Origin of the sequence: Arthrobacter sp. ISL-65, assembly GCF_018613795.1 — a bacterium.
Taxonomy (GTDB): Bacteria; Actinomycetota; Actinomycetes; order Actinomycetales; family Micrococcaceae; genus Arthrobacter.
In genome coordinates this window covers 1-57,268 of the sequence record NZ_JAGGPN010000006.1, presented here as the reverse complement: position 1 = coordinate 57,268, position 57,268 = coordinate 1, and the positions used below count along the sequence as shown (strand labels likewise).

Sequence of the window (57,268 nt, the reverse complement as noted above, 5' to 3'; positions counted from 1 at the left end):
GGACTGGACGTTGCTGGTGGCCTGATCGGCTGCTCCCATGACTTTCTCCTTCACGCCAAAGACAGCGTCCCGGACCTTGTCCTTGGCCTTGGTGGTCTTGCGGTGAACGATGTTCGAGGGTGTGACTTTGTCCGCGACCGCGTCCACGTCGGTGCCCAGGCGGGATCGGGTGGCTTCGATGTCGGCGCGAATGGCGTTCGGGTTTTCGCTGCTCATTTAGTGGCCTCCGTTGGGTTTGAGGGTGGGCGGGATTTCCTGGACGGTTTCGACGGTCTGGGGCATGCCCTTGACGGTCTTGAACTCCTTGCGGCCGATCGAAGCGAGGATGGCGGCGATGATGCCCCAAATCAGGGCGACGACGACGGCGGACCATCCCAGGCCCATCAGCTCGCCCAGGGCGTACCGGAGGGCAATGGAGAGGAACAGGAGCGCGAAGTGCCCGCTTACGCCGGCGCCGGCCAGCATTCCGCCGCCTTTGCCGGCGCGGGTGGCGGACTGTTTCGCTTCGGCCTTGGCCAGTTCCAGTTCCTGCCGCATCAGGGTGGACAGGTCCCGGGTGACATCCCCGAGGAGCTCCCCAAGGGAGTTAGTGTCCGCCTTCACATGTGCGGCGGTGGGAGGCGTCTCCGGTATCTCGCTGCTCACAGGGGACGACCTCCACCCTCGGCGTACGGGTCCTCAACGTCGCCCAGCGGAGCCCCGGAAGTCGGGCCTCCCGGGACGGTCGACGAAGCGGTGGCGGCCGCACCAGGCCGGGCCGTTGTAATTTCGTCGTAGAACGGCTCTTCGATTCCGGTGCTGACGGCGCTTCCCGTGACCGGAGCCTGAACGGGCTGCTGAGGGAGGGTGGTTCCTGTTGCCGTCGTAGTTTCCGGGGCTCCGGCCTGGGGGCTTCGGCCGAGGCGTCCCGCGAGCAGGCCTGCGCCTGCCGCGAGGAGAAGGAACGTGCCCGGACGCTGGCGTGCGAAGGACGTGACCTCATTCAGCAGCGTGCCCGGATCCCGGTTGCCCAGCCAGGAGGCAATGGATTCGGAACGTTCGGCGGCCTGGCGGATCAGGTCGGAGGCAACACCCTGTTGCTCCGGCGCGTCGGCCATGGAGCGCAACTGCGAGGAGATGGTGCGAATGCCCTCCGCAGCCTTCTGCTGCTGGGACCCCGCCTGGTCCGTCAGGTCAGACTTGGCCTGCTGAAGCAGGTCCTTCGCGTTGGTCTTGACTTCGGAGGCCACATTCGCGGCCTCGGCCTTGGCGGTACCCGCGACGTTCTGGGCTGCACCTGCTGCCTGCCCGGCGATGTTGGACGCCTCTTCCTTGGCCGCATCGGTCTTCGTGGAGGCTGCGCCCTGAGAGGGGGCGGTTCCGGATGTTCCTGCAGTGCTGTACGGGTCCGCGGGGTACGGGTCGGAGGTCTGCTGCCACTGATTTTCGCTCTCATCATTGCTCTCTTTCCTGTAACAGATAGCTGCTCGTGATGAACGAGCACGCGCCAATAGTAAGCCTGATTACCATCGGCTAGTAAGCACCCTCGCTAGACGCGCACGCGGTCCCTTCTGCCGCTTCCGCTTCAACTGGCCGGGGTCTGGGTACGTACACATTGAAACGGAAGCATAGGTCTCGGCCGCTCCCTGACCGACAGTTTCCTGCTCAGCCCGGCGGCCCCCGGAGTGGTCAGCACAGGCAGTTTAGGGGTTGCGGCCCGGGAGGAGGAACAGATGCAGACTGTCGAAGAGACCATCGAGGTGGATGTTCCTGTGCGCGAGGCGTATGAGCAGTGGTCGCAGTTTGAATTCTTCCCGCAGTTCATGTCCGGCGTGGAATCGGTGACACGGGTCAGTGGCAGGATCACGCACTGGGTTACAAACGTCGGCGGTGCGGAGCGGGAATTCGATGCAGAAATAGTAGAAGATCGCCCGGACGAACGGATCGCCTGGCGCAGCACGGACGGCGTTTCCCACGCGGGAACCGTGTCATTCATGCAACTGGGCCCCCGCACCACCCGTGTCTGGGTCCGGCTGGAATGGTCCCCGGAAAACCTGGCAGAGAAAACCGGGGCTGCCTTGGGATTCGACAACATGCAGGTCAGGGCAGACCTGCTCAGGTTTAAGGAATTCATCGAAACCCGTGGTACCGGCACGGACGCCTAATACCAGGAATCGTCGAACCGCCGCGCAAAATCAGTGGCAGCCACCTGCTCGGCCTTTGACGCAAGGCACATTTCACCACGATGCTGCGAACACGACGTGGTGCACCGTTATCAGATCAGGAAAGCCCTGCGCATCGTTGTGCCCGGAATCATGGTCTACTTGCGCCGTCGTCCGATGCACACGGCAAGGCGGACGCTTGCGCTGCGCGCCATCGATCATAGGGAGCCCTTCCCGGCATCCTGGGGGTTCACAACGGGCCCGCGACCGGTTGTAACAGCGAGGACGCCAGCGGTGAACGCAGCCGGTGTAAGCCGGGTCTCCAATGTCACCACGACCTTCAGTGAGGCCGTCAGCGGCGTCGCCGGTGGAACCTTGGCTCTAAGGAACGCGGCCACCGGGGCACTCGTCAGCGCTGCAGTGGGCTAAAACGCAACGACCCGGGTCGCAACGTTGAACCCAAACGTGACCCTGGCGGCGCGCACGAAGTACACGGCGGTGCTGTCCACCGGCATACGCGACGCCGCGGGCAACCCGCTCGTTGGAACCTCGTGGAGCTTCACCACCGGCCCCTAACGGAAGGAATCTGAGATGACGTCCCGCCCGGTGCCACCCCAGGGTGCCGGGCCGGACCCTTGTGGCAGCACACACCCGTGGGCAACCCGTACATGTACCCTCAAAGTCGATCCCGACGACGTCGAAGTCCACCCGCCCCAATCGGTACGGGGGAAGATCAGAACAGAACGGCGCACCTCGGTGGCTTGGGGAAGCGAAGCTGGCCTTTACATCAGCTGCCTGGCCATCTGGGCATACGTGGACACCTGTGCTGGGCGGCTCTGCGGCGTCATTGGCAGCAGCCGTCTGGTCCCGCCTGCGGGGACATCCGCACTGGGCTACGGCGTGCGTGGCAGCGCCTGCCATCATGGTCGGGGGCATCTCCCTGCTCATGCCGTATAACCTGGCGCGCCACCTCGTTGTCCTCGTCGCCCTTCCCGGCGCGTTGGCCGGAGTAATTGGCGGGCTGACAGACCGGGGATACCGCCGCACCCGCAGATGACACTTGCCACCGTCGCGTAGGAAAATTCGGCGTAAATTTGCAGGCTGATCAGGCTTTTCGTCTGCGGCTGACCGTACGATGAGCTCGTCTCATCACTCGAAATTTGGGGGAAACCTTGAGCAATCCGCAGTACCCGAACCAGCAGCCCTACCCTTCGCAGCAGCCGTATAAGCAGCAGCAGCAGCAGTCCTGGCAGGGCGAGCCGCCGCTGTGGGCACCGTACTATGGCGCCCCGTTCCCGGCGGCCGTGAAACGGTTCTTCAAGAAGTACGTCACCTTCTCTGGCCGGGCCAGCCGCAGCGAGTACTGGTGGTGGACGCTCGTGTCCGTCATCGTCAGCTTCATCCTGAACATCATCATCAGCGCCGGCAACGCCGCCACGTCGACTTCCAGTCTCAGCAGCACCCCGCAGCTGGGTCCGGGCGCGACTTTCGGGATGATCCTGCTCGTCATCTGGGGGCTGGCCACCATCGTCCCGTCCCTGGCGTTGACGGTGCGCCGCCTCCACGACAGCAACAAGAGCGGCTGGCTGATACTGCTTGGCCTGATCCCGTTCGCAGGTGCGATCATCCTGCTGGTCTTCGCTCTGCTGGGTCCTGATCCGGCCGGGCAGCGGTTCGACCAGCCCACTGCGCACTGACACCGCGATCTGATCGCACAGGAAGGCCCGCCGTTCACGAGACGGCGGGCTTTCTTGTGGTCGCGGTAGGACGGACAACGTGTTCCGCCTCAACTACAACATGGCTTCAAGCCCTCGCTTTAGAACGTCCGAGCGTCGAGGAGGCAATTACGGATCGCTGTAACAAACCCTGAGACGCGCAAGGGAAAGTCCGACGAGATCGACGCTGTCGCCGCCGCCCGGACAGCCCTGGCCTCCGCTGCGGGCACGCTGGCAGCCCCCAGGGCAGACGGGATCCGCTCGGCTTTGAGGGTGCTCCTTGTTGCCCGCAGGGCGATCGACACCCGCCGAACCGCGGACCGGAACATGCTCACCGCGCTGCTGCGCAGCTTTGACCTCGGCATTGACGCCAGGAAACCCCTGACGGATGCACAGGTGCGCAGCGTGGCCGCATGGCTGGCCCGTCGAGGCGAGGACACGGCCCTGCAGACGATCCGCGAGGAGGCCCGCAGGTTGGCAGCCGCGGTCCTCGAGCTCACGCGCCAGATGGAGGCCAACCACGCTGCCTTGGGCAAACACGTGGACGAACTCGCACCGGGACTGACTGACGCCCACGGCGTCGGTCCTGTCACCGCGCGTCCGCGCTTGTCGCCTACTCGCACAGGGGCAGAGTCCGTTCCGAGGCCGCATTCGCGGCTCTCGCCGGTGCCGCACCCTTGCAGGCATCAAGCGGGAACACGATCCGCCACCGGCTCAACCGCGGCGGTGACCGCCAGCTCAACAGCGCGCTCGAGGTCATCGCCCGCGTCCGCATGTCCAACCACCCCGAGACCCGGGCCTACGTCGAGCGTCGGCTCGCCGAGGGCATATCGAAAAGAGAGATCCGTCGCTGTCTCAAACGCTGTGAGGATTGGGCTGGCAGACACCAGATGCGGGAATCTGTCATCCAATGAGAAGCGGGACCGAACGCCGATAACCTGCGTTTCGTAAGGTTGCCAGTCATGACCGTTCCGAAGGGGCACCTGCCCGTATTCGTGTGCCAGGATCAACCCCGAACCTGTCGGGGCTGCCCGAACTGCGTCCGGACGCCGGGGGAGTACAGCACTGAGTCAGGCGGGCCGTGGACCGTGATCCCGGCGGCACAGACCAGTGCGTCTTCCACTGCGGCTGCCGCAGCGCAATACAGCGGCCAGGGCCGGTGGGCAATGGGCAGGTAAAACACCTGCCGCCCCACACGGGTATGGAGTCCGAATCGCGCTGTGAGCCAGACTGACAATCGGTCCAGGGCCGGGTGGTCCATGTCCGGATAGGCGCCGAACGAGGACGTCCCCTGCCCGCGGAAGCGCACCACTTCGTATCCATATCCCCGGGAGGTGCCACGCATCGTCCTGGGGCGGCAGCGGGACCACACGTACGGCACCCCGGCGGCACGGGCGGCCAGCACGAACGCGAGCCTGTCGGCGTCTAATGAGAGGAACACCACGCCGTGCCGCCCCGCAGCGTCACGGGAATACAGCCGGACATTGACCTCGGTGAACGTTCCGGCATAGGGAAGACTTAGGCGGGACCCCAGGCAGGTGCCCGTAACCCGGAAACCGATCAAGCCGACCCACGTCGTACCGGCATACACGTCAGGCTCGACACCCCTAGGCATGTAAGGGAGCGCTACTGCCGCGGGAATCCTCCAATGAAGGAATACCACATCAGCCCATGACTGATGCACCGACAACGGGAGGTATCGGGTGTCTCCGCTCAGGGACCCTTCCCGGGGGTCAGTGTCCGTGCCCCATCTCACTCCCCAAAGCATGCTGGGACTGGCCCATGTGCGCATGCACTCAGCATGCGTGTCCCCGCCGCTGGCGGCAAGAGCAGAAGCCGATCCAGACGGTGTCATCGCGTGTCCTGCTCGCGATCGCCCCGCCTAGGAGGAAGAAATGCTTGGGCCGGAAGCGGTTCAGGCCCCGCGTCCTCGCCCGAGAGCCGCCGTCCCAACGCGGATCGATGGAGTGGGGTGCAATCAGCGTCTCGTTGGCGATGTCGTAGAGGGGACCGTTGACCGAGCGGCGGGTGCCCCGCCGACCACGGGGACGCGGCGCTGGTACACGGGTCGAAGATGATCGCCCCGAACATATGTGTCTGGACGCGCAGGGGGTGTTGACGTGGCGGGTAGAAGTGGGTGCCTGCCGCCCCGCGGTCGGGTTACCAGGTTCGCCCACATAAGACCCACTTGGGATGGCGCTCGAACCGACAGGCTCGCAATCAGATGCGGAACTCTCTTGTCTAAAGACGACCGGAACCAACGCCGATAATGGCGATTCCGTAAAGCTGCAGGCCGTCTAGCTGCGGTGCTATCTTCGGCGGCACAGACCGCGGAGGCTGTCAGGGTGAAGTGTACTTCGACTTGATGTGTCGATCCCCGGGAGGCCGGCTCTGCAGCAGGCGGGTCAGCGGGTCGGTGAGTGCCAGTTCTGCGGGGAAGGGTTCTATCGGAAGGCATGTCGCCCAGTGGCGTACTAAAGAGCAAGCATTGATTACAGTGTGGATAACTGTGGTCAATCGGTCTCAGGTGCTGTGCAAAAGAAGCAATCATCTTCGCACAGATCCTGAGTTTTCTCCGAACCGCCTGCTTCGGGCAATACAGCGTTTGTCACCGCTACTGCGGCATCTGTCGTCATGGGAACGTCTTTCGGGATACGCCCGGAATGAAGGCCCGGTGCGGTTATGGGGTCGGAGTCGTACCGGTCAAGTGTGTACTGCAACGGGTCCTCCACGTTGCGAGGAGAAGGACCCGTTGCAGGGTTTATTAGGCCAAGGCTTGCCCTTGTAAGCGTTATTTAGCGTAGGGGTCTGCGAGGCCGATGTATTGGGTGGTGGTGTATTCGGCAATGCCTTCGGTGCCGCCTTCGCGGCCCAGGCCGGATTGTTTGACGCCGCCGAAGGGTGCGGCTGCGTTGGAGATGACGCCAGCGTTGAACCCGACCATGCCGAACTCGATCTCTTCGGCCACCCGCAGGAGGCGGTTGAAGTCGCGGCTGTAGAGGTACGACGCGAGGCCGTATTCTGAGGCGTTGGCCAGCTTGATCGCGTCCTCTTCGGTGGCGAAGGTGGTGACGGGAGCGACGGGCCCGAAGATCTCCTGACCCAGGATCGCCGCGTCGTTGGGCACATCCGCGAGGACCGTCGGCTGATAGAAGTAGCCGGGTCCGTCACCCGGTGCACCACCGGTCAAAGCGACAGCTCCGGCGTCGACGGCGGCGCTCACCAAAGCGTGGACATCATCACGGGCTCCTGCGTCGATGAGTGGGCCGACCTGCGTTGAGGGTTCCGTGCCGCGGCCGGTGTTCAATGCGCCCATGGCGGCGGCGAACTTCCGGGTGAACTCCTGCGCAACCGATTCGTGGACGAGGAACCGGTTGGCTGCGGTGCAGGCTTCGCCCATGTTCCGCATCTTGGCGGCCATGGCCCCTTCGACGGCGGCGTCGAGGTCGGCGTCCTCGAACACAATGAAGGGTGCGTTCCCGCCGAGCTCCATCGAGGTGCGCAGCACGTTCTGCGCCGCGTCGGCCATCAGGCGTTTGCCGACGGGGGTGGATCCGGTGAAGGAGACTTTCCGCAGCCGTGAGTCCTTGAGCAGCGGCCCGGAAATTCCGGAAGCGGAGGAGGATGAGACGACGTTGAGCACACCGGCGGGCAGGCCGGCCTCCATCATGGTCTGGGCGAACAGTTGCGAGGTGAGCGGGGTAAGTTTGGCGGGTTTCAGGACCATGGTGCACCCGGCCGCGATGGCGGGGGCTACCTTGCGGGTAGCCATGGCCAGCGGGAAGTTCCACGGCGTGATCAGCAGGCAAGGTCCGACGGGCTTGTGCTGAACCAGGATCTTGTTCTTGCCCTCGGGACTGGTGAGGTAGCGGCCGTAATCCCGGACGGCTTCCTCGGAGAACCAGCGCAGGAATTCGGCCCCGTAACTGACTTCGCCGCGGGCTTCGGCCAGGGGCTTGCCCATCTCCAGGGTCATCAGCAGGGCGAAGTCCTCGGCCCGCTCGGTCACCAGGTCGAAGGCGCGGCGGAGGATCTCTGCGCGCACCCGCGGTGCGGTCCGCGCCCAGGACGCTTGGGCGGCGTCGGCCGCGTCCAACGCAGCGACGGCGTCAGCGCTCGTCGCGGAAGCTAGGGTGGCGAGGACTTTCCCGGTGGCGGGGTCGTGCACGTCGAAGGTGCCGCCGTCGGCCGCGTCAACCCACTCGCCATTGATGAGCAGGCCTGTGGGCACGGAGGCCAGAAGGGTGGACTCGCGCTCCGGCGAGATGGCAGGGGTAGTCATGGTGCTCCTCGGTAATTATGGTTGCGTGGCCAGGGGCTTCGGCGAGCCCAACCATCGAGTGGTGTCTTTAGTAGGCCTTGACGCGTTGCTCGACCACAAGGTGGATGAGCGCGAAGACGTGGTCTTCATCGATTGCCCTGAGTGCGGCTTCGATGGCGGCGGGGATGTCGGTGTCCTGTTCCGCTTTGATGCCGAAGCCGCCAAATGCTTGGGCCGTGAGTGCGAACTCGGGGTTTTTCAGTTGCGTCCCGGAAACCCGTTCGGGGTAGTGGCGTTCCTGGTGGGTGCGAATGGTGCCGTATTCCTGGTTGTCCATCACGATCACCAGGGGAGTGGCGCCGTATTGGGCGGCGGTGGCGAGCTCTTGGCCGTTCATGAGGAACTCACCGTCGCCGGCGATGGTCACGATGCGCCGGCCCGGGTATTCCAGGGATGCTGCGATGGCCGAGGGGACGGAGTAGCCCATGGAGCCGTTGCGGGCGCTGATCATTGAGGCGTAGCGCTGGGTGGGGAAGTACCGATGTGCCCAGTTCGTGTGTTCACCGGCACCAAGGGTGATCATGGCGTCGGCGGGCAAGGTGGGCACGAGGTTGGCCATCAGGGTATCCATCCGGGCCGGGCCTGATGTTGGGGTCGCCGGAGGCAGGGTGGCGAAGGATTCCTGCTCGCCGCGCATCCGTGCCGCCCAGGCCTTCCATTCATCCTTGACCGGAAGTTCGATCTTGGCGAGGTCGCGGATGAACACGTCCGGTTTGGCGACGATCTGGTACGAGACCGGGCCTGACCTGCCGCGCAGGGAGGGGTCGATGGTGACGAGGAAGTTTTTCTTTGTCCAGTCCTGGCGGCAGAGGAATCCGTCGGTGATGACATCGCCCGGGACGGTGCCGACAAAGATGAGCAGGTCCGTTTCTTCAAGTAAGTCGTAGGTCGGGCGGGGACGGCCGTAGCCGATGGGGCCGACGTAGGAGGGGGAGTCAAAGGGGACTGTGCCTTGGGTGCGCCACTCGGCCGCCGCTGGGATGTGGTGCTTTTCCAGCCAGTGCGTGAGCTGGTCGGCGCCTTCCTGGGTCCAGTCGTTGCCGCCGGTGACGAAGAGCGGTTTGTTGGACGCAGCCAGTGCCGTGGCGAGGGCTTCTGAATCGACCGTGGTCATTCCGCCGGTGGCGACCGGGATCGGTGGGTGGAGTTCGGCGGGGATCTGTTGCCGGATGATGTCTTCGGGTAGGCCGATAACGACGGGTCCGGGCCTGCCGTTCATGGCTGCGAACAGGGCTTCGGCGACGATTTCGGAGGCTCGCTCAGCGTGGTCCAAGACCATTACGCGTTTGGCGCCGGTGTCGAACCAGGCTTTGATGTCGAATTCCTGGAAGGCTTCGCGGTCCCTGTGCGCGAAGGGAATCAGGCCTACAAACAGCACCATCGGGGTCGAGTCCTGCCACGCGGTATGAAGACCAACATGGGCGTTCGCAGCGCCCGGGCCGCGGGTAACCATGGCGATGCCGGGCAGCTGGTTCATTTTGCCGTCTGCTTCAGCCATATAGGTGGCGCCGCCTTCGTGCCGGCACACAATCGTTTCGATGGGGGAGTCGTGGAGGCCGTCCAGGACGTCCAGGAAGCTCTCGCCAGGAACCACGTGGGCCCGTTTGATCCCGTGCGCAACCAGAGTGTCCACGATGACGTGCCCGGCCGATTTGCTGGACTGGTTTTCTTTTTTTGCTGTGGTCTCGGTGTAATCGCTCATCGTCGACGTCATTGGCTTGTGACCTTCATGGTTTGTTTGATCATGTTGTCTGTACTTGCTTATTGCTTCTTTGCCTGCATATGCCCAGCTGCGCGTGGCAATTTGGCCAGAAGAGAGCCGTTATGCCCCTGCCTTGGAGTAACCGGGTTGTGCGCACTGGCGGGCCCGGAGGCTCGCCGATCGTGTGGTGAATATGGCAGGCAAAGAGTCACTCGTTTGTGCGGTCCAGGGCTTGGAGCATGATTTGGGCGAGGTGCACTCCGTCGGCGGAGGTTCCTTGCGCGATTTGGGTCCTGCAGGAGAATCCGTCTGCGAGAACGATGGTGTCGTCCGCAGCGTTTCGGATGGCCGGGAACAGTTCCCGCTCACCGAGAGTTTGGGAGATGTCATAATGGCCTGGTTCGAAGCCCCAGTTGCCTGCCAACCCGCAGCAGCCTCCCCCGATGACGGTGGTGTTGACGCCGAGTTTTTCCATGACGCTGAGTTCTGGTTCGTATCCAAGGGCTGACTTTTGATGGCAATGCACTTGGCACAGCGCTTCGGCGGGACTCCCCGCATCGCTGGATAGTTTCCCAAATGGCCAGGGTTTGCCGTCTTGGAGGTGCTGGGCGGCAAACGACCCGAGGGTCTGAGTGAGTTGGGAAACGAGTGCAGCGCGGTCGTCATCCGGCAGCAGTTCAGTAATTTCCTCTTGCAGCATGACGGTGCATGATGGCTCTAGGCCGATCACAGGGTATCCGGCACGCAGCAGCGGTTCCATGACATCGAGGGTGTCTTGCAGGACCTTTTTGGTCATGTCCAACTGCCCTGTGGAGTGCCATGTAAGACCGCAGCAGACATTGCCCATTGGCATGAGGACGCGGTATCCCATTGCTTCCAGGACGTCGACGGCTGCTTTCCCTGGCGCGTCGGCTGAGAAGTTAGTGAAGGTGTCCGGCCAGATGACTACGGATTCACGGGTGTCGTCGACTTCTGCTGACGATGAGCGCCGGCGGCGGAACCATGCCGTTAGCGGTTGAGGCGCGAAGGTAATCATTCGCCGCTTCGTCTCGATACCGCCCAGTCGTTTGGTCAGCTCTTCGATGGGGCGGAAGGACTCGAGGAGGTTGATGAGGCGGAAGGCGAAAGGGATCCGTTCGGTGATGCGCATGAGGTAAGGCATCCAGCCCATGGTGAACTGGGCCATGGGCCGCCGGTTTTTTCCGATGAAGGAAAGCAGTCCGTGGCGGTAGTGGTGATGAAGGAATTCGGCTTTGTAGGTGGCCATGTCGACGTTGACGGGGCATTCTGTGGCGCAGGCCTTGCAGGAAAGGCACAGGTCCAGGGCTTCGAGGGTTTCCTTCGATTTCCATCCGTCGGTGATGCTTTCGCCCCTGAGCATCTCCGCGAGTGACCGGGCGCGGCCCCGGGTTGAGTGGACTTCGTCTTTGGTTGCCTGGAAGGACGGGCACATGGCCCCGACATCAGAGCGGCACGCACCAACACCAACACAACGGTTCACAGCGTTGGCGAAGGAACCTTCGTCCCGGGTAAAGGCGTGGACAGGGGTCAGTTCGAAGGTGCGGGCTCCCGGGCCGGGGCGGATCCCCTGGTCAACAGGTTCCGGGTCTACCAGGACACCAGGGTTGAAAAAGCCTTCCGGGTCGAAGACGTTCTTGAACTCGCTAAATGAGGTCAGGGCTTCCGGTGAGTAGATGGTTGCCAGCAGTTCGGAGCGGGCCCGGCCGTCACCGTGCTCGCCGGAAACAGAGCCTCCGTACCGATGGACGAGCCTGGCGGCTTTTTCGACGAAGTCCCGGTAGGCGGCGACCCCGGCGTCGCTGGTGAAGTCGAAGGAGATACGGATGTGGACGCATCCTTCGCCGAAGTGGCCGAAGGGGATGCCGGACAGGTCGCTCTCGTCCAGCAGGTCGTAGAGGTCACGCAGGTACTCGCCGAAACGGTGGGGCGGGACGGCTGAGTCTTCCCAGCCAGGCCATGCTTCCCCGCCTTCGGGCAGGCGGGTGACGATGCCGGCGCCTGCTTCGCGGATGTTCCAGAGGGCTTTGGCGAGGGGACCTTCAGGCACGACGATGGAGTCGACGACCTTTTCCGAGATCAGGCCCGGCAGTTCAAGGGCACGCGTTTCGGCCTCCTGAAGCGTGTCGGCTCCGACTTCGCAGTAGAGCCAGCCTCCGCCTTTGGGTAGTTCTGATCCTGCCGTTTCCCTGCCCGGCCTGGTTTGAAGGGCCTGGATGAGGTCTGCTCCCATGCCTTCAATGGTGTAAACGTGCGGGACGCGAAGCTTGGGGGCCGCGGCCGCGGCGGCGAAGACGTCTTCGAACCCGAGGACTGCCAAGGCGGTGTGTGCGGGCTTGCGGACAAGTTTTACGGTGAGCTCTGTGATGATGCCACAGGTGCCCTCCGTTCCGGCGAAAGCCTTGGCAGTATCGAAGCCGTGCTCGCTCAGCAGGTAGTGCAGACCGTAACCGGAAACCTGGCGGGGGAACTGGCCAAGCTCGGTGCGAAGCATCGCCAGATGCTGGTCGCGCAACGCGGTGAGTGCACGGGTGATTCTCGGCTCTGAGGTGAAGCCCTGGCCGAGTTCGATTTCGCTTCCGTCGCCCAGCATGACCTTGACGGCCACGAGGTTGTCAGCGCTGGTGCCCCAGGCCACGGAGTGGGATCCGCAGGCGTTGTTGGCAACCATCCCTCCGATGGTGCAGCGGGAGTGGGTGGACGGGTCCGGCCCGTAGGTCAGGCCGAATTCGGAGGCAGCGTCCCGCAGTTGGTCGCACACTACGCCCGGTTCGATCACGGCGGTCATGGTTTCCGGGTCGATGGATTTAATCCGGTTGAAGTGCCTGGAGGTGTCGATGACCAGGCCCTCACCGATGGCGTTGCCGGCGACGGAGGTTCCTCCGCCGCGGGAGACGACCGACCAGCCGCGACTCTGCGCTAAGGCCAGCGCTTCCCGGACTTCCTCAACGTTGCGCGGTTCGACGACTGCTGCTGGGACCCTGCGGTAGATGGACGCGTCGGAGACGTAGGCGGCGCGAGTGGTGAGGTCGTCTCGGATGTCGATCATGGTTCCCGTCTTAGTGTGCTTCTGTGCCGGCTTCGAAGCCGGTTGGCCCCGCTGCAGGGGACGGCCGGTGACCTTCGTGCGCCAGGCAGTGTGTTCCAGGGCTGACCGACGGCTGAAGATAAGGGCTGCTGAATGAATAAGGGAGGGTGATGGTTCCTGCCGGCCTCGCAGGGCCGGCAGGAACCATGTCATGTCAGGCGGAAGTGATCCGTGTAGGTGCCGCGCTGGTTGCGAAGGCCTGGTCGAAGAATTCCTGAAGCCGGTCGCACATCGTGAGGAATTCCGGGTGGTCGCCGTACATGAAGTCGTTGTGCCGACCCTTCACCGTGTAGAGCGTCTTCGGGGATTCTGCCGCTTCATACAGCGAGGCCGCTTCCTCGAATGGGTGCAGCGTGTTGTTTTCGCCGTGGGCGATGAACAGCGGGGTCGGGGACAGGTACTTGACCGCCCGCTCCACCTTGGTGTCGATGATCGACTCGGTGAACTGCAGGCGGGTGGGGTGCCCGAATCCGTACACCTGTTCGAGCTCTTTGCCGACGTAGTCCTTGGTCGCCGGGTCCAGCGGGTAGTGCTCGAAGGTGTCGGCGAGCTTGGACTCGCCTTCAAGAACCCGGCGGGTGCGGTCTTCCCGGACCTCGTCGAGGATTTTGGTCCACTCATCGTAGGTGTGGATGGACTTCAGCCAACGCTCCCCGTCGTAGAAGCCGTTCAGCGCCGCAACTCCGGCAACGTTCTTGGCCTTTTCCCCGGCCAGAACGACGTTCGTCGCACCCATACCCCAGCCGATAAGGCCGATGCGGGAGTTGTCGACATCGTCCTGGGCCTGCATGAAGGTGATGGCGTTGCGGATGTCTTCGACCTGCTGTTCGATCAGCACCGTGCCTTTGGGGCCCTCGCTGTCGGCCATGCCGCGGTAGTCAAAGCCAAGGCAGATGTATCCGCGCTGGGTCAGGTTCTCGGCGAACAACTTCGGGTAGAAGTTGTTGAAGCCCTGGTATCCGGAGTTCACGATGAGCGCCGGGTGGGGACCGGCCTCGGAGAGGTCGTCCGGGTAGTAGATGGTCGCCTGAAGACGGCTGCCTTCGCTGAAAAATGTTGTCTTTTTCTCAATCATGGTTTTCCTCGTTCGTGCGTTTTGAATGAAGTTGGTTGCCGCCGGTGAACCGGGGGGACGGGCCGGGGCGGGTATTGGTGGAATTTGAAGTCTGGGGCTGGCTCTTATGGGGGCAGGTGGCCTTTCGAATGGTGCGGGTTTTGGGTCAGCTGGCGGCCGCAGCTGCGCTGGCGGGGCCGACGGGGGCCATCAGGAGGTCAGTCAGGGCGCTGGTGTCCTCGTCCTGACTGGAGAAGACCAGATCGGCGATGGATATGCTTCGTTCATGGCCAAGAGCGCTGGTGTTGGCGCGGTATTTAGCCGTGAGCGCCGGGTCGGCGAGTGGTGCTTCCGGGTCGCCGTCGGCCTGTGTAAGCGGAGTGGACTGGACGCGGCCGTCCTTGTAGCTGATGACCACCCGAGCCCTGCGCAGAGCCGGGAAGTCGTTTGTTATGGCCGGCGATGCTGTCAGCCGGACTTTTGCCGCCAGTTCAAGTACTGCGTTCTGGTCCTGAGGGGTCAGGACGTGCTCGGCCTTGACGTTTCCGTGCACGATTGCCGCCGCCAGGGAAAAGGGGAGGCTGTATTGGGCCTGCTCCGTAGTGGTGGGGGCTGTCGTGTGAAGCCGGGTGGCGGCGTCGAAGGTAATGACTTCGACCGATGCAATGTTGTCCGTGGCAGGACCGCCGAGGCCCTCGCCGATCAGAGTCTGGGCTGCCTGAATGGCCGGGTGGGCCCAGCGGCAGACGGGGTACGGTTTGAAGTACTGTTCCGTGATCAGCCATCGGGATCCCAAATCCCGGGCTTCCGGGGCGTTGGTTAGCAATTCGGCTGGAGCACCCGTGAAACCCCGGGAGGCCAGGAATGCCGCGCTCACTCCCGCTTCGGCACCCCAGGCCGTGCTGTCTTTGACCATGGTCGGGTGGGCAATACTGCGCATCATCGGCCCGCGCGGAGCCGAGAATTCGGCGATGCCGAGGGCATCCAGGGTGGCGTCGTGTCCCAGACCCAGGAGGCGTGCGCCCACGGCCGCGGCTCCGATGGCGTTCCACGCCCCCGAGCTGTGGTAATCGGCCGCGGTGCGGTGGAGGGCGAGGCCAGCCCGGAGGGCGATCTCATACCCGATCACCAGCGCAGTGAGCATCTCTTCCACGGTCTGCCCGGTTGTTTGGTCGATGAACGCCAAAACCGCGGGGAGGATTGCCGCGCCAGCGTGGCCCTTGGTCTGCCGGTGGCCGTCGTGACCGTCAAGGGAGTCAATAGTTCCGGCGTTGACAAGGGCGGCATGGCTGGCCCCGACGCTTCGACCGTCGAACATCAGCCGCGACGCGATCCTCGCATGCCCTGACAGTTCGTGGGCGTGATCGCGGAGGATGCGTGACATGCCGGTGCCGGTTCCGGCGGCGGCCACCCCAATCAGGTCCAGGAGGCATCGGCGCGCCTGGTGCATAACCGCAGCGGGGAGTTCGCTCGCCCGAAGGTCGTGGATGAAACCACCCAAGGCAGCCTGTCCGGGATTCACACCGAGTCCTTTCGGGAGACATTGTGGAGTGGTTGGTTTGGCGTGAACAGAGATTGGGGTGTCGTTGAGGCTGCGGCTTCCAGCCATCCGCGGTCGAGGCCTTCGGCGGCGAGCGTGTCAATGAGGAGCATGAGTGCTTCCGGCGGGGGAGGGGAGTCCGGTTGGCCCGCGTCGGAGGAAAGGATCAACCGGTCCCCTGCGGCTTCGGCTGCGCGGGCCAGCATCGCTGGGGTGCAGCCGGGCTGGTGGAGCAATTGATAGGTAGTGATTTCTGCGTAGCCCCCGCCTTCCACGAGTGTGCGGATCGCATCCGGTTGCAGGCCGGGGACGGTGTAGGAGGGGTGGGTGAACATCAGCCGGTTGATCCCGTAATGACGGGCTCTTTCGCTCAGCCACCGGCATTCGTCTCCGCTGAGGTGTCCGGTGGCAAGCACTGCGTCGTGGTCGGCGATGAGCGCCAGTACGGTTTCGGTGGCCTCGGTGGCTTTGGTGTTGACGGGGGGAATGGCGTATGTCCGGGTCCCTATTCGGGGTTCGTGTTGGCACAGCCGGGGAAGGTCGGCGGTGTGCTGGGTGTGCGCATCGGCTGTCGGCATCCAGATGACACGGCCTCCCGCGCCGAGCGCCGCTGCAACTGCCGAGGGGTTGACGCCCTCGCAGTGCTGGTTGAGGGCCAACCCGCCGTAGACGGCTTTGCCCGTGGCGCGGGCCGCTGCGTGGGCGCGTCCCACTGTGGATTCGTAGTGGGCTTTCAGCACGAAGCCGGAAAAGTCCGCAGCAGCGTACATGTTGCTGATGTCGTGGTCATCGCCGATGCGGTCCAGGACATCGGGTCCGGCGTGCACGTGGCTGTCGAACACTAGAGTTCCTCCTCTTGAGCCAGTCGTGCTGCTTCACGGGCGACAAGGTCGGCCCTGCTTTCCTGCAGAAGTGGCCACTGTCTGCGCAGAGACCGAAGCTCGCCCAGGTCCAGCTCGCAGTCCAGTTCTCCGGGTTCCTGGCCCAGCTGGGCCATGACCTCACCGGTGGGGTGGATGACGCGGGACCCACCCCAAAACTCTTGCCCGTTTTCCCGCCCAACCCGGTTGATGAACAGGACAAAGGCCTGTGTGGTGATGGCAGCGTGGCGGAGGATGAGGTCCCACGCCTGGTCGGTCGGCAGCCCCACGTTGCTGGTGACGCTGTTGACCGGGATGACCAACACTTCGGCCCCGGCGTGGCCGGCCAGCCAGGGCATGGCCGGCTGCCATGCGTCGTTGCAGATCAGTGTTGAGATCCGTGCCTTGGGCAGGTCGTAGCAGTGCAGTCTGCCGCCGGGTCGGAAGTGTTTGCGTTCCTCCCATCCCCGGTAGGTCGGCAGGTACATTTTGCGTTGAACCCTGGCTTCATTGTTGGTGATCAGGGCCGCGCTGTTGAAGGTGTGGTGGCGGTCCGCTTCGGCAAATCCGACCAGGGCTGCCGGGCCGTAGCTTCCGAGCCGGAGCAGGCGTTCGTCGTTGGCGTTGATGGGCTGGGCCTCCGGGACTTGTCCCAGGTGGTACCCGTGGGTGGCCAGCTCTGCAGTGGTCACCAGGTCCCGGTCTGAAGCGGCCCGCACCAGGTTGTTCAGGTGTTCCAGGTTGCCGGAAACGTCGCCCAGTGTTGGGTCGGTTTGCAGCAGCCGCACCTTGAGGCGTGCGGCGTCCGGCGTGGGGGTGTCAGGCACCGATGAAGCCTTTCTCGGTGAGCCAGGTCTTGGCAGTTTCCTCCGGGGTCTTTCCGTCCACGTCGACCTTGGCGTTGAGCTGGCGCAATGTCTCGTCAGTAAGGGCGTCGGCCACCTTGCCCAGGACATCGCCGATGGCGGGATTTTTCCGGATGACCTCGCTGCGGATCGTTACGGCTGGGTTGTACGGAGTGAAGTAGTGTTTGTCGTCCTCGAGGACGGTGAGGCCCAGGGCTTCAATGCGGCCATCCGTAGCAAAAACTTCACCGAAATTGCACGGCGCTGCCTTGTCAATGGAGTTGTAGACGGCGCCGGCGGCCAGCTCGGACACGTTGGTGCGCGGCAGGTTGAACCCGTACGCCTTCTCAACACCTGGCCATCCATCGTTACGGCCGAAGAATTCGGCTGCACCGCAGAAGCCTGCTGCCGAGGGATCCTTGCTGGCGAGGGCAGCGTAGTCGGACATCGTCTTCACGCCGAGCTCTTTGGCTTTTTCGTTGCTGACGGCGACGGCGTAGGTGTTGTTGGCCTGCGACGGCTTCAACCAGGTGACCGAGTTTTTCTCTTCATCCTTTTTGGCTACTGCCTCGTAGAGCTTCTGCGGGTCTGCAATGGGTTCGGTTTGTCCCAGGTGGGTGATCCAGCCAGTGCCCGTGTATTCCCAGTAGAGGTCAATGTCCCCGCTGGTGAGGGCGGATCGGACGCTGCTGGTGCCGGAGAGCCCGCAGCTTCGACGGACTTCAGCACCTGTCGATTCCAGTGCCTGGGCCGCGACCTCACACAGCACCAGCTGCTCAGTGAATTCCTTGCCGCCGACAGAGAGCTTAACGTCCTTCAGGTTGCTGTCCTTGGCGAGGGAGCCGCCGGTGACTCCGCTGGGTGGAGCTTCGCCGAGGCCGCAGCCGGAGAGCAGCGTGCCGGCAGCGATGGCAATAGCGAGAATAGTCTTGTTGCGCATTGAGGAGTCCTTATCTAGAGGGGGAAAGCTCAGACGCCCTTGGGGCGAAGGCGGTTTTCAATGAATCCAGCCAGTGAGTCGACCAGCAGAGCCAGTGCAATGGTGAGCAGGCAGCCGGTGAGCAGGATGGGCATGCGGTAAAACACAATTCCGCGCTCGATCAGGTCCCCCAGACCTCCCGCGTTGGTGTAGGTGGCGAGCGTGGCAACGCCGACGTTCAGGATCAATGACACCCGGATTCCGGCCAGCATGACCGGAACTGCGAGCGGCACCTCGACGGTGAAAAGGATCCTCCGCGCGTTCATGCCCATGCCTTTGGCCGCATCGATGATGAACGGTGAGACCTGCTGCAGGCCCACGATCGTGTTCCGCAGGATAGGCAGCAGGGCGTAGATCACGAGCGCTATGACTGCCATGTTGAACCCGACGCCGAAGAGCAGGGCCAGGAGAACCAGGATACCGATGGAAGGAATCGCCTGACCGGCGTTCGCGACCCCGAGGACCGGGGCCCGGAAGTACTTGGCCCACGGCCGGCTCAGCAGGATACCGAGCGGAACGCCTATGGCGACCACCGTGACGGTCGAGATGACGACCAACAGGACGTGCTGGTACACCTTCTCCAGGATGACGTCGGGGGCCAGTGCCCGGGCTTCAATCGTGTCCAGACCAGCGCTGGAGATGTATATCAATGTGCCCACCACCAGGAGCACCGCCGTTGCCGGCATGATCCACCCCGAAAGGTTCCTTCGGCCGCGGCGCGGCGCGACGGCTGTTAGCTGTGTCGCCGAGGCTGTCACTGGACTGCTCCCTGCTTCACCTGCGCCGTTGCCAGGAGCATGTCCTGCACCGACAGAGTCTCTCCTCCGTTCACCTGCACCCGCTCTGCCCCATGCTCGAGCATCTTCTCCAGCACAGCGGCGACCGTATCAGTGGGCTGAACCGTCAGTTCGGCCGGGTGCAGGTCCGGATTGGACGGAACCTGCAAGTCACCGACGCGGAGCAGCGACAGCCGGCGCAGCGCAGCGCCTTCCCCGATGAAGGAGCGGACGAAGTCATCGGCGGGGTTGGTAAGGATTTCCAGGGGAGTGGCGAACTGCGCCAATCGGGAGCCGTCGGCGAAGATGGCGATGCGGTCCCCGAGCCGCAGTGCTTCGTCGATGTCATGGGTGACGAAGACGATGGTTTTGCGGATGCGCTGCTGCAGTTGCAGGAATTCCGCCTGAAGGCGGTCACGTGTAATCGGGTCGATAGCACCGAAGGGTTCATCCATCAGCATGACCGGCGGATCGGCAGCCAGGGCGCGTGCCACACCGACACGTTGCTGCTGGCCTCCCGAGAGTTGCCTCGGGTAGCGGGAGCGGTAGGAAGAGGGCTTCAGCCCCACCAATTCCAGCAGTTCGTCTACCCGGGCAGCAATCTTCTTCTTGTCCCAGCCGAGCATGGATGGCACAAGCCCGATATTCTGTCCGATGGTCATGTGGGGCAGCAGACCAACCTGCTGGATCACGTACCCGATGTGGCGGCGCAACTCGTCAGGGTTGGCATGCGTGACGTCCTGGCCATCGATCCAGATTTCTCCCCCGGATGGCTCAACGAGCCGGTTAATCATTCGCAGTGTGGTCGTCTTTCCGCAGCCGGAGGGTCCGACCAGGCAGATGAACTCACCGCGCTTGATTTCCATGGAGAGCGGTGCAACCGACGGGGCGGGGGCACCTTCGTAGTGCTTGGAGACATCGATCAGCCGGATCATTGCATCCGTAGAGCCGGTGGCGGAGAGCTGGGCGTTAGACATGTAGTTTTAGACCTCTCGGTGTTGAGATGCGGCCAAGAACGATGAAGAGAAGGTCAAGGATCGCTGCGACGGCCACGATCGCTACGACACCCGCGAGGGCTTCATTCAGGGCGTTGGCTCCGCCGATGCGCGACAAGCCCCTAAAAATGAGTTCGCCAAGACCAGGGCCGCGTACGGCCGCGCCGATAGCTGCGATGGCGACGACCATGATCGTCGCTACCCGGATGCCGTTCAAAATGACAGGCCAGGCCAGCGGGACGCGAATGCGCCAGAGGCGCTGCCAGGAGCCCATGCCCATGCCGCGGGCCGCGTCAATGACTCCCTCGTCGACGGTTTCGAAACCCGTGACCGCGTTGCGAAGAATCGGGAACACCGCGTAAATGGTCAGGGCCAGCACGGTGGGCACGACGCCGAGACCGAACAACGGAATCATGAGACCGAAAAGGGCAAAGGAAGGAATAGTCAAAATGGTTCCAGCCACAGAGAGCGCGACCTTGCGCACCTGAGGCAGAGTCTCCGTGGCGACGGCGATGATGAGGCTGAGCACCGTCGCGAGCACCACTGAAATCATGACCACTTCAATGTGTTGCATGAGCAGGAAAGTGATTCGCGCCTGGTTTTCGCCGACGTAGTCAAAGAAGTTCATGAAACCCTTCTAACGTCGGTGTTGCGTCCATCTTGGGCATTGATATCGTCCTTGGATCGAGCGGGAGGAGAAGACAGGGAGCGACTGAGATACGTCGCCGCCTGGGCAACCTGGCGGCCCACATGGGTCAGGTTGTCAGCGATACGGAATGAGGGAGCGGAAACATTGATAGCCGCGACGATCCGGCCGTGCACATCGCGGACAGGCGCCGCAGCCCCGGAAAGGCCATCTTCGAACTCGTCTACAACCAAGGCGTAGCCCTGCAGGCGGGCCTTCTCGACCCGGGCCACAACTTCGTCGACGCTGGTGGGCGCCTGTGACCCGGGCCCCTTGCTGAAGGTCTTCTCAATCAGGGCGTGGATCTCGTCGGAAGTGTGATCAAACAACAGTGCCCGCCCCGACGAAGTGCACCAGATGGGTACGGCCCGGCCCACCCATACGTTTGCCTCGATGACCTGCTGGGGTCCCTCAGAAACAATGGTAAAAACGTCCTCGTTTCGCCGAATGCTCAGGTGGACCCGCTCGCCGAGCAGGGTCGCAAGTTGTCGCATCACGGGCGGAGCCAGCAGAAGCAAGCGCTGATCCCCGGCCTGGGCAGCAACAGCGAAAAGTTTCCACCCGAGACGGTGCAGCCCAGTCGTGTCGCGCTCCACCAAGCCCAAGTCCACCAGTGGCTTCAACTGCCGGGAGACACTCGACTTATCACGCCCCAGCGCTCGGGCAAGACCCGAAACCGTCAGCCCGAGGTTTCCCTCTTGGCTGCTGTGGGATAAGGCTTCAAAGATTGCCAACATCTTCGCAGGTCCTGTGTCTTGGCTCTCATTCACGAAAACAACTGTCGGCGAATGGTGCAAAGAGCGCAATGCCCCGTTGCATTTTTCACAACACTTCTTCCGTTACGCTCGCCAAGATCAACGGCAGCCCCTGGGGGCCGGGGCTGGTATTGCTGACATCAGGCGTTAGGGAAGGTCAGGAAGGCTCGGGCAGGGTTGCACCGGCGCTCAGCTGCCCCGCCCTGCCTATACAATCTGGTTCCATCCACCCCTTAGACCCTCGATGGATCAGCTGTAAGCGATTGGGTCGGTACGCTGGGACCAAGATGCAGATGGCGAGCATTTCGATGACTGCCGGGGGTATGGGGTGGAGTGATGCGCGAGGCGAAGCTGCTGGTGCAGATTGGCTGGATCTGCCACGCTATTGTGAGTTTAGCGATACTTGTCTTTGGCCTCGTGCTGGTCATGGTGCCAACGGGTGAAGACCCTGCCCTTTATCGCGCTGACGGTCTCGCCTCCACCGGTCTTGGACTGTTCGGCGCGCTGATCGTGCTGATACCGTATCGGCGCATGGAACAGTGGGCCTGGTGGGCGCTGTGGTTCTACCCGGTGTTTTGGGCGGCCCACTTGTTTGGAAACCTTCCGCCGGGCAACGACCACATTCATCAGGTCGTCTTCATCGCCCTTTCGTTGGTCGGGATTGTGTTGCCTGTCCGCGTCTTCTTCGGACCCACTCAAAGTCCCCGCGGGGCCGGTGTGCCTGGCGGTAAACGCACCTCTTGACGGTGCTGGCACTGCCGGGTAGCGACGGAAAAGCCCCGGGGTGATGGCGGGCTGCTACCGCTTTCGGGGCCCCTCCCCCGGCAAAAATAAAGAGCCGATAGTTGATATTATGTAAAGCTGAGACGGATAGGGGCTCCCCGAAGGCCTCTTGGCGATCCTTAGCCGCATGCGCCCGGGCTGCGAACAATCTGCGAAAATGTATGGATTGGAATCTCTTGATTCCGCTGGGGACTCAGAGGAGATTTTGTTGGTAACGCCTGCTAGTGCACTGATTGGATACGCCGTACTTCGCGCCAACTACAACGCCGAAGCCCCCAGCTACCTAGACAACTTCCAGCCCTTCATCCTTAGCGTGCTGGCCAGATCTGGAAAACCTTTCCTTGAGAAGAGCCTCATCTCAGAAATCATTCATGACGAGTTCGGTATCTCCATCCCGAGCCTCGTAGTGGGAAAACTAATCCGGCGAACTAACCGTGCTGGCCTGACAACAGCAATCGGTCAGGATGCGGTGGCCATCACGGACGAAGGACTCAAGAGCGCGCCCGCAATTAGCGAAGAAGTCAAGCTGTACGAGCGCAAGCAGCAGGAACTCGTCGAGCATTTCCGGACCTTCGTTGAAAATAGCTACCCCAATCACGTGGACTTCTTGCTAGAGGATCTTGGCCAAGCTTTGGCGGAATACTTTGATCGCCAAGCAGTTCCCCTACTCAATGAGGGGCTGCGAGGACGCGCAAGGTCAACAGACGACGGACACGGCCTGGACTTCTTGGTATCCGCCTTCGTGTCTCGCTTGGCCCAGTCGGACCAAGCAAGATTCGCATACGTGGTCGAGGCCGCAAAGGGCGCAATGTTGGCATCCGTGCTAGTCCTCGACACCTCGGGCTTGTCTGAATCGTTGAGTCAACTCAGCCTGGTACTTGACACACCAGTCATGATGGACGCTCTCGGGTTCCATGGGCCGATTCCCGAGGCTGCCGCCGCCCAAGTCCTCACCCTTGCGCGCAATCAGGGTGCAAAATTGGTCACTTTTGAGCACAGCGTAGGCGAAGTGCAGGGGATTCTAGAGTCCATTGAGGCTTCCTTGCGCAGAGGATCGTCAAGATCCACAGCTGCTGGTTATCTGCACTTTGCGGAGACGGGGAAGACCCCTGTTGACCTTGCGGTCCATAGGGGTCAAGTGAGTTCCAAACTCAAGGACCTCGGTGTCAAAGTGATTGCCCGTCCGGACAATTACTATGACCACGGGCTGGATGAAGGCCAGCTGGAAGACCTCATACAGAAAAAGGTGCGCTACTGGCAGGACGCCACACGCGTGAACGACGTGATGTCGCTATCCTCTGTCCATCGACTCCGACATGGCACCCGCGACAAATCCCTTGAGCGCTGCAGGGCTGTGTTGGTCTCTTCAAATACCAGCCTCGTGGCTGCCGCTGTCCAGTTTGAACGAGCCCGCGCTGGCTTCCCCCTTGCGATAACAATAGAAGCGTTGGCTAGCATCCTTTGGGTGCGTACGCCTGCGGCAGCCTCTGACGTTCCGAAACAAGTCCTTCTGGCGGCTGCCTATGCTGGCATGCAGCCAAGTGTCAGCCTCTGGTCCCGGTACCTCGATGAAGTCGAGAAGCTGGAAAAGAGTGACGCTGTTACAACAGACGAAGCAATCATCCTCCGGTCAAGTCCTGTCAGTCGTGAAACCATCATGGAGGAAACGCTGGGCGATCCAGATGCCATAACAGCGGAGTCGCCTAAGGAAGTGCTTAGCCGCATCAAGAGCGAAGCCACCGCTCCCCTCATAGATCAGCTAAGCGAACTATCCCAGAGGAACAATGAGATCTCGCAAGTCGCCGATCACGCCTCGGCAGACTGGCTGACGCAAGTAAAAGCCCGAGAAGAGGCGGAGAATCAGGTCCGCGATCTGGAGGAGAATAAAACAGCACTAGAAGCCCGGATTCAATCAATCAAAGACGAGGATGAAAGTCGCCGTAATCGCATCCTGGAAAATGCCCAACTTAAGGCAAAAATCCGACGTCGGCGCATTGCACTCACGGTTCGGCTCGTAGCCGTGCTAATCGTCCTAGGGGCCCTTGTATATTTCCTAACTTTGTCAGCGCCGGAAGGTAAGACAGGTGCGACCATCGTAGGCGTAGCGGGATTCTTGAGCATTATCGGTTCATTCTTGCCAAAGGACTTCAACTTGCTGGATCGTTGGGAAAGGCGCCATGCTGACCGAATTGCAAAGAGGCTTCTAGCAAATGCGGGCTTCGAGCTTACGGCTTAGCGCGGAGATCATTCCATCCGGGTGAGCCCCGCGACTTAGGGTGCATAAGCTGGAACTTGGTCAGGAAAGCCGGGCAGTCCGGAATTTCCTGAGAAGCCAGGTGATATCCGCCGTCGCCAGCAGCTGGCGGAGGTCGGCGATGGCCATCAGGAGCATGCCCAGCATGCCTTCCCTGCCGTTGACCGGCGCCAGGCCTTCCTTCTCGGCAAGTTTCACCGGTTCGATGCCGTGCGCGGCGAGCAGCTCAACAACCGTGGGTTGGCCGGCGCCGCCGTACAGTTCGCCGTCAGGTCCGGCCGCTTCGCCTTCGCCCATCAGGACAAGGGCGCAGTGGGACAGCAGTGCGAGGTCGCCGGAGCAGCCGAGGGACCCGAATTCGCGGACCACCGGGGTGATGCCGCCGTTGAGGACGTCCACCATGGTCTGCAGGACCACGGGGCGGACGCCGGTGCGGCCCGAGGCGAGGGTCTTGGCGCGCAGGAACATGATGCCGCGGACCACTTCCCGCTCCACGGCCGGTCCCATACATCAAGGGCGCAGCTCGTAGCCGGCGTCGGCGTGGCGGCTGACGCCCATGCCGGGATCGTTGGTGAGGAGGCGTTCGAGCTTCTGGGCGGCGAGGTCGGTGCTGTCGGCGACGGACACCTGGCCGGCGTGGATGGAGGCGGCCGGCCGATGCCGACGCCACCGCCGTGGTGCAGGGAGACCCAGGTGGCGCCGGAGGCGGTGTTGAGCAGGGCCTTGAGCATGAGCCAGTCGGCGATGGCGTCCGAGCCGTCCGCCATGGCCTCGGTTTCGCGGTACGGAGAGGCGACGGAGCCGGAGTCCAGGTGGTCGCGGCCGACCACGATGGGCGCCTTGACCTTGCCCTCCTTGACGAGCTGGTTGAAAAGCAGCCCGGCCTTGGCGCGTTCGCCGTAGCCCAGCCAGCAAATGCGGGCAGGCACGCCCTCGAACTCGACGCGCTCCTGGGCGGCGTCGATCCACCGGTGCAGGTGCTTGTTCTCGGGAAATAGCTCCTTGATGGCCTCATCGGTGACGCGGATGTCCTCGGAGTCGCCAGACAGGGCCACCCAGCGGAACGGGCCCAGGCCCTCGCAGAACAGGGCCGGATGTAGGCCGGGACGAAGCCGGGGAACTCGAACGCCCAGGTGTAGCCGCCCTTGCGCGCTTCGTCGCGGATGGAGTTGCCGTAGTCAAAGACTTCGGCGCCGGCGTGCTGGAATTCCACCATGGCCTGGACGTGGCTCGCCATGGAGGCCTGGGCCTTTTTGGTGAAGCCCTCGGGGTCGGCTTCGGCTTCGCGGTGCCACTCGGCCACGGTGATGCCTTCGGGCAGGTAGGACAAGGGGTCGTGGGCGCGACGTCGACGAGACCCGCCTGCGCCGCCGCGCCGGCAAGCGCTACCTCGATGAGGTGGAAACCGATCTGGACGCCGCGATCGCCAAGGTCCTGGCGAGCTGGTCTGGTCGGTGACGATGTCCACGGTGAGCTCGCCGGCCTTGTGGCGCGCAGGATCTCGGGAAACACCTCGGCGGCGTTGCCCACGTAGCCCACGGACCAGCCGCGGTGCTCCTCCTTGGCCTGGCTCCCGATTTCCAGCCGTGGATAACCCGGATTGACCCCACTATGGGCTGCTCACTACCGTGAGATTCTCCTGCTTGGTGCATACGCATAATGGTCAGAGGGTTCCGTCATTATTGTGCAAACAGTCCCTGCCGGCGTCCGAAAGTAAGGAATCCAATTGATCAGCAGACTGATAGCCTTAAATCATGGCAAAAAAGACAGTCGTGCTACTGGAAGACGATATCGATGGCTCGAAAGCAACCGAGACCTTAACTTTCGCCCTCGACGGCACTGAATACGAGATTGATCTTAACGAGAGCCACGCGAACGAACTGCGTGAAGCCATGGCACGTTTTACCGATGCCGGCCGCAAAATCTCCGGAGGACGCAGCCGTTCTACGGCCCGGACGAAGTCCTCGCAGGGTGGCCCGGATGCCAAAGCGGTCCGGATGTGGGCAGCCGAGAATGGCATCCCGGTAAACACACGAGGGCGCATCCAAGCGGAAGTCGTGGAGAAGTACGAAGCGGTTCATTAGAATCAGGGAAGAAAATCAGGGCTGGAACATGAACGTGTTCCAGCCCTGATTTCTATTTGGACGAACGTGGTTCCCAGGCGTCCGGTGTATTTCAGGCTGACATGGAGGTGACTGGGGCGCGAGATGCTGGATTGTGCAGACGGTTTCTGCACAATTCGCCTGCATCGCTACTTGTTGTCCAAGTCCAGGGCATTGACGATTGCTTGGGGGGACGGCAGGGCCTGCTGCTCTGCTTCAGGCAGTGTCTCGTAAGTGTACGAAGCAACGGCCAGTGGTTGCGCTGCCCCATCCAGTGCATAACGCACGGTGTGCTGGTTCTTGGAGCCGCAGACAAGGATCCCTACCGCCGGCTGCTGCCTGGGGAGCCGGATCTTGTCGTTGACGACAGAGACGTAGAAGTTCAGCTGACCCAGGTGTTCAGGCTTGAATTTGCCGGCTTTTAGTTCGACCACCACATAGCGATCAGTTGGTATGTGATACAGCAGAAGGTCGATGTAGAAGTCGTCACCTCCGACCTCGAGATGCACCTGGCGACCGGCGAATGCCATACCTGTGCCGAACTCCATGAGCGTTTGAGCCATGCGCAGAGTCATGGCTTCTTCTATGGCGGCCTCGTCGGCTTCGGGGGTCAGGCCAAGGAAATCCAGCACCAGGGGGTCTTTCGCGACCTCGCGTGCCAGTGCCGTGCCCTCTCCTGGAAGACGGGCCTCGAGGTTGTTTGGCGCTGAGCCTTCTCGTTCGTGAAGTCGGGAGGCTATTTGGTGTTCCAGGACGGACAGGGACCAGCCGTGCTGCACGGCTCGGTGGGCGTACCATTCGCGCAGGTTTTGGTCCTGTAATTGGTCGAGGAGGGCGACGTTGTGACTCCAGCTAATTTGTGCAGACACTGTCTGCACAAATTCAGCTGGGGCGTTCCATGCCTCCGCGAAGGCGCGCATGTAGTACAGATTTCTGCGGGAGAAGCCTTTCATGTGCGGGAAATCCCTGCGCAGATCATCGGCCAGGCGACCCAGCACCTTACTCCCCCAGGGTTCAGCCTGCTGCCGCTCCAGAATGGTGCGGCCGATCTTCCGTAGAGCTCGATCATGGCCGCGTTGACCACTCGTTGGGCACGCAGCTGAGCGGAAGCAACAAGAGCCTTCAGGGACTCGAGGGTTACGGCGTAGCCGCTTGGTAGTTCGGGCTCAATTGCAGTCACGCATCCCACCCTAACTGCTCCCCCGGAAGTGCTGGGAGGCAGTGTTCGCGGCTGAGTGCACGCTTGGTAGGACGCTTTGAGCGGGGTTCCCGTCCGATCCGCGTCCCTAATCCCCCTCTGGGACGTCGTCCGCCAGTTCGCCGGCGGCGATCCGCTCCGCGGTGCGTCGGTAGGCATCCACGATGTAGTCCTCGAGGTCTTGGATGCCGATGCGCCAGAGACCGCGGGCTCCGACCTGGATTGCGCGAAGCTCTCCTGTTTGGATGAGGTTCCGGATGAGACTGCCTTTGCAGTTCAGTTCTTCGGCGGCTTGCTCGATGGTCAGGAAGCGTCGCTTGGCGGGTTCAGCTGTCACCCGGCCATCCTATGGGGACAGCGCACAACCGGGACCAGTCTGTCCGCCCCGGCCGTCACAGTGCGCGATTTTCCTCAGCTGGCTCGGCCTAAGGGGTCTACCGGCTCATGCCCTTTTGAAGGAGCTTTGTCGGTCCGGTAACTCCGCGCGTCTTGCGGGCTTTCGCGGGCCTTGGTGCCTTACTCACGGCGGCACTGGGCGGTGTGCCCTGGTCCTGGTCGGCGCTGAGCCGCGCCTGCACGGCCTCGCGGTCAGCTATGCCTTCCAAACCGGCCGCCAGCTCTTGACGACGTTCGGCTGAATCGTATTTAGTGGCGGCCTCTGCCCGCAGCGTCTCAGGGCGTCGATTCTCTTCCGTGACGTCGTGTTCACGGTCACTGTCTTCCCTGTCGGCCTCCGCCATCAGCGCCACAGCCTGGACGGTCTCGTCACGGCCGGTCCGCCGTTCCTGTTCCGCCTGCTCGCGGTCCCGTTCAGCCTTCGCCAAGGCTTCAGCGACGGATGCCTCATCAGCACCGAGATTGTCCACGTCCAAGCCGTAACGGCGCTGCACCTGGTGACGAATGGCGTCTGCCGCTTCGTGCGCCGTCGGATCAAGGTCCTTCCATGCTGTGGCGGTTTCGTGCACTCTTTCGATGTCGCGTCCTGTGGCGGTGTCCCACCATCGGTTGTCCATGGCCGGGGCGAGCTGTGCGCGGGCCGCTGCCCGTTCGGCGTCGAATCGGGCCTGGAGTTCCCGGGCTTGTTGTTCTTCGGCTGCTTGGGCGCGTCGCAGCTCCTGCTCGTGCGTCCTGGCCAGCTGCTCGCCGAGCCGTCCGGCGACGGTCAGGCCGATGCGGGACATTCCCTCGATGGCTTCCTCGATGCCGTCAGATTCGCTCATGGTTCCCCCTCCTGGTGTTTATCTTTCAATGTCCGGGCGGGTGGTCCCGCCTCGGGTGGTCGCGTGGGTCCGTGACTGCTCGTACTTCGGTGGCAGCACCGATCCGGAGTGTGCCTGGGTCTGGCCGGCTGTGCTCGTGCGTACAGCTTCGGCTGCTTCACTATCTACAACCGGCCCCGGCGCGGGAGTGCTTGGCAGCGCGGCGGCAACCTGGCTTAGCTGATGCTTCACCATGTGGCTGATCTGTCGTGCCCTGCGTAGGTCGTTTGAGGCTTTGTGCATGTCGTGGACGGCTTTGGCGATGTTGAGCAGTTGGCGCAGCATGATGGCCTGGGCAGCGGTTCCGGTGCCGCCCATCGAAGCTGCCATGAGCATCAGGGAGGCTCCGCGGGCGGATGGTCCGACGCTGCGGATCGGGCGTGTCGGGTAGCGGCGGAGTTGGGCCGTTTTGGACAGTTCATCTGCTGCGGCGGCGAGGGGCCCGGGTGTTGATTCCGTGGCTGTGGACCAGGCTGCGAAGGCTCCTGAGGTTTCGCGGGCTACGTGAGCCCATGTGGCGTGGTCATCCAGTGGAACGGTGCGCAGGGTTTCGCGCAGTCGTGCGACTTCGTTGCTGTAGTGCTCCCACATTTGCGGGTTCGGTTTGTGGGCTTCGCGGCCGATGGTGACCGGGCGCCGTCCTCGGGCAGCGGCCTGCCATTCGGCGACGGCTTCGGTCGCCGCTTGCGGGGTGTCGTGCCACTCGGTGCGGAGCTTGGGCAGGGCAAGGTCTTTTGCGAGGTGGCCGCCGCCGAACCAGACCGGGCGGCCACCCTTTGGGGGCCGTTCGGCCACGCTGTAGCCGACCACGACATCGTCGCGTCCGGACGCGTACCGGGGCCGGATCAGGGCGCCGCTCCGGCGGAGCCGGCGGATGAATTCGGCTTCGTCCTGGGCGGCGGTCGCGCAGGCGCGGACCTTGCGTTCCAGGGAGCGGCGTTCAGGTTCGGGCGCGCCGCGACGCTCGGATGCTTCGCGCTCACCGGGGCGCAGGCCGCGGGTGGAATGCGTGGGCGAGAGTTCTTCCAGGCCGTACTTTCTCTCAAGCCCGCGAGCGGCTTGTTGTGCGCGGGGGAAGTCCCGCCAGCTGCTCCATTTGGTGCCGTTCTCGCGGACCATGGACGCGGCAATGTGGATGTGGTCGTTCCCAGCTTTGCTGTGGCCGTGACGGATCGCCACCCATTGTGCCGGCGCGCGTCCGCTGGCTTCGGTGAAGCCCATCTCGTCCATGAAGTCCTGCGCGATGTCAGCCCACTTCTGGTCGGTGAGGTCGCCTTCTTCGGCGCGCAGTGACAGTGAGCAGTGCCAGACGTGTCCGCCGGGAACCTCAACGCCCAGGACACTCTTGGCGCGGTCAAGTTCCTTGGCAATGGCCTGGGCGGCGCCGGCGTTAAGTTCATCATCGTTGTGCCAGGCCATGATCGACGGGGAGCCCGCGACCAGGTGCGGGTCGGTGTGCTCGTTCGCCCTCCCGGGGCCGGCAAGGTAGGCGATCAGCCCGTGCATGCGGGTGCCCTTCGTGATGTTAGGAATCATCAGCGAACCATCGCATCCAGCATCGTATTGATCCGGTCAGCGACCGCCCGGACGCGTGTCAGAACGGTGCGGGCAGCTTCCGGGAACTCGTCCGTGGCGTTCGCGTGCCGGGCCAGCTGGTTGACGTTGTTCGACAGCGCAGCGAGGTAGCGGCGGGCGGCGATGAACTCCACCGCCATCGCCCGCCGTTCCGCCAGCGACTCAGAGTTTTCCGCGTACAGGGCTGCGCTGACCAGAATCTCGGACGGGCTGCGCCCGGTCCGTTCTTCCAGGACCTTCAGCTGCGCCCGTTCGAACTCCGACATGGACACGCGCACGTACTGGGTGTCACCGTCAATGTTCGCGCGGCGGCGGCGGGCGAACCGGCGCGGAGACTTCGGCTCTTCAGCCATTCCCGGCCCCCTCCCCCAATGCCCAGCGCAGCGCCCCGGGATTTCCGGGCCGACACCTCAGTGTCGCCGATCAACGGCCGCAGGCGGTGGATCGACACGCTGGTTATGGCACATAACCACATAGCTTGCTCCGGAAAATCACCTGCGCCCACTGCTGGCGCTTCGGGTGGTTCTTGGGCACTGCCCTGCAGGACGCTGCGCGTCTGACTTGTTCAAACGACTGCGTCGTTCCGTTTCGGCTGGTTGAGGCTACTGCCCGGTCCTTCCTTGGCAAGTCTCCGCAGCCGGCTTTCGCGGCATATCCTCGCTCCGCTCCGGTATTCCACGGTCCGGCCACTCCAACTGGCCAATTCCTTCACCGGCCAAGTTTCGGCAAGCGTGCCGAAAGGAACGCGGCATAGGGCAAGCGAAAGGTACAGTTTTGGCTCTCATCTCACCCACCACAGTGGCAAGGCAATACGGCATCCCCGCGACGCAGCTGCGACAATGGCGGCGCCGGGGCATCGGCCCCGAATACTTCCAGTTCACAGCACGAACCATCAGCTACTCTGACGACTACCTGCGGGACTGGTTCAACGACCCAAGGAACGCCGGCCTCCTGGCTGGAAGTCTTTCAAGATCGGCGGAAACGCCGTGCGCCGAAGGGCGCGTCAGTCACGGGAGGGCACCGGCGTAATCGTTAGTCTGGGTTCATGGCTACCCTCGACATCGAACAGACACGCAACCAAGCCCGCGCACTACTGGACTCCCGCATCGAATCCGTCACCGCCCTGGTGAAGAGCCGCCAGCGCATCAATGAATTGCGTGACCAGCTGGTTGCGGCTGAACGCGACGACAAGCGCGCTTACGTGCAAGCAACACGGGACGGCTGGAGCGCGGACGAACTCAAGAAACTTGGCCTCGAACCATCAGCCGTAAAGCGCCGGCGGACGGCTAAGCGCTCCAAGGAATCGGACCAGGGAAGCGACCAGGACAACGCCACATCCTTCAGCGAGGGATGACACCAGGACCTGCACCCTGGTGAAACAGGGAGCGGCGCGCTGACATCTGAAAAGCCGCTGGACACAAAAAAGGACCGGAACATTCCGGTCCTTTTTTGTCCTTCGGCAAAAGGAAATCTGTGTTCACTCTAGCGCACCCGTGCAGGTGCCTTGGTTAGGCACGCCACGCATCTGATGACTACTGAATAGGGCGATCAAGACGACGGCAGCGTCCATCACTCTGGTACGCGCGGCACCCTTGGTGGGCACGTGCACAGGCCGCGCGAAATGGCGGTCCGCCGCTGGTGAGTGGCTGCCGTGGTTCGCCCTGGCGGCGGACCGCCCGACGTTTGGGAGGTTCCCGATCCTGACGTGGTGATCTGCGGTTAACCCTTGCCGGGCGGTGGATTTCCCGCCCGGCAAGGTGGTCTTATGCCGCTTCGGTTTCTTCCTCGGCTGGCGTGCCGCTATCGATGATCAGCTCTTCAACGGTTGATGCGTTGTAACCCCACACAACCAGTTGTTTGAGGTAGTCCCTGTGGGTCTGGGACGGGGAACGCCACGAGTCCTTCGCGATCGTCTTCTCATACCCGGCGCAGACCAACGCGATCAAAGAAAACTCGGGCCGGGTCGTGGACTTGGCCACGTGGTCACGGAGCGGGTTCCACGCCCACGCGTTCGATTCTTCGACCTTCGCTCCGACCATCTCACCGGCGACCTTACCGTCGTATCCGCTGGCCGTCTCGGAGTGGTGGGTGATCGCGTGGACCGTGAAGTACTGCCAGCCCTTAGGAGCCTGCTTACGTGCCAGCAGGGTTTTCACAAAGTCCCGGCGGACCTTGGTAGCCGCTTCCATCTTTTTGTTGCGCTCAATCAGGGTTTTCCGTTCGGCCTTCTGTTCCTCCGTCATTGGGCCCTTCTGCGCGCCGGTCCCGCCGTCATAGCGTTCATACTTGGGGGCGAAGCCCAAGTCCTTCCACCCTGCGATCACGGCGTGGGTCCGGTGCTGGCCCCGGTAGTCCGTGGTGATCAGGACGGCGTTGGCGTCATCCTCGGTGGCCAGTTCCCCGTCATCCCTCTTGGCGGCGGTGACGTAGAGGTTGTCGTCGTCGGCGTAGTGACCGGCGTCCTCCACGATGGCCTTTCCCTGGGCTTCGAGTTCGGTGACCAGCGCCGCGAGGGCGGCGGCGCTTTCGCGGCGGTCGCGCAGCAGCTGAGCGACATGCAGCAGCTGGTCGGGTTCGTCCATGATGACCGACTCGAGCTCCTCCGTGGCGTCCTCGTCCCCTTCAAACTCGGCCATGATCAACGCTTCCTCGATGGACCATCCTTTGCCCAGCGCGGCGGTGCCCGCGTCTGAGGACTTGGCTTTCAGGGCGGACTCCACAGTCGTTTTGGTCCGCCCGGTCTTCTTCGCGATCGCGGCCGCCGAAACACCGATCAGGGACAGCTGATGGTATGCATCGGCCTCGTCCGCTTCGGTCAGTCCCGCGCGCTGGATGTTCTCCACCACCTGCGTCACGATCCGCTCGGCTTCCTCGGGGGACTCGATGATCATCACCGGGATCAGGGGCCGTTCTGCTTCGATGGCGGCGCAGGTGCGGCGCTGACCCATCAGCACGTGCACGGTTCCGTCGTCCTTGCGGTGCGCGATGACCGGTTCCATCACACCGTGCTCCTTGATACTGGCGATGAAGTCAGCAGTCAGGGCCGCGTCCTTCCGGACGTTGACATCGACCGTCAGCGTGGCGGGGTCGAGCATTTCCAGCGTGGGTGCTGCGTTCATGGTGTTGCTCCTTTGTTGCCGAAAGGGTTGGTGGATGAGGCGGCCAATGGTGACCGGCCAACTTCCCCTCTCCCCCGTTGTTTTGGCTGCTGGCGGAGCTTGCGGAGCTGTGGCCGACGGAGGCCTGTCCACCCTTGGGCAAGGACCGTGGAATCTGCGGAGGAAATAAGCGACGCAGGAGCGCCGGAGCCGATTCCACGGTCCGCAGGCCCCGGTGGAGCCTGCGGAACCGGGGCTAGACCGGCCGGAGCGGACACGTACAATCCGTCAGGACAGCAGCCAAAACGGTAATACTGGAACAGTCCTTGAGCCGGCGTGGCCCAGCCAAAACTTGACGTGCCTGGCGGCACTGTCTTACCGACGATCTGTCCGCCGGCTCAAGGTCCGTCAAAGGGTGCCGAGCCAGGCGGACATGACTTCATAGGAGCCTGATTCGACCAGTCCCATTACCGTTTTGTCTGCCCACCTGGCCCGCGCCCGTTCAATCAGCCATTGATCCGACTGGGGGCAATTTCCATCTTGGCAACCGAAACAACCAACGTCATCGCGGGCATCGACACCCACGCCGACACACACCACGTAGCCGTGATCAACGAACACGGCAAACCCCTCGCCGACAGGGAATTCCTGGCCGTAGGATCCGGCTACCGGAAGATCGTGGATTTCATCACCAGCTACGGCACAGTCACCGCCGTAGGGGTCGAGGGAACAGGCTCCTACGGCGCCGAAATCGCCAAGACCCTGCGCGGCGAAGGGCTGACCGTGCTGGAGGTCAACCGCCCGAACCGGGCCGCGCGCCGGCTGAAAGGAAAATCCGACCCGCTGGACGCCTACCAGGCCGCCCAATCGGTACTCGACGGCCGGACCACATCGGTCCCGAAAGCCAAAGACGGCCCCGTTGAATGCCTGCGAATCCTGCGCGCGGGGCGCACCTCGGCGCTAAAGGCCCGCACCGCGGCCATCAATCAGATCAAGGGCCTTCTCGTTTCAGCTCCGGACAAACTCCGGGCGAAATACAGAGGGCTCGGAACCTCGGCGATGATCACTGCACTGCAGCGCACCCGGCCCACGGGTCATATGGCTGACCCCGAGTACGTGTGCCTGCTGACGCTGAAATCCCTAGCCACCCGCTGCCAATCACTGGCGGCAGAAATCGCCAACGCTGACGCCGCGCTCCAGGAAATCCTCGACACCTACGCACCGATGCTCTGCGACCTTCCCGGAGTCGGCACGGAAGTAGCCAGCCAACTCCTGGTAACCGTCGGAGACAACCCGGACCGCATTGGAAATGAGGCCCAGTTCGCTGCCCTCGTCGGGGTCGCACCCATACCCGCATCCTCCGGCAAAACAACCCGACACCGGCTCAGCCGAGGCGGCGACCGCAACGCCAACCACGCTCTGTATCAGGTCGTCCTGGTCCGCATGGCCTCGTGCCAACGGACCAAGGACTACGTGGCCAAACGCACCGCAGAGGGCAAAAGCAAACGGGAAATCATGCGCTGCCTCAAACGCTACGCAGCCCGGGAAATCTACCGCCAGATCACCAACCCCCAGCCAGCCCCCGACAACTCCGATCTGCGCCAAATGCGCACCACACTCGGTTGCACCATCACGACCGCAGCCAGCGAACTTGGCCAATGGCCCTCGAAGGTTTCTCTCCTGGAACGAGGCCTCCTCCGCAATGACACTTTGGCCAAGCACTACCGCCAATGGCTCACCGACCAAACAGCCACAAAGACAATTTAGTGAGTTGGGGCTTCCCGATCGCCGTGTCTACGACGTGGGGCAGCTCTGAGTGGCGGAATCGCGAAGCGACGCGTCGGAAACCTCGATTACTTGGTTAGCCGGCCAGGGTTCCACGGACGTTCAGGTGGACTCGGGAGAATGATCCAGAGAGGAACCGCCATGCACAGATCTGGGGCGACCGGCCATCACGTCCATCCTCGTCGTATTAGAGCGGTGTACGTGAAAGTACTGTATGCGCTGAGTCCATGATCCCGGGTCAAAGCCAGAGGCTTCCTCCCCACAGGGCTTCTCCCAGCGTGGGGGCCCCGCCTAAAGGGGGCTGTCAAAGGAAAACACAGGGGTTCCCCCGTAGCCTCTCCATATCCATACAAGGGGGGAAGGCTTGGTTTCCCCATGGTCAGAGAGGGGAAATCGATGAAGGCTGTGTTGGGCGGGACAGGGCGGTTGCTGCGTCGGGCAAGCGCTGCCGAAAGCCGAATCATCCGGTCGCTGCGTCCGGCGGCGTTGCCCGCGCTGCGGATCCTGCTGGGCGTTCTGTTCGTGTGGTTTGGGGCGCTGAAGGTGGCCGGGGTTTCACCGGTCGCGGATATCGTCGCCGGGACACTTCCCTGGGCTGACCTGCAGGTGTTGATGCCAGGCCTGGGCGTGGCTGAAGTGTTGCTGGGCACTGCGCTTGTAGCGGGGATCGTCCTTCGCCTGGCCCTGCCTGTTCTGGCGGCCCATCTGTGCGGAACATTTCTGACCTTCCTGATGCTGCCGGGTCTGATGTTCACCGACAATAATCCGTTGCTCCTGACAACCGCCGGCGAGTTCGTCATGAAAAACCTCGTCCTCATCGGCGCAGCACTGGTATTGGCCGTCCATGCACCCGCCAAGGCCAGAACACGGGAACGGTGTCCCGCCCCGCATGCCGCATCCAGCCCGGCCGGCCGTCCACGAGAGCTGACAGCGCTAAGGCCTTGAGACCACTTACCCGGGATGCGGAGCTTCCGGTCACCGGGCACCCCGGGTCCGCTGCCCGAAATGGAAAGACGGCGTACTGCCCCGTATACCGGAGGGCCGGTGCAACTACCATTTCCCGGGTCCCAGCCGTCCACGGACAACTTCGGGAACCCGTGTCAACGACGTCGCGAAGCGCGCCGACATCACCCCTTGAAACTTGGCAACACGCGGGTCGGCAATGGGTGCCGGTTTCGGCGCAGCCCTCTGTGGGCAAGAGCTGGGCCTTCGGAAAGAACAGGGTCTTGGCTCCAAATTCTCCGCGCTGATAACAAGTTGGCCGGGACCGGATGGTCGTTGAGGTCAACCTCCAGCCCGGACCCGGGTGCGGTGCTTTCGCTCGGCGGCGAAGCGGAGCGGCCACTGACATCCGACCCTCCCGGCGCCGGAACTGCGTGCAGAACTGGGACGGCGGGCGGGTAGGCAGCCCGGTGCAGGCGGAGCCGACGAAGTCACATCGGGCGCGGGGAAGATGGCGTTCGGAACGGAGACCGAAGGGCTATGGGCGTTCCTTGAATGATTCGACCTTCTGCGGGTCGCGTTCAGCCACGGGGTCAAGCAGTTCGTCGATTTTTGCCATCAGGGATGGATCAAGTTTGACTCCGGCGGCCTTGGCATTGTCTTCAAGCTGTTCGGGCCTGGACGCTCCGACGATGGCAGCAGAGACGTTGCTGTTCTGCAGTACCCAGGCCACGGCTAACCCGGCCATGGACAGCCCGGCTTCCTGCGCCAGGGGTTTGAGCTGCTGCACGCGTTCGAGGATGTCATCGCTGAGGTATCGGTTCTCCTTCAGGGACCCGTTCTCGGAGGCGAACCGCGATTGTTTCGGAGCCGCCTGGCCAGGAAGGTATTTGCCAGTGAGGACGCCTTGGGCGAGCGGGGACCAGCAGATCTGACCGATGCCGAGCTCAGCGCTGGCAGGGGCGACTTCTTCTTCGATGACCCGCCACAGCATGGAGTACTGAGGCTGGTTGGAGATCAGCTGGATGCCCAACTCCTTGGCCAGGGCGGCGCCGGCCCGGATCTCATCCACGGTCCATTCGGAGACGCCAATGTAGTTGGCCTTGCCGGCCCGGACAATGTCCGCGAAGGCCTGCATCGTTTCTTCCAAGGGTGTTTCGTAGTCGTAGCGGTGGGCCTGGTAGAGGTCGACGTAGTCTGTGCCCAACCTGGTCAGGGAGCCGTTGATCGACTCCATGACATGCTTCCGGGACAGGCCGCGGTCGTTCTTGCCCTCCCCGGTGGGGAAGTAGACCTTGGTGAAGATTTCCAGGCTTTCCCGACGGGTACCGCGGAGGGCTTCGCCGAGGGCGCTTTCAGCGCGCGTGCCGGCGTAGGCGTCGGCGGTGTCAAAGGTCGTGATGCCCAAATCCAGCGCCTTGCGCACGCACGCGGTGGCGGCCTCCTGGTCGATCTGCTCTCCGTGGGTGACCCAGTTACCGTAGGCCAGGGCGCTGATGTACATTCCGGATGAACCGAGTTTGCGGTATTCCATTAAGTCTCTTCCTTTTTAGAGCTGGTGGGGATATCTGCCGGCGGAGCCGTGCTTCGCCGCAGCACCAGCCGGGTGTCGATAATCCGGTCCGGTGGGGCCGTGCCCAGTGCCGTGCTGAGGGTTTCGAGCAGCAGTTCGGCGGCCGCCTCGCCCTGCCCGCGGATGTTTTGGTCAATGGTGGTGAGGTCCATGACCTGCGAGAGGTCGTGATTGTCGAAACCGATAACCGAGATGTCCCTTGGAACAGTCATCCCGGCCGTCCGCAGCACCCCGAGGGCGCCGAAAGCCATCTCATCCGAGCCAACAAAAACCGCGGTAGGCAGTGCCGGCGCAGACAGCAGCCGGGTCATGGCCAGCTCCCCACCGGACACGGAATTGGTCCCGAACTGTTCGAGGTCTTCCTCCAGGGGAATCCCTGCGGCCAGCAGCGACTGCCGATAACCGGCCAGCCGCGAGAGCGGAGGTGTGCTGCCCGTGGTGACTTCATCGGCGTCATCGATCCCAATAAGACCAATGCGGCGGTGGCCCAGATTGAGCAGGTGCCGGACCGCGCTCCGGGCAGCCGCCCGGTCATCAACCCGCACGCTGCCGAAAACCTCAGAGCCCTGCCCCAGCAGCACTACCGGAAGGCCCAAGGTGCGCAGGCTTTGGGTTTCTTCCGTGGACAACCGCAGGGACAGCACCAGGACGGCATCGGCACGCCCCCGAAGTGTCTTCCCCTCAAAGAAGCGCCTCCGCCCCTCCGCATCGCCGAGCTCATACAGCAGCACGTCCCGCCCGGAAGCCCTAAGCACCGCGCCGGCACCGGAAATGACCTGCCCAAAAAACCACTTGGCGGCATCCGGAACGACCACGGCGACCGTGCCTGTCACGCCGGTGGCCAATCGCGCCGCATTCGGGGACGCGAGATACCCGACCTCGGCAGCGATGTCCTTGATCCGCTGCCGGGTGGCCAGCGAAACACCGGGAACGTCGCGCAATGCCCGGGAAACCGTCGAAACGGCCACCCCGGCCCGCTCAGCAACTTCTTCAATCCTCGCCGTCACGAGGGCCCACGTTACGGCACTCCCACCACTGACGCAAGCGCTTGCGTTTGCCCTAGGTGGGGAATTTCGGATGCTTTGCCATAGCATCGCAAGCCTTTGCGGAACCACTGCTTTGAAGCGGCATAAGCAGTTCTAGGACAGCGGCGGTACCCGGCGCCTCCGTCCGACGCAGGGCGACTCAACATGGCTCGTCTATGGTCAAACGAACATCCATGTTCATCGATCATCTGGGGTTGGCTCCTTTACGGGAATCTGTGGGAACAGCCCGTTGACGTACGACACTGATCTCACATGCGCACCAAACTCGGGTTGACCATCACGACCGCAGCCCTTGAACCGGGCCAACGGCGCTCCAAGATTTCCCTCCTGGAACGCGGCCTCCTCCGGGAACGACACCCTCGCCAAGAACTACCGTCAATGGCTGACCGAACGGTCAACCAAAATCTAGTTTTAACGGCCGACGCCCCCACCCTGTGGGGCGGTGTAAACTCCCGAGCACAGCGAGGGGTCCCCATACCGGCGCGATGGTTGCGGCTTGGTCCAGGCCCGCATGATGATCCAGTTCCGACCCTGAACCGCCCTTGGGGGACTCTTGTGAGGGGAGGGGGCCTTGCGAAGGCTCAGGAAACGTGCTTTTTTCCTAAGCAGGCACTGGCAGTCTCTGGCTATCTGGTCGACGGAGGCCGCGAATCCCGTCCAGAAAGCCGGTCCCGGCAACTAGTCCACGGGACCGGCTAAAACCCAAAGCCCGCGGCGAGCTGCCACTACTGTGGCCGGGACGACTGGAGGCCACAGTGAGCATTCAACAGGACAACGCTACGGTTCAGACGCGCGCCATTTCCGCGTTCTGGCGGTGGTGGTCATCAGAAGGTGCCGGGCACCTCAGTGGCGCCGTCACGACAGGTGAATACCGGGACCTTCCGGACACCCTCGATGCCATGGTCAAAGCGATCGGCCCGAGGCTCGGCTGGGAGACCGGACCGGGCATCCATGCACGGCACCAGTTCTGCGTCTCAGGCGGCGGGGACCCCGGACTGCGGGTCCTGGCCGAACGGTGGCGGCGGGCCGCTCCCCCGCCCACGCCGACGTGGGAATTCACTGGAGCCAGACGGCGGCAACCCGGCATGCTCGCCGTCACCCTCGAGGTTGCCGGGACATCCATCCACCTTGGCCTGAGTCGGGTCTCAGTGACCCTGGACGAGGAACGGGCCCAGGCCAAAGTCCGCCTCCACCACCCAGTCTTCACCCGGCTGACCCCCGGCTACCAGCACCAAGTCGCGTCGATGCTGCTGGACTGGCTGCTCGGAGAAGACGACGTCCAACGATGGATCGGCAGCATCACCGCCGCCGAGACCGAACGCCCGGACAGCCTGCCGGCGACAGCCCTTCCCGAGATCATCGAAGCCATGACCGCCCGGCACGCGTACACCGGCTGGACACTCAAGGACGCCGGAATATCCCCTGGACCGCGCACCATCATCAGAGCCCTGCGTCCCCTGCGGTGGATCGACCATCCCCTGCTGGACCTGCACACGGCCATCCAGATCGGTTATCCCCAGACGCGCCCCGACGGGCTACCGGACTACGACGAAGCGATAGACCTGCACCAACTCGAAGAGGACCTGAGGGCAGCCCTCGGACCCCGAGGTTTGCTCGTCGCGACCCAGACATTAAACGGCCGGCGTATCCTGCACTACTACACCGACTCGGAAGACCAGAACGGTCGGGACATGATCGACCGCTTCGCTGAAACCCGACCCGAAATCGAAGTAAACCACACCCACGACCCCGGATGGACTCTGATCAGACCATTCACCTAACCGCTGGACACGCCAGCCGCTCCCCTCCACCGCTCATTGATTGTGTCAACGTAATGGGAGCCCACTAGGACGGCCAGAATGGTACCCACCAGTTCCAGCCAAGGGCCTGAAACAGTTTTAGGAGGTAGCCATAGCCTCGATGTCTGGCCGGGCACTAAAGATTCCCGGGCCGTTCAGTGGAGGTGGCTGTCAGAGGTAGCTGCAGATGCGTGCGGGGTCGCAGCTCGCGGGGGGTTGGGCTGTGGCGGTGGCCCGGAGCGCGGCGACGGAGGATCGGAGCGCGGTCAACTCGGCAATCTGTTGATCAAGGGCGGCCAGCTGCACTTCGAGCAGCTCTTGCACGTGGGTGCATGGAGCTTCTCCGGCGTCTCTGAGGGCCAGAATCTCCCGGATCTGTGCCAGGGTTAGGCCTGCTGCACGGCCGCGGCGGATGAATTCAAGCCTGGTCACGGATTCATGGTTGTAGTGCCGGTATCCGTTGCTGGAGCGATTTGCTTCGGGTAGGAGGCCGCTGTCCTCATAGAAACGCAGCGTCTTCGCTGTCATGCCGGCAGCTGCCGCTGCCTCACCTATGCGCATCATGAACCTCCGTCGGCGGGAGAGCGGTCCTGCCCGCCTTGACCTTCCAGTATAGGGGAAGGTCGAGAATGAGAGGCAGGCATCTGCCCCTGGTTGAGGGTGGGTCGAAGTGGCCGGGACGGTTCCGGGAACCTGGAACCGGCGTGCTGAGGACTAGGAGAGGTTTCATGACCAGGGCATCGCGTTTTGATTATGATCTGGCCGTCATTGGCTCCGGAGGCGGTGCGTTCGCCGCGGCGATACGGGCCACGAACCTGGGCAATCGGGTGCTGATGATCGAACGAGGCACTGTCGGCGGGACATGTGTGAATACCGGCTGCATTCCTTCCAAGGCTCTGCTGGCAGCGGCTGAGGCACGGCATGTGGCCCTGGACGCGTCCGGGCGTTTTGCCGGCATCAGCACGTCCGCCGCGCCGGCTCAGATTGCTGAACTGATCGAGGCCAAGCGGTCCCTGGTTGAGAGCATGCGCGCGGAAAAGTACGTGGATCTGGCCGCTGACTATGGCTGGGAGATCCGGCAGGCCACGGCCGTGTTCGCCGGCACCGCCGCCGAACCGGTCCTGGAGATCACCAGTCTCGAAGGTTCCAGCGGGAGGGTGAGTGCCGGGCACTATCTGGTGGCCACAGGTTCAGCCCCCTGGGTCCCGCCCATCCAAGGACTGGCAGACGTGGACTACCTGACCTCCACCAGTGCTATGGAGCTGGACGAGGTGCCCGAATCGATGCTGGTTCTCGGCGGCGGGTACGTGGCGCTGGAACAGGCCCAACTCTTCGCCCGGCTGGGAACGAAGGTGACCATGCTAGTCCGCTCCAGGCTGGCCTCGGCTGAGGAGCCGGAAGCTGCCCGCGCGCTGATGGGCGTATTCGATGATGAGGGAATCCGGGTCGTCCGCAAAGCAACCGTGTCCTCCATCCGCACCGATCCCGCCAACCGGGAGGTGATCGCCACCGCTGCAGTGTCCGGAGGGCAGGAGGAATTCCGTGCCGCGCGGGTGCTCATCGCCACCGGGAGGCGGCCGGTGACCGGGGAACTGAACCTGGACGCCGTCGGCGTCAGAACCGGGGACCGCGGCGAGATACTGGTCCAGGACACACTCGTCAGCACCAACCCCAGGATCTGGGGTGCCGGTGACGCGACCGGTCATCGTGAGTTCGTATACGTCGCTGCCGCCCATGGCACCCTGATGGTGGAGAACGCTTTTAACGGTGCCGGCCGTGAGGTGGACTACCGGCACCTGCCCAGGGTCACATTTACCGGGCCCGCCCTGGCGGCTGTGGGGATGACCGACAAGCAAGCCAACCAATCGGGCATCCACTGCACCTGCCGCGTCCTGCCGCTGGAATACGTTCCCCGCGCACTGGTGAACCGCGATACCCGGGGCTTCATCAAGATCGTCGCCGACGCCGATACCGGAAGAATCCTCGGTATCACCGCCGTCGGCAAGGAAGCCGGCGACATCGCCGCAGCCGGGGTCTACATCCTTGAGGCCGGCATGACCGTCGACCAGGTCGCGAACCTCTGGAGCCCGTACCTGACCATGGCCGAAGGCATCAAAATTGCCGCGCAATCATTCAACACCGACGTCTCCAAACTCTCCTGCTGCGCTGCCTGATCTACATGCCCCTTTAGCGCGAAGCTGTGGGCGAGCAGGTAGGAGTCGGTGCCGGTTTCGATGATGGTGCCATTGAACTTGAGCCGGTCCACGATCGCGGCGCAGAGGCGTGGATCGGTGAAGGTCTTGGTCCAACCGGAGAGCGATTCGTTGGACGCGATGGCGATGGAATTTTTTCCTCTCTTTCCGTGAGGACCTGGAAGAGCAGTTCCGCGCCGCGGCGGTCCAGTTCCATATATCCGAGCTCGTCGATGCACAGCAGGTCCACCCGGGCCGGTAGCGAGCGATGGTCTTGGCCAGGACTTCTCGTCGGCGGCTTCGACGAGTTCGTTCACCAGCCGCGTGGCCAGAGCATATTGACCCGGTAGCCCCTTTCGGCGGAGACCAACACGGTGATTTGACGCCTATAGGAGCATCGTCGTAGACAAACAGGGCCAGGGCGTGAAGGAGCTCTGCGACGGGGCGCCCTGGACCCAACAGCCGGCCGCGCCAGCGGACGCCCAAACGGGTGCGAGCCCTGCGAGCACGCACCATCACTTACCCGTGTGGCATGCTCGAATGCGTAAACAGCAGGATGTTTACGCCCCAGGGCAGGGGGCCGCATTCGGCACCGGTTGCAGCCCTCTGCTTTGCCCTGGACTGTCATTGGAGTGTTGATACGAAGGGAAGGCCTATGGGTCTGCGGAGCTGGTTCATCCGGCGGCGCAAGCCGGCAACGGGTGCCGGTCGCCCCGCCCCCGCAGCGGTGATTGAGCCGAAGGAACAGGAGCCGTTGACTTGCCGTTTACCGGGCGCCGTGAGCTGCTCGAGGAACTTGGCCGGGACTGGGCCGCGCCGTTGAACCTCTCTCCCACGACCAGCGACATGGAACTGGCTAAGACCTGGCTGCGGGATCTGCCCGCCACGGGAATCGAAGGTCTGGTATTCAAGGGCGCCGCCCAGCCGTACGAGGCGGGCAGGATCTGGTTAAAGCTAAAACACAAAGACGTCCTGGACGTCGTCTGGGCCCCGTGAGGCTAACGCTGATCGAACCGGTCGTGGTCGAGGCCTCGGCCGACGTCGCCTGGTCCGGCAGGTCTTTCCGTCACCCTCTCACCTATAGGCGCGTACGTCCCGAGCTATTTCCGGAAGACATCGTCCGACCTCCGCGGCCACAGGTTCCGAAGTAGTGTTCCCGGGTGCGCTGCGGCGGCGAGGCGCGCGCAATAGACGTGGACAGCTGGCTAACTTCCGACACCGATGATGAGCCAGGACTCGGCGCCGGGGGCACGGTCACAGGTTGGTGCCCGCATGGAGGATGGCGATCGCGTTTTGCGGGTCGTGCAGGAGTTTACTTATGGTGCCGCCGTCGTCCAGGAACAGTCCGATGGTGTTCGGTACGGAGCCTGCGCGGAAGGAACTAGCCGCCGCGAGCCGGGCCTGCTGGTCGCTTGAGGAGATCTGTTTGGCGTTGAGCGCTTCTGCTCCTTTGCTGTCCCACGGCAGGTTCCCGAAACCATCGGGGGCCGAACCCAGCATGAGTCCTTGGTAGTGCCCAGGGGCCCCGACGGAAACGATCTCCGCGTAGGACGACGACCGGTTTCCCAGATGAATCATCGCTGCGGTGGGTTCTATCCCATCTGCCGCGGAGGCCTCCTTGTAGGTGAATTCTCCAAGTGATCCGAGATCGTAAAGCCATCGGATGTGCGGCTTGAACTGGTCGGACTCCATGGTGACCGCGAAGAATTTCAAGCTGTTGGCGTCGAATACCGCCCGCACGGTGTAGTGCTCGTCGCGGTATATGTTCAGCAGCGGTTCCCCCGAGGTGTCCTGTCTGCAGGAGGAAATCTTCGAGCAAAGAGGGTGGGACTCTTGCGGCACACCAAGTTTGCTGTTGACGAACTCGATTGACTGCTCCAGAGCCAGCGAATCGATTGCTTTCTGTTGCGTCTGGAAGGGGTCGGCGGTGCCAGAAACAACGGGCGCGTTGCCTGGGGGCGACGCACTTGTGGGCGAGGCGCTTGCCGGCGACCCGCTAGGGGGCGACGCACTTGCGGGAGAGGCACTTGCCGGCGACCCGTTTGGGGGCGACGCGCTTGGTGGCGACGCGCTTGGTGGCGACGCGCTTGGTGGATTGCACCCGCCGGCGATGACAGCCAGGAAGACTCCGAGGACAATGGCAAAGCTGCTCGTCCTGGCCCTTTTAAACGCTTGCATTATGCGGCTGCCCGAGCGGCTGTGCGGTCCGCCTTCTCTTGTCATGACAACCTCTTCCTTCTGGGAATCCATTGGGTTGCTGGTCCCATGGTGCACCCGCCGATTCTCATAGGCCACCAGCGGCGCGGCAAGATATGCGCCTCTGGGCCAACTTTCGGTTTCACCGGCCCACACTGCATGGCTAGCTGCGTTGTCCCGCACCACCGGTACCGGCGATACCTATGAGGAAGCGCTGGCTGCCGCGCGGGCGCAGATCCTCGAGGCTTCCCCGGCGATCGTCATCAGGACCATCAGCTAGAAACCAGCAGAAACCGCGCACGCCCGGAGTGCGGTGGCAGGATGGTTTCGTGGCCAGGCATGGTGCGGCTCCGAACGCGGAGTGGGTGCTGATGTATCGGGGCGGGCTGACCCGCTCCCGGATCGCCGCGCTCACCGGCGCTCCGACCTCAATGGTCGGATACCACCTGGCCCTGGCCCTGGCCGCGGACCCCGACCTGCAGGCCGACCACGAGCAAGCCAGCCGCCAGGCACCGCCCCGGGTGAGTCATCAGGGGTTGGCGCGGCTGCGTGAGCTCGTGGCCATGGTCCAGGAAACGGGCCGCTACCCCTCCCGCACCTCGACCAACCGTGCGGAGCGGACGCTCGCTTCGTGGCTGGAACGGCGCCGCCATGACGCCGCAGCCGGCACACTCGCCCCAGCCCTACGGCAAGGACTGGATGTGCTGCCGGACTGGCGGCGCCTTCCCCGGCTAGCTGCTGATGAGGCCAGGTGGCAGGACAGGCTCACCGCCCTGAAGGCATACCTCGCTGCCGGGAATGACTGGCCCCTGCACAAGTTCTCGGTGACCGGGGAGGAACACGATCTCGGGGTCTGGCTCCATTCCCAGCGCCAAAAGGCACACCGCGGCGCGCTCGACCCAGCCAAGAGCAGGACCCTGGATGAAGCCGTGCCCGGCTGGCGGGCCGGCCGGCAACGCGGCCGCAAGCCAGGCAAAGCCAATCAGCCTAATCAGCGCCCGGAAACCGCTGGACCGGTAGCGCAAAACTGACCCGCGGATACCCGGGTGTCCGCTCTCCCGCGGCCACCAGCCAATCGCCGCCCGTTGCAGGCTTGCCGGCACTGGGGGCCGGGGAGCCTTGTGCTAGGGTTCTTTGTCGCTGCTGCTGGGAAAAGCGGAAGCTGATTCTCTTGCACTCACCTGCGCGGGTGGCGGAATGGCAGACGCGCTAGCTTGAGGTGCTAGTCCTCGAAAGGGGGTGGGGGTTCAAGTCCCCCTCTGCGCACAAAATGAAGCCTCCGGAAGGATCAGTCTTTCCGGAGGCTTCGCTGTGTGGTGCTCCGACGCCGCGCCGCCTATTCTGAGGCGGGTTCGATCAGTTCGGGCCCGTTGTTCCGGACGCTGTTCACCCGGGAACTGACCACCCGTGGTGTCAGGGTCGGTTCCGGCAGGGAATCGAGCAGGTGCTGGATCTCATCCTTGTCGGTCAGATCCGGGTCCAGCCATTCGGCGAAACGGTCCCGCGGGATGATCACCGGGGACCGGTCATGGACGTGGCTTATCTGGGGGTAGCCCGAAGGTGAGTCACGTGGGCGTGGCGCCGACATACGACCGTGCCTTCCTTTTATCCTCGGGGTGTGAGCGACGTTGCTCAAACTTCTGGAAATGGCCGGTTCCGGGCCGAGCGGGCTGCGGCGTCCTCTGCGGAGACCGCGTGGGTCCTTGTCGACGCTGACTGGAACTTGCACGTGGAGGCCTGCGCCTATTTGGCTTCGCTACGGGCTGCGGATCGCTCACCCAACACTGAACGTGTTTACGCAGGGCGGGTGGCGCTCTTCCTAAACTACTGCGACCTGTCCGGCGTGGACTGGCATGATCCAGAGTTCGCAGAGCTGCACGCGTTTCTTCGGTGGTTGATCACCGAACCTGTTCGACGGCCTGGGGCGACCGGTCCGGGACGGTTAAGATCAAAGGCAACTGCGAACGCGATCGTGACCACAACCAGTGAGTTCCTCAAGTTCGGCGCGAGGCTCGGGTGGGTTGCAGCGCGCGTGCCGGGCCTGCTGTCACAACAGAAGTACCTCCGCTTTCTCCCTCCTGGATTCGATGCCGGAGAGCGGCATCAGTTCCGTGCGGTTCAGGAACGGACCCTCAAGTTTCGCGCGGACACAGTGCCGCCGGAGTTGCTCATGGAGGAAGAGATGGCAGCCGTGTTATCGGCTGCGGCTAACGCGCGCGACCGCTTTCTGGTCACCGCGCTGTTGGAGACGGGTATGCGTGTCGGCGAGGCGCTAGGGCTGAGGCGTTCAGATTTGCATTTCCTGGCACGCTCGGAAGCGCTCGGCTGCGGGATCCCGGGGCCTCATCTGCATGTGATCCGACGGACCAATGAGAACGGTGCACTCGCTAAGTCACGTTATCCGCGGACGATCCCAGTCACCGAACGGCTGGTAGAAGCCTACTCCGACTACCGGTTTGAGCGGGACCGCTTCGATCACGGGGTCGACAGTGATGCGGTTTTCGTCAACTTGTTCCGTGAACCACGCGGACGGCCCATGAGCTACTCGAACACCAAGGAGATGGTCGACCGCCTGGCGCGTGACTGCGGCTTCGCTGTTCGACCGCACATGTTGCGACACACTGCCGCGACGAGGTGGATCGAGGCCGGAGTCGACCCCGACGTCGTCCAGGCACTGCTGGGCCACGTTTCCTTCGCGTCAACGGAGCGCTATATCCACGCGTCGAAAAAGCGGATGCGGGAAGCCGTCGAGCATACCGCTAAGGCCAGGAGGGACACTCCAAGATGAGCGAATCAACCATCACCCGGCATACGATCAACGAGTCCAGGCTGGCCCAGCTGCCACTGGCCGTCGATCACGAAACGTGGCTGCGATGGCTGGAAGGGCGAATAGACCCAACATGGCGGCTTGGCGAATGGGACGCGGAAAACTGGTTCTTCGACGGCGACCCGGAACGCGAGGGCAGCATGGTCACACGCTGCGCCGTCCAGCGATGCGGAGTGAAGCTCGAAGGCGAATCTCTCTGCACGACATGTTTGAAGGCCTGGCGGGGCTCCGGTCTCGCGCTGGAGGTGTTTGCGGTGCAGCATGCACCGCGGCGCACGAAGATCCTCCCCGGGACGGAGGCCGAAGGGTGTCTGGTCGCACGCGGGGCAGCTTCTTGTGCACGGCCGGCGATCTGTCGAGGTCTTTGCCGCAGCCACTACAGCCTGCTGCGGCTCCACCAGGCCCGGGACAGCTCCCTTAGCCTCGATGTCTGGCTTGCCGCCGGTCAGGATCCATACCCTGCCGATCAGGGCAGGTGCGCGGTGCCCCGGTGCGATCAGCAGCCGGATCTGCGGGACGGGCTGTGCCGCTACCACCACGGACTTTACTTGCGCGAAGGACACGAAGCATCGGCCTTGGAGTGGGCGGCCACAGCGCACCCACACCTGACCGCGGGTCAGTTCTCGATGCTCCCGCTGCGGCCCCTCGTCCGCGCGGAGCTGCTTTACGCCGTCCAGCGACGCGACGCGTCCGGTGACCGAATTTTGCCCAGAATGCTCCGGAGACTGATCAGGGAGGTCAAGCATCACGAGCATCTTGTTGGCCTGGGCCCCGACCAGCTCAGCCCGATCAAGGGCAACAGCAATGACCTGGACAGCCACCGGCGCGACATCGTCCACTGGCTGCAGGTGGGCTACGAGGAGATGACCGGCGCCGACCCCACCCGGCGCTTGATCTGGGACTTCCGGAACCTCGACCTGCGCGGCAGCACCCGATCCAAGCACCGTCGAACCCATGGCGGTCGAGCCGATTTCACCGCGATCAGCCAAACATGGCTCAGAGACCTCGCAATGGAAAGGTGCCGCACCTTCACGACTAGCACCAAAATCCTCGAAATCCTCACCGCCGTTGAGGTGGCATCGCGGGCACTCGAAGCCACCACAGACGGCGGCCACCAAATCAGGGACCTCGGACCACAGCATCTGGACGCCATCACTCAGGCCTTCCGAAACTGGACACACCCCGACGGACAACCGCGCAGCACCACCCGCCGCTATGTCGGACTCGACGCGGTGTTCGCCTTGGTGGACTTCGGCCGCCGCTCCCGCATGATGAAAGACGTCACCGACGCATTCCTGCGGGACCCCGAGGCCCACCGCCTCCAACTGGACCCACCGGCCCGGGAGGAAGTCGGCAAAGCCATCCCCGAGGGAGTCATCGCCCAGCTCGATCAAAACCTTGCCCAGTTGGAATGCAATGCCAAGTACCCCGACATGGCCGAGGACCACCAGCGCCTTATGATCCGCACTCTCTACATCGTCTTGCGCGACACCGGACGCCGGCCACGAGAAGTCTGCGCACTCCGCACCAACTGTGTTGGATTCGACCACGACGGACCGGTACTGATCTGGGACAACACCAAAGCGGGCCGAAAACGACGCCACCTGCCAATCCCTTCAGAGACCGCCGAATCCATCGCCGCGTGGCGCGCAGTCAGAGACACACTATTCACCGGCGATCCCCGCGATGACTACCTGTTCCCGTCCGGAACTCCCGAGCGAATCGACCCCCACTACCGGCCCGCAAGCCTGACCCGATCCCTAAGACTCTGGGTCGACGGCATGCCGCATCTGCTCAGCGACGCCAACGATGCCCGCGGCGACCGCATCCCCTTCGACCGATTGAAGGTCTATCCCTACGCATTCCGCCACTCCTACGCCCAGCGCCACGCCGACGCCGGGGTACAAATCGATGTCTTATGCGAGCTGATGGACCATCGAAGCATCTCGACCACCCAGGGCTACTACCGGGTGAACCAAAAACGGAAGCGCGAAGCAATCCGAACCCTCAGCATGCAAGTCACCGACCGCCACGGTGACCCCGCGCCGACCGCTTCGGGCACCGCTTACGAAATGCGCTCGGTGGCAGCACCCTTTGGTAACTGCATCGAGCCGTCCAACGTCAAGGCCGGCGGAGGTAGCTGCCCCATCCGGTTCCAATGCTCAGGCTGCGGCTTCTATCGCCCCGACCCGTCATACCTTCCGGTGATCGAGGACCACATCCGCTCACTAAAGGCTGATCGCGAGACGGCGGCTGCGATGGACGTCGACATCTACGTGCTGCGCAATCTCGATGACCAGATCGACAGCTACCGGCATGTCCTGGGCGCCATGAAGGAGAATCTGGACGCCCTGCCATACGAGGAGCAACAGGAAGTCGAGCAGGCCGGCATCCTGCTCCGCCGCCTGCGCGCCGGAAGCGGCGGCCGAACGCAGCTACCCCTCACTATCAAAACCCGGACACACACCCCATGACGCACGCGGCGGGAAAGCCCGCGACCAGAACACCCGCCCAAGTGCTGCTGGAATCCCGGCAGAAGGAAAGCCGCGAAAAACGCGCAGCTGTCGCACGGGAACTCGACGCAATGCTCGCAGACGGCGATCCCATCACCTTCGTCAAGGTCGCACGCAGGGCGAAGGTCTCGACCTGGCTCGTCTACTCACCCGGCACACGAGAACAGGTCCAAGAGGCTATAACCAAACAACGCCAGCCCGACCAAACCATCAGCCGACCGGCAGGAATCCAGTCCCTCCGAACGGACCTGGCCCTGGCCCGTCAAGAGATCACCGTCCTCCGCCGCGAACGCGAGGACCTTCGCGCAAGCCTCAGGCAGGCTCTCGGCCGGCAACTAAACAATCTCAGCACCGCCCCTCTGGTCGACCGGCTCAACCGCCTCGCCGGCGAGCTGGCGGAGGCACGCGCATCGAATACAGAACTGAACCTACAGATCACGGCACTACAGGACGACCTCAGCGCGGCCCGAACCAGCCTCCGGCGCATGATCCGAGAGCAGAACACCGACACAAGCAGATAGCGTCGGTTCGATCAGACCGTGAATCGCAGCGATAAGTGAAAGTCCGCCTGGGAAAAAGGCGCAGGGTTGGAGTTGGCCTTTCTGCGGAATCACCCACCCGGAACTCGGAGGACACCGGGGGCGGCAGGGATCAGGACTATCGTCTGCTTTCCGTCGCGAGTAGGCTGGCCCGAGCTGCTTCAGCAAAGGAATCACGCGCGTGCCGAATGGCATGGATTTCTTCCCAAGCGTCCGAGTACTTCGCGAACATTTCCAGAGAACCAATTGCTTCGAGTATCGGATCCCCGAGCTCATCAGCGGCCACCGCTTGCTCGGGACTTCCAAGGATCGCTAGCTCGCCCCTGAGATCATCAATCTCCTCGATCATCTTGAAGCCGTCTTCAATGGCTTCGACGAGGATTTCCTGGCAACACTGTCAAAGAGGCCATCAACGCCCTCCTCGGGAGAGAACAGGATGCTCTTTATGCCCTGTATACGAGGATCGCGCTCGTCATAGTCTAGGAACGAGGCTGCAGAATGAAGCGTCCGCTCTATAGCTACAGCCTTGGTCACGATGGCTGAACAGACGCGGTAGTTGTCGCGGCGTGCGATCGAGACTGGGCCTCATACTTTCGACGCGCATTCTCGCCCCGGCGGTTGAAAATCTGTGTGATCACTACACCGCCCAGTGTCGCCAGAAGACCTGGAGTTGCCGTCAGCAACTGAATTGTCTGTTGATCCATAACTCCCCCGCACTGACCGGACCGGCGCAACCCAGCTTTCCACACGCCTCGCAGGAATCTCATACCCTAACGTTTTGAGGCGGAATGGTTTCGAGTAGACACCGGAGCCGGATCAGGAGAAGGAATAGGCCTCCCGGATGTATTTCCATCGAACCGGCCGGCGGCGGATCGCCGGTGGCGTCCCCGTGCCAGCCGGCGCCCAGCTACGGTCGTCGGTCCCTCACTTCCGCTGCTGCGTCTCTTGTATTGGAGGGAGGGGGCTCTACGTTGGAGACCAGCGGATACGATGTCCGCCCGCTGGTGCGCCGGTGCTTGCGCTGGGAGGAAGAGTTTCTTTGGGGTGGCACGTTATGGCAACAGGCACAGTGAAGTGGTTTAACGCGGAAAAGGGATTCGGCTTTATCGCCCCTGACGACGGGTCCGGGGATGTTTTTGCCCATTACTCGGCGATCGCTTCCAGCGGCTACTGCTCCCTTGAAGAGAACCAGAAAGTTCAGTACGACGTCGTCCAGGGCCAGAAGGGTCCCCAGGCGGACAACATCCGCCCGTTCTAAAGCAATCAGCGGTATCTGAAGCTGATAACGGCGGGGGAACGACGTCCCGAACACTAGCGTGCCGGCTTGGACGGCGGCGCTGAGTCTCAGGGCGGTGTCCGTGGTGATGTTGTCTCCGGGAGGAGGAGAGCATGCAAACAGCCGAAGAAACCATTGACGTCGCGGTCCCGGTGCGCACGGCATATGACCAGTGGACCCAGTTCGAGTCCTTTCCCAATTTCATGTCCGGCGTGGAGTCCGTAGCCCAACTCGATGACCGGACGAACCACTGGGTGGCGAACGTCGGCGGAGCCAAACGGGAATTTAACACCGAAATCATCGAACAACGCCCCCATGAACGCATTGCCTGGCGCAGTACGGACGGAGAGACGCACGCCGGCGCCGTGACCTTCACACCGCTGAAGAGCGGAGCGACGCGTGTATGGGTCCGTTTTGAATGGGCACCGGAAACCTTCACCGACAAGGCCGGGGCCGTGCTCGGGTTCGACAACATGCAGGTCAGGGTGGACCTGCGCCATTTCAAGGATTTTATCGAGGCCAGAGGCACCGAAACCGTCACCTGGCGCGGTGAGGTCCATTAGCGCCAACCAGGCCGGGCGGCGTTTTGGTTTCATGAAGGCTTTGCCCCCGCTGTCCCTTTTGCGCTGGGCATCATTGGCGGCGCTGACCGGGTGGGATGGCCCCAGTTTGAATACATCAGGGAGCAGAAGCGATACTGATGCCGTCGTGTTGCAGAGTGCGGCGAATCAAGGCGATGCCGAGGCCCCGCCGCCGCTGCAGCAGCATGCAGCGGCGGGGCCACCTTCCCTAGTTCCTAATACCTGACTTCGACGTCGAAGTCCTGCCCTTGTCGGCCGGTTAGTCTTGCCGCGGCGTCCCTCACAGCGCCAGCGATGTCATCCAATTTCCGAGCGTGCGCTACAAGTTCCGGCAGCTCAACCACGCGAAAGTCGATCCAGCCGTCCGTCGCTTTCTTGATCTGTGCAGTGAGTCTCATGTCTTCCCCTCCAAGTGTCAGGCTACTGGTCCCCGCAGATGAGGGCACCTGGCCGCAATGGAGGTCAGGGCGCGCACAATCGGTGTCAGAGAGCTGTTTCGGTTTAGTCGGGGCGTACGGCGGCGAAGCAGAAAGGGTGACCAACGGGGTCGAGCAACACCCGCCACTGTTCCGGTGCCGGCTGGTGCTTGGCGGGCGTGGCGCCCAGAGCCAAGGCAACATCCGTTGCCGATTCGAGCTCGTCGACCGCGATGTCGAGATGAAGCTGCTGGTGGTGGGGCCCTTCCGGCCACGAGGGGGCGACGTACTCAGTCAGTAAGGCCCGGCGAGGTGTCCGTGTCGAACGGGAACGAGGCCTGTGACCAGGGTGCCCAGGGCGGCGGCGGGTGCGAGGTCCATATCTTGGGTGCCCATACCCAGACTGTCTCCGGTGATGACGAGCACTTCGCGGGTGCCGTTGGCGGCGGCCAGCCAGGCGGCGTCACGGGAGTCCGCCACGTCCAGTTGCTGCCGGTACAGCAGCCTGCCGTCCACCTCCAGGGTCACCAGGGCACCGTCGGTGATTGTGCAGACCGCACGTTCGCGCACAGTTCTGGCCTGGCGCACGATCTCGGCATAATCCGGGCTGGGCGTCAACTGGAAGCCGCGGGAGAGGAGCAGGGTGACGAGGGCGGAGATCGGTTCGCCGGCCGGTTCGTAAAAGACCAGTGTCGGGACGAGGGTAAAGATCAGCGCTGGAACACTCTTGGCCTGTGCCCGGTCCCGGTCCTTGAGGGTCACCAGCGCGCCGACAGCCTTGAGGTGGTCGGGCGCCGTCGTCATCGGTTGCACCCTGACCGCCGGGTTGCAACATCCCCGGTGGCACACCGAGGGATCGAACGTGACATACCTGATGCTGCCGGGCCCGGCACCTTCGGCGACATCCACGACCAGCGACAGCGACTCCCCGGCGCGCACGGGCATCCCACACCCGGCACAAGTCCGCGCCGTGGCCGCAGCCGCCAGCGCGTACAGTCCGCTGCTCGCGCCGCGGAAGTCTTCAAGACGCCCGTCCCAGGCGACACCTTCCGTGATCGGCATGGGTGCGAGTCTAAGCGCTTCCCACGAACAGCGCGAGGGCAGCTGATCGATCCGCATGACCGGAGAGATCATCCATCAGGAGCCGGCACGCCGTATACCGGCTCGACTAGGTGGCCTCGTGAAAGTGCCCCGACTACTGCCGTCAACCACCATGAACTTTTGAGACACTGTGGTTACGAGACGCAAGTATGTATCCCGCAGCGTAGCCCCCGCACACCAGACACGAGTGTCAGCAACGGCATGTAAGGCCCGACGGCGGAGCAGGTGGGGGACCGGCATGGGGACGCCGGCGGCACTTCAGCGCCGGCCGGTTCAAACTTTTTTGGGTCGTAACAGTCGTTCGGTCGTTATGATCCTGGATTGTGGAAGAGCCCGTGGGGCTGTTCAGGCCCCCAAGTGACCGGTGAGGCGGCGGTGGAAGCCGGTGCTGCGCTCATCGAGTCCTTCAATCGTTACCGTGGCTCCGTGGGCGCCGTATTTCGTTTCGATGGAGTCGAGGGCGGCAACGGTTGAGGCGTCCCAGATCTGGGCGCGGCTGAGGTCGATGGTCACGGAGGTCGGGTCGTCGGCGTAGGAGAAATGCTCGACGAGGTCATTGCTGCTCCCGAAGAACAGCGGCCCCACCACCTCGTAGCGCACGTTCTCGCCGTCGCGTGCCAGGGTCCTGTTGACGCTGATGACGTGGGCCACTCGGCGTGCGAAGAGCACCATCGCGAGGATGACACCGACGAGGACGCCATAGGCGAGGTTCCCGGTGAGGACGACAACGGCGACGGTGACGCCCATGACGATGGTCTCCGGGACGGGCATCCTTTTCAGGGTGGACGGTTTCACGCTGTGCCAGTCGACGGTGGTGACAGCGACGACCATCATGACCGCGGCGAGGGCGACCATGGGGATCTGTCCCATGATCGAGCTGAGCCCGGTCACCAGGGACAGGAGAAACAGCCCGGCCACGAACGTCGAAATGCGGGTGCGGGCCTGGCCGGTCTTCACGTTAAGGACGGTCTGGCCGATCATTGCGCAGCCGGCGATGCCGCCGTAGAAGCCGGCGAGGATGTTCGAGACGCCCAGCGCCCAGGACTCGCGGCCCTTGTGTGAGGGGGTTTCGGTGATGTCGTCGACGAGTTTCGCGGTGAGGAGGGTTTCCATGAGACCGACGAACGCCACGCTCAGCGCAGTCGGCAAAATCAGTTGGAAGGTCACCAGGTCCAGCGGAACGAGGAACGGGGTGATCCCGGGCATCTTCCCGGTCAGGGGACCCTCATCGGCGACGTTCGGAACGACGAGGTGGGCGATGATGACGATCGCCGTGACGACGACGATCGCCACTAGCGGCGACGGGACGGCCTTGGTGAAACGCGGAAGGATGAAGATGATCGCGAACGTCAGCGCGAACAGGACGTAGGCCAGCCAGGGAACGTTCAGGACATGGGGCACCTGCGCCGTGAAGATGAGCACACCCAGAGCGTTGACGAACCCGATCATCACCGACCGGGGGATGAACCGCATCAGACGGGCAAGACCGGTAAGACCAAAGACGATTTGGATCACCCCGGCAAGGATCACCGTTGGCAGCACATACTGGACACCGTGCTCGTGGACGAGGGGGGCGATCACGAGGGCGACCGATCCGGCTGCGGCGGTGATCACGCCCGGCCGTCCGCCGAGAATCGACATCGTCAAGGCCAGGACGATCGATGCGACGAGGCTGACCATCGGATCGACCCCGGCGACGATCGAGAACGAAATGACTTCCGGGACCAGGGCGAGGGTAGTGACCATGCCGGCGAGGATCTCGCGGGAAAGCTGCCGCGGAGAGCGCAGAGCGCTAAGGACGGTGATCGGTTGCCGGATCAGGCGAGGGCTTTCGGCGGTGGCCAAGGAGCGGCTCCAGGGGGCTTGGCTCTCTCGGGAGAGCAGGTGAGCGACGGTTCTATGCGCCACGATGCGCACGGGTCCAGCCCTGTCATGGAAGACAATTGGGTGGAGAGAGTGTGGGCCGGTGACTTTCGGCCGCGTATGCAACACTACCGTAACGTGAGGGTTGGATCGGAACAGGTGAGGTGATGGCGCAAGAGATGACGGCCGAAGAAGTCGTGGCCACAATGCATATTGGCGAGTTGGCAGACCGATCGCAGATGTCGTTGCGAACCATCCGACATTATGACGAAGTCGGCCTGCTCAAACCTTCCGGCCGCACGGAAGGCGGGTTCCGCCTGTACACCGAACGCGACTTCACCCGCCTGCTCCTGATCCGCAGGATGAAGCCGTTGGGGTTCACGCTGGACGCCATGGCTGACCTTCTCCGCGTGATCGACGCCCTGGAGACAGCCGAACCCGGCCAAGGCGACACCGATGTTCGGTCCCAGTTGAACGGATTCATCGAAGAGGCAGCGAAGCGCCGTGCCAAATTGGAGGAGCAACTCGGCATGGCGGACGAGTTCCTGGCACTACTGCGCGCTCAGTAGGCGAAACCCGCGCATTTGAGGTGCCTTAGGGACACCGTCAACGCCAGGAGAAAGGGTCGCGGCTATCAGTCCGTAGAACTGGTCGCCGCGGAGGAGCATTGATCAGGGACCCTCATCTGCAGAACTCCAGGACGTCTCGTATCCCTTGAAATACGAGACGTCTCACCATCTGACCGACAACAACGATTGGCACTGCCGAATTCTGGGCATCGGCGATTCTACTAAGAAAACGAAGGTGAGCTCCCTGCGGAAAGTGGCGTGAGGTTGGGCTCGAATCCGAGCGCGACCATTCTGCGTAGGAGGCGTT

The 57,268-nt window shown here is 63.1% G+C and carries 51 protein-coding genes, 1 tRNA gene and 5 pseudogenes (1 of these 57 cut by a window edge); 22 read left to right on the top strand and 35 right to left on the bottom strand.

Annotation, left to right across the window (positions count from 1 at the left end; all coding sequences use genetic code 11):
• The 3 genes in view from J7I85_RS02640 to J7I85_RS02630 are tightly spaced (each overlapping or abutting the next) and all read right to left on the bottom strand, a layout consistent with a single transcriptional unit that may run on beyond the window.
• A protein-coding gene (locus J7I85_RS02640; RefSeq protein WP_214846222.1) for a DUF3618 domain-containing protein crosses the window boundary here: on the bottom strand, positions 1-216 show its 5' end (the start). The gene continues 396 nt to the left of window position 1, outside the view; only the first 216 of its 612 coding nucleotides appear in the window; the start codon lies at positions 214-216; its stop codon lies beyond the left edge, outside the window.
• Positions 217-645, bottom strand: coding sequence for a phage holin family protein (locus J7I85_RS02635; RefSeq protein WP_214846220.1), 429 nt, complete (start codon positions 643-645; stop codon positions 217-219).
• Positions 642-1,490: a hypothetical protein gene (locus J7I85_RS02630; protein ID WP_251023845.1), complete on the bottom strand. Its 849-nt coding sequence runs from the start codon at positions 1,488-1,490 to the stop codon at positions 642-644. The genes J7I85_RS02635 and J7I85_RS02630 overlap by 4 nt, the downstream gene beginning before the upstream one ends.
• Before the next feature lie 222 nt (positions 1,491-1,712).
• Between J7I85_RS02630 and J7I85_RS02625 the strand changes: the two genes are divergently transcribed.
• The 5 genes and pseudogenes from J7I85_RS02625 to J7I85_RS02610 all read left to right on the top strand — a co-directional run.
• A complete protein-coding gene (locus J7I85_RS02625; RefSeq protein ID WP_214846218.1) occupies positions 1,713-2,144 on the top strand; it encodes an SRPBCC family protein in 432 nt (143 codons plus the stop codon).
• A gap of 291 nt (positions 2,145-2,435) precedes the next feature.
• A complete protein-coding gene (locus J7I85_RS25475) occupies positions 2,436-2,570 on the top strand; it encodes a hypothetical protein (protein ID WP_285289520.1) in 135 nt (44 codons plus the stop codon).
• An 18-nt stretch (positions 2,571-2,588) separates the two neighbouring features.
• A pseudogene (locus J7I85_RS02620) lies at positions 2,589-2,717 on the top strand (Ig-like domain-containing protein); the annotation flags it as partial.
• 596 nt (positions 2,718-3,313) lie between these two features.
• Positions 3,314-3,838 (top strand): DUF805 domain-containing protein, encoded by a 525-nt coding sequence (locus tag J7I85_RS02615; RefSeq protein ID WP_214846209.1) that lies wholly within the window; start codon positions 3,314-3,316, stop codon positions 3,836-3,838.
• A 674-nt stretch (positions 3,839-4,512) separates the two neighbouring features.
• Positions 4,513-4,770 (top strand): annotated as a pseudogene (locus J7I85_RS02610) (transposase); the annotation flags it as partial.
• Positions 4,771-4,862: 92 nt separating this feature from the next.
• Here J7I85_RS02610 and J7I85_RS02605 read toward each other — a convergent pair.
• The 13 genes from J7I85_RS02605 to J7I85_RS02545 all read right to left on the bottom strand — a co-directional run bounded on the left by J7I85_RS02605 (position 4,863) and on the right by J7I85_RS02545 (position 21,456).
• Positions 4,863-5,540 (bottom strand): DUF2071 domain-containing protein, encoded by a 678-nt coding sequence (locus J7I85_RS02605; protein ID WP_308159371.1) that lies wholly within the window; start codon positions 5,538-5,540, stop codon positions 4,863-4,865.
• 1,107 nt (positions 5,541-6,647) lie between these two features.
• Positions 6,648-8,138, bottom strand: a complete 1,491-nt coding sequence (locus J7I85_RS02600) for an NAD-dependent succinate-semialdehyde dehydrogenase (protein WP_214846207.1) — start codon at positions 8,136-8,138, stop codon at positions 6,648-6,650.
• A gap of 67 nt (positions 8,139-8,205) precedes the next feature.
• On the bottom strand, positions 8,206-9,879 hold the full coding sequence (locus J7I85_RS02595) for a thiamine pyrophosphate-dependent enzyme (protein WP_251023844.1): 1,674 nt from the start codon (positions 9,877-9,879) through the stop codon (positions 8,206-8,208).
• Between the two features lie 208 nt (positions 9,880-10,087).
• Positions 10,088-12,946, bottom strand: a complete 2,859-nt coding sequence (locus tag J7I85_RS02590) for an FAD-binding and (Fe-S)-binding domain-containing protein (RefSeq protein WP_214846203.1) — start codon at positions 12,944-12,946, stop codon at positions 10,088-10,090.
• A 193-nt stretch (positions 12,947-13,139) separates the two neighbouring features.
• Complete coding sequence (locus J7I85_RS02585) at positions 13,140-14,060, bottom strand: alpha/beta hydrolase (RefSeq protein WP_214846201.1); 921 nt, start codon at positions 14,058-14,060, stop codon at positions 13,140-13,142.
• Between the two features lie 145 nt (positions 14,061-14,205).
• Entirely contained in the window at positions 14,206-15,561 is a 1,356-nt protein-coding gene (locus J7I85_RS02580; protein ID WP_214846199.1) for an MmgE/PrpD family protein, read from the bottom strand.
• Positions 15,558-16,421: a DUF6282 family protein gene (locus J7I85_RS02575; RefSeq protein WP_214846198.1), complete on the bottom strand. Its 864-nt coding sequence runs from the start codon at positions 16,419-16,421 to the stop codon at positions 15,558-15,560. Before J7I85_RS02575 ends, J7I85_RS02580 begins: the two co-directional genes overlap by 4 nt.
• A complete protein-coding gene (locus J7I85_RS02570; protein WP_214846196.1) occupies positions 16,421-17,266 on the bottom strand; it encodes a nitrilase-related carbon-nitrogen hydrolase in 846 nt (281 codons plus the stop codon). The genes J7I85_RS02575 and J7I85_RS02570 overlap by 1 nt, the downstream gene beginning before the upstream one ends.
• On the bottom strand, positions 17,259-18,224 hold the full coding sequence (locus J7I85_RS02565) for a glycine betaine ABC transporter substrate-binding protein (protein WP_214846194.1): 966 nt from the start codon (positions 18,222-18,224) through the stop codon (positions 17,259-17,261). Before J7I85_RS02565 ends, J7I85_RS02570 begins: the two co-directional genes overlap by 8 nt.
• 29 nt (positions 18,225-18,253) lie before the next feature.
• Complete coding sequence (locus tag J7I85_RS02560; protein ID WP_214846192.1) at positions 18,254-18,949, bottom strand: ABC transporter permease; 696 nt, start codon at positions 18,947-18,949, stop codon at positions 18,254-18,256.
• A 68-nt stretch (positions 18,950-19,017) separates the two neighbouring features.
• Positions 19,018-20,016 (bottom strand): ABC transporter ATP-binding protein, encoded by a 999-nt coding sequence (locus J7I85_RS02555; RefSeq protein WP_308159370.1) that lies wholly within the window; start codon positions 20,014-20,016, stop codon positions 19,018-19,020.
• Positions 20,009-20,662 carry an ABC transporter permease gene (locus tag J7I85_RS02550; protein ID WP_251023843.1) on the bottom strand — a complete coding sequence of 218 codons (654 nt, stop codon included), beginning with the start codon at positions 20,660-20,662 and terminating at the stop codon, positions 20,009-20,011. The genes J7I85_RS02555 and J7I85_RS02550 overlap by 8 nt, the downstream gene beginning before the upstream one ends.
• Complete coding sequence (locus tag J7I85_RS02545; RefSeq protein ID WP_214846190.1) at positions 20,659-21,456, bottom strand: IclR family transcriptional regulator; 798 nt, start codon at positions 21,454-21,456, stop codon at positions 20,659-20,661. The genes J7I85_RS02550 and J7I85_RS02545 overlap by 4 nt, the downstream gene beginning before the upstream one ends.
• Positions 21,457-21,810: 354 nt before the next feature.
• Between J7I85_RS02545 and J7I85_RS02540 the strand changes: the two genes are divergently transcribed.
• The gene (locus tag J7I85_RS02540) at positions 21,811-22,218 is read left to right on the top strand and encodes a hypothetical protein (protein ID WP_214846188.1); all 408 of its coding nucleotides are present in this window, start codon (positions 21,811-21,813) and stop codon (positions 22,216-22,218) included.
• 205 nt (positions 22,219-22,423) lie between these two features.
• On the top strand, positions 22,424-24,493 hold the full coding sequence (locus J7I85_RS02535) for a hypothetical protein (protein WP_214846186.1): 2,070 nt from the start codon (positions 22,424-22,426) through the stop codon (positions 24,491-24,493).
• Between the two features lie 99 nt (positions 24,494-24,592).
• On the opposite strand, the pseudogene J7I85_RS02530 reads toward J7I85_RS02535, so the two are convergent.
• A pseudogene (locus tag J7I85_RS02530) lies at positions 24,593-25,018 on the bottom strand (aromatic amino acid lyase); the annotation flags it as partial.
• Between the two features lie 3 nt (positions 25,019-25,021).
• Positions 25,022-26,080, bottom strand: a pseudogene (gene hutU / locus J7I85_RS02525) (urocanate hydratase); the annotation flags it as partial.
• Between the two features lie 185 nt (positions 26,081-26,265).
• Between hutU and J7I85_RS02520 the strand changes: the two are divergent.
• Positions 26,266-26,595, top strand: coding sequence for an Lsr2 family protein (locus tag J7I85_RS02520; RefSeq protein ID WP_214846184.1), 330 nt, complete (start codon positions 26,266-26,268; stop codon positions 26,593-26,595).
• A 167-nt stretch (positions 26,596-26,762) separates the two neighbouring features.
• Here J7I85_RS02520 and J7I85_RS02515 read toward each other — a convergent pair whose 3' ends face one another.
• From J7I85_RS02515 to mobC, 5 genes are all read right to left on the bottom strand, one after another.
• Entirely contained in the window at positions 26,763-27,611 is an 849-nt protein-coding gene (locus tag J7I85_RS02515; RefSeq protein ID WP_308159369.1) for a PDDEXK nuclease domain-containing protein, read from the bottom strand.
• Positions 27,612-27,899: 288 nt separating this feature from the next.
• Positions 27,900-28,148, bottom strand: a complete 249-nt coding sequence (locus J7I85_RS02510) for an excisionase family DNA-binding protein (RefSeq protein WP_214846182.1) — start codon at positions 28,146-28,148, stop codon at positions 27,900-27,902.
• Positions 28,149-28,245: 97 nt separating this feature from the next.
• Complete coding sequence (locus J7I85_RS02505) at positions 28,246-29,031, bottom strand: hypothetical protein (protein ID WP_214846169.1); 786 nt, start codon at positions 29,029-29,031, stop codon at positions 28,246-28,248.
• Between the two features lie 18 nt (positions 29,032-29,049).
• Positions 29,050-30,606, bottom strand: coding sequence for a relaxase/mobilization nuclease domain-containing protein (locus J7I85_RS02500; protein WP_214846167.1), 1,557 nt, complete (start codon positions 30,604-30,606; stop codon positions 29,050-29,052).
• The gene (mobC, locus tag J7I85_RS02495) at positions 30,606-30,998 is read right to left on the bottom strand and encodes a plasmid mobilization relaxosome protein MobC (RefSeq protein WP_214846165.1); all 393 of its coding nucleotides are present in this window, start codon (positions 30,996-30,998) and stop codon (positions 30,606-30,608) included. The genes J7I85_RS02500 and mobC overlap by 1 nt, the downstream gene beginning before the upstream one ends.
• 692 nt (positions 30,999-31,690) lie before the next feature.
• On the opposite strand from mobC, the gene J7I85_RS02490 reads away from it, so the two are divergent.
• The gene (locus tag J7I85_RS02490) at positions 31,691-31,999 is read left to right on the top strand and encodes a hypothetical protein (RefSeq protein ID WP_214846163.1); all 309 of its coding nucleotides are present in this window, start codon (positions 31,691-31,693) and stop codon (positions 31,997-31,999) included.
• A 409-nt stretch (positions 32,000-32,408) separates the two neighbouring features.
• Here J7I85_RS02490 and J7I85_RS02485 read toward each other — a convergent pair whose 3' ends face one another.
• Positions 32,409-33,764: a ParB/RepB/Spo0J family partition protein gene (locus tag J7I85_RS02485; protein ID WP_214846161.1), complete on the bottom strand. Its 1,356-nt coding sequence runs from the start codon at positions 33,762-33,764 to the stop codon at positions 32,409-32,411.
• Positions 33,765-34,283: 519 nt separating this feature from the next.
• On the opposite strand from J7I85_RS02485, the gene J7I85_RS02480 reads away from it, so the two are divergent.
• Both J7I85_RS02480 and J7I85_RS02475 read left to right on the top strand, forming a co-directional pair.
• Positions 34,284-35,510: an IS110 family transposase gene (locus J7I85_RS02480; protein WP_214846159.1), complete on the top strand. Its 1,227-nt coding sequence runs from the start codon at positions 34,284-34,286 to the stop codon at positions 35,508-35,510.
• Between the two features lie 414 nt (positions 35,511-35,924).
• A complete protein-coding gene (locus tag J7I85_RS02475; protein WP_214846157.1) occupies positions 35,925-36,473 on the top strand; it encodes a DoxX family protein in 549 nt (182 codons plus the stop codon).
• Positions 36,474-37,008: 535 nt separating this feature from the next.
• On the opposite strand, the gene J7I85_RS02470 is transcribed toward J7I85_RS02475, so the two are convergent.
• Both J7I85_RS02470 and J7I85_RS02465 read right to left on the bottom strand, forming a co-directional pair.
• Positions 37,009-38,004: an aldo/keto reductase family protein gene (locus J7I85_RS02470; RefSeq protein ID WP_214846152.1), complete on the bottom strand. Its 996-nt coding sequence runs from the start codon at positions 38,002-38,004 to the stop codon at positions 37,009-37,011.
• Positions 38,004-39,050, bottom strand: a complete 1,047-nt coding sequence (locus J7I85_RS02465; protein ID WP_214846150.1) for a LacI family DNA-binding transcriptional regulator — start codon at positions 39,048-39,050, stop codon at positions 38,004-38,006. The genes J7I85_RS02470 and J7I85_RS02465 overlap by 1 nt, the downstream gene beginning before the upstream one ends.
• A 794-nt stretch (positions 39,051-39,844) precedes the next feature.
• On the opposite strand from J7I85_RS02465, the gene J7I85_RS25695 reads away from it, so the two are divergent.
• Positions 39,845-40,870: a DUF695 domain-containing protein gene (locus tag J7I85_RS25695; RefSeq protein ID WP_214846148.1), complete on the top strand. Its 1,026-nt coding sequence runs from the start codon at positions 39,845-39,847 to the stop codon at positions 40,868-40,870.
• A gap of 189 nt (positions 40,871-41,059) precedes the next feature.
• Here the strand turns inward: J7I85_RS25695 and J7I85_RS02455 are convergent, their stop codons facing one another.
• Positions 41,060-41,449, bottom strand: coding sequence for a heavy metal-responsive transcriptional regulator (locus J7I85_RS02455; RefSeq protein WP_214846257.1), 390 nt, complete (start codon positions 41,447-41,449; stop codon positions 41,060-41,062).
• Positions 41,450-41,616: 167 nt separating this feature from the next.
• Here J7I85_RS02455 and merA point away from each other — a divergent pair, with 167 nt between their 5' ends.
• A complete protein-coding gene (gene merA / locus J7I85_RS02450) occupies positions 41,617-43,062 on the top strand; it encodes a mercury(II) reductase (RefSeq protein ID WP_214846146.1) in 1,446 nt (481 codons plus the stop codon).
• 23 nt (positions 43,063-43,085) lie between these two features.
• On the opposite strand, the pseudogene J7I85_RS02445 reads toward merA, so the two are convergent.
• A pseudogene (locus J7I85_RS02445) lies at positions 43,086-43,444 on the bottom strand (ATP-binding protein); the annotation flags it as partial.
• 395 nt (positions 43,445-43,839) lie between these two features.
• Here J7I85_RS02445 and J7I85_RS24805 point away from each other — a divergent pair.
• Positions 43,840-44,076 (top strand): hypothetical protein, encoded by a 237-nt coding sequence (locus J7I85_RS24805; RefSeq protein ID WP_251023841.1) that lies wholly within the window; start codon positions 43,840-43,842, stop codon positions 44,074-44,076.
• A gap of 258 nt (positions 44,077-44,334) precedes the next feature.
• On the opposite strand, the gene J7I85_RS02435 is transcribed toward J7I85_RS24805, so the two are convergent.
• Positions 44,335-44,976: an ETEC_3214 domain-containing protein gene (locus tag J7I85_RS02435; RefSeq protein WP_374102424.1), complete on the bottom strand. Its 642-nt coding sequence runs from the start codon at positions 44,974-44,976 to the stop codon at positions 44,335-44,337.
• Positions 44,977-45,605: 629 nt separating this feature from the next.
• Here J7I85_RS02435 and J7I85_RS02430 point away from each other — a divergent pair.
• Together J7I85_RS02430 and J7I85_RS02425 are read left to right on the top strand one after the other, a co-directional pair.
• Positions 45,606-46,307: a helicase associated domain-containing protein gene (locus J7I85_RS02430; protein ID WP_308159368.1), complete on the top strand. Its 702-nt coding sequence runs from the start codon at positions 45,606-45,608 to the stop codon at positions 46,305-46,307.
• A gap of 152 nt (positions 46,308-46,459) precedes the next feature.
• Positions 46,460-46,542, top strand: a tRNA-Leu gene (locus tag J7I85_RS02425).
• 70 nt (positions 46,543-46,612) lie between these two features.
• Here J7I85_RS02425 and J7I85_RS02420 read toward each other — a convergent pair.
• Positions 46,613-46,864 carry an SOS response-associated peptidase family protein gene (locus J7I85_RS02420; protein WP_308159367.1) on the bottom strand — a complete coding sequence of 84 codons (252 nt, stop codon included), beginning with the start codon at positions 46,862-46,864 and terminating at the stop codon, positions 46,613-46,615.
• Positions 46,865-46,894: 30 nt separating this feature from the next.
• Between J7I85_RS02420 and J7I85_RS25690 the strand changes: the two genes are divergently transcribed.
• From J7I85_RS25690 to J7I85_RS02405, 3 genes are read left to right on the top strand one after another with little or no spacing between them, the layout of a single operon-like run.
• Positions 46,895-48,064, top strand: a complete 1,170-nt coding sequence (locus J7I85_RS25690) for a tyrosine-type recombinase/integrase (protein ID WP_214846142.1) — start codon at positions 46,895-46,897, stop codon at positions 48,062-48,064.
• On the top strand, positions 48,061-50,577 hold the full coding sequence (locus J7I85_RS02410; RefSeq protein ID WP_214846140.1) for a site-specific integrase: 2,517 nt from the start codon (positions 48,061-48,063) through the stop codon (positions 50,575-50,577). The genes J7I85_RS25690 and J7I85_RS02410 overlap by 4 nt, the downstream gene beginning before the upstream one ends.
• Positions 50,574-51,137 (top strand): DUF6262 family protein, encoded by a 564-nt coding sequence (locus J7I85_RS02405; RefSeq protein ID WP_214846138.1) that lies wholly within the window; start codon positions 50,574-50,576, stop codon positions 51,135-51,137. The genes J7I85_RS02410 and J7I85_RS02405 overlap by 4 nt, the downstream gene beginning before the upstream one ends.
• Before the next feature lie 136 nt (positions 51,138-51,273).
• Here J7I85_RS02405 and J7I85_RS02400 read toward each other — a convergent pair whose 3' ends face one another.
• A complete protein-coding gene (locus tag J7I85_RS02400) occupies positions 51,274-51,504 on the bottom strand; it encodes a hypothetical protein (protein WP_214846136.1) in 231 nt (76 codons plus the stop codon).
• A gap of 705 nt (positions 51,505-52,209) precedes the next feature.
• Here J7I85_RS02400 and J7I85_RS02395 point away from each other — a divergent pair.
• The gene (locus J7I85_RS02395; protein WP_214846134.1) at positions 52,210-52,413 is read left to right on the top strand and encodes a cold-shock protein; all 204 of its coding nucleotides are present in this window, start codon (positions 52,210-52,212) and stop codon (positions 52,411-52,413) included.
• A 131-nt stretch (positions 52,414-52,544) separates the two neighbouring features.
• Complete coding sequence (locus tag J7I85_RS02390; protein ID WP_214846127.1) at positions 52,545-52,994, top strand: SRPBCC family protein; 450 nt, start codon at positions 52,545-52,547, stop codon at positions 52,992-52,994.
• Positions 52,995-53,227: 233 nt separating this feature from the next.
• Here J7I85_RS02390 and J7I85_RS02385 read toward each other — a convergent pair whose 3' ends face one another.
• From J7I85_RS02385 to J7I85_RS02375, 4 genes are all read right to left on the bottom strand, one after another.
• The gene (locus J7I85_RS02385) at positions 53,228-53,410 is read right to left on the bottom strand and encodes a hypothetical protein (RefSeq protein ID WP_214846124.1); all 183 of its coding nucleotides are present in this window, start codon (positions 53,408-53,410) and stop codon (positions 53,228-53,230) included.
• A 103-nt stretch (positions 53,411-53,513) separates the two neighbouring features.
• Positions 53,514-53,726, bottom strand: coding sequence for a VOC family protein (locus J7I85_RS24795; RefSeq protein ID WP_251023849.1), 213 nt, complete (start codon positions 53,724-53,726; stop codon positions 53,514-53,516).
• Positions 53,723-54,490: a hypothetical protein gene (locus J7I85_RS24790; protein ID WP_251023840.1), complete on the bottom strand. Its 768-nt coding sequence runs from the start codon at positions 54,488-54,490 to the stop codon at positions 53,723-53,725. The genes J7I85_RS24795 and J7I85_RS24790 overlap by 4 nt, the downstream gene beginning before the upstream one ends.
• Positions 54,491-54,874: 384 nt before the next feature.
• Positions 54,875-56,374 (bottom strand): SulP family inorganic anion transporter, encoded by a 1,500-nt coding sequence (locus J7I85_RS02375; RefSeq protein WP_214846117.1) that lies wholly within the window; start codon positions 56,372-56,374, stop codon positions 54,875-54,877.
• 185 nt (positions 56,375-56,559) lie between these two features.
• Here J7I85_RS02375 and J7I85_RS02370 point away from each other — a divergent pair, with 185 nt between their 5' ends.
• Complete coding sequence (locus J7I85_RS02370; RefSeq protein WP_214846245.1) at positions 56,560-56,961, top strand: MerR family transcriptional regulator; 402 nt, start codon at positions 56,560-56,562, stop codon at positions 56,959-56,961.
• Positions 56,962-57,268 lie beyond the last annotated feature (307 nt).

Coding starts and splice junctions, on each gene's coding strand:
- J7I85_RS02625 (WP_214846218.1), top strand. CDS start 1,713: ATGCAGACTGTCGAAGAGACCATCGAGGTGGATGTTCCTGTGCGCGAG.
- J7I85_RS02600 (WP_214846207.1), bottom strand. CDS start 8,138: ATGACTACCCCTGCCATCTCGCCGGAGCGCGAGTCCACCCTTCTGGCC.
- J7I85_RS02595 (WP_251023844.1), bottom strand. CDS start 9,879: ATGAGCGATTACACCGAGACCACAGCAAAAAAAGAAAACCAGTCCAGC.
- J7I85_RS02590 (WP_214846203.1), bottom strand. CDS start 12,946: ATGATCGACATCCGAGACGACCTCACCACTCGCGCCGCCTACGTCTCC.
- J7I85_RS02585 (WP_214846201.1), bottom strand. CDS start 14,060: ATGATTGAGAAAAAGACAACATTTTTCAGCGAAGGCAGCCGTCTTCAG.
- J7I85_RS02565 (WP_214846194.1), bottom strand. CDS start 18,224: ATGCGCAACAAGACTATTCTCGCTATTGCCATCGCTGCCGGCACGCTG.
- J7I85_RS02560 (WP_214846192.1), bottom strand. CDS start 18,949: ATGCCGGCAACGGCGGTGCTCCTGGTGGTGGGCACATTGATATACATC.
- J7I85_RS02555 (WP_308159370.1), bottom strand. CDS start 20,016: ATGTCTAACGCCCAGCTCTCCGCCACCGGCTCTACGGATGCAATGATC.
- J7I85_RS02550 (WP_251023843.1), bottom strand. CDS start 20,662: ATGAACTTCTTTGACTACGTCGGCGAAAACCAGGCGCGAATCACTTTC.
- J7I85_RS02545 (WP_214846190.1), bottom strand. CDS start 21,456: ATGTTGGCAATCTTTGAAGCCTTATCCCACAGCAGCCAAGAGGGAAAC.
- J7I85_RS02540 (WP_214846188.1), top strand. CDS start 21,811: ATGCGCGAGGCGAAGCTGCTGGTGCAGATTGGCTGGATCTGCCACGCT.
- J7I85_RS02520 (WP_214846184.1), top strand. CDS start 26,266: ATGGCAAAAAAGACAGTCGTGCTACTGGAAGACGATATCGATGGCTCG.
- J7I85_RS02505 (WP_214846169.1), bottom strand. CDS start 29,031: ATGAGCGAATCTGACGGCATCGAGGAAGCCATCGAGGGAATGTCCCGC.
- J7I85_RS02500 (WP_214846167.1), bottom strand. CDS start 30,606: ATGATTCCTAACATCACGAAGGGCACCCGCATGCACGGGCTGATCGCC.
- mobC (WP_214846165.1), bottom strand. CDS start 30,998: ATGGCTGAAGAGCCGAAGTCTCCGCGCCGGTTCGCCCGCCGCCGCCGC.
- J7I85_RS02490 (WP_214846163.1), top strand. CDS start 31,691: ATGGCTACCCTCGACATCGAACAGACACGCAACCAAGCCCGCGCACTA.
- J7I85_RS02485 (WP_214846161.1), bottom strand. CDS start 33,764: ATGAACGCAGCACCCACGCTGGAAATGCTCGACCCCGCCACGCTGACG.
- J7I85_RS02475 (WP_214846157.1), top strand. CDS start 35,925: ATGAAGGCTGTGTTGGGCGGGACAGGGCGGTTGCTGCGTCGGGCAAGC.
- J7I85_RS02470 (WP_214846152.1), bottom strand. CDS start 38,004: ATGGAATACCGCAAACTCGGTTCATCCGGAATGTACATCAGCGCCCTG.
- J7I85_RS02455 (WP_214846257.1), bottom strand. CDS start 41,449: ATGCGCATAGGTGAGGCAGCGGCAGCTGCCGGCATGACAGCGAAGACG.
- merA (WP_214846146.1), top strand. CDS start 41,617: ATGACCAGGGCATCGCGTTTTGATTATGATCTGGCCGTCATTGGCTCC.
- J7I85_RS02420 (WP_308159367.1), bottom strand. CDS start 46,864: ATGTCGGCGCCACGCCCACGTGACTCACCTTCGGGCTACCCCCAGATA.
- J7I85_RS02410 (WP_214846140.1), top strand. CDS start 48,061: ATGAGCGAATCAACCATCACCCGGCATACGATCAACGAGTCCAGGCTG.
- J7I85_RS02405 (WP_214846138.1), top strand. CDS start 50,574: ATGACGCACGCGGCGGGAAAGCCCGCGACCAGAACACCCGCCCAAGTG.
- J7I85_RS02400 (WP_214846136.1), bottom strand. CDS start 51,504: ATGATCGAGGAGATTGATGATCTCAGGGGCGAGCTAGCGATCCTTGGA.
- J7I85_RS02395 (WP_214846134.1), top strand. CDS start 52,210: ATGGCAACAGGCACAGTGAAGTGGTTTAACGCGGAAAAGGGATTCGGC.
- J7I85_RS02390 (WP_214846127.1), top strand. CDS start 52,545: ATGCAAACAGCCGAAGAAACCATTGACGTCGCGGTCCCGGTGCGCACG.
- J7I85_RS02385 (WP_214846124.1), bottom strand. CDS start 53,410: ATGAGACTCACTGCACAGATCAAGAAAGCGACGGACGGCTGGATCGAC.
- J7I85_RS24790 (WP_251023840.1), bottom strand. CDS start 54,490: ATGCCGATCACGGAAGGTGTCGCCTGGGACGGGCGTCTTGAAGACTTC.
- J7I85_RS02370 (WP_214846245.1), top strand. CDS start 56,560: ATGGCGCAAGAGATGACGGCCGAAGAAGTCGTGGCCACAATGCATATT.